Source organism: Citrobacter sp. HN-141, assembly GCF_033341895.1.
GTDB lineage: Bacteria > Pseudomonadota > Gammaproteobacteria > Enterobacterales > Enterobacteriaceae > Citrobacter.
In genome coordinates, this window is the sequence record NZ_JAWPBF010000026.1 from 1 (window position 1) to 40,544 (window position 40,544).

Genomic DNA, 40,544 nt, shown 5'->3' on the forward strand with positions numbered 1-40,544 from the left:
GACAATTCTTTCCATAATTTGGCCTTTTAATTTGGTGGTGCTCAAGACAGTTGCTTCACGCCAATGCCAGCGGCGCGTAGTGCCGATTTTGTTTCAATGCCGTGCGCATTCCAGCCATTCACATAACCGTCATCGTAATCACTCTCGCCGTAGCGGAACCGCTCAGATGGCAACGTAACAGTCCGCGCCTCCAGTTCTGCCATGCGATTCTCTGCGGCTTCCAGCTCATCCAGCAGGCCTTCAAGCTCATCAGTCGAAAGGTGCAAAAGCTTAACCCCGGATTTAAGTGCCGTATCGAGATAGCTGCGCATGCGCGTCGCCTGTTTGTTGAGTGCTGTCATTGGGCTGCTCCTTGGCTCTCGACTGCGCCATCCAGCAGAAACACACAGTCATTTTTGTGTTCGGCACATGACCAGAAAACCTCATCATCGCCACGAAAAATATCTACCTGCACCGTGGTTTTATATTTAGCCACTGCACCGCAACGACATTTCGCGGAAGTGTTTTTCTTTTTAGACAAGACACCTTCAACTCTCGGATATTTGCTCATAGCGAGGCTCCTTTGCGAAGTTGGGCGGCGAACTTCTCGATGTCATATCTGTCCGTGTAGTGAGGTGGTAGAGAAGCGAGAAGCATCTCCACACCCTGCGCCCTCACTTCAGCCAGGAAAGCGTCGGTGGCTGGGGTTTTGATTGCTTCAATTGCTGTATTTCCGCAATCATCAAGCAGTTGCTCTGTTGGTCGGTATTCGATTCCGAATGCACCTTTTACAGGCTTAAATCCAAGCCGATAAAAGTTTGCGCAGTCAGCTAGTTTTGCATTCTCCGCCGCCAGCTCACTGCACTTGCTCTCGGCGTTAGCGAGCTGTACTGCCGTGTCTGTGAGTTTCAGTTCCAGATTGTGAATAGTCGCGTCTGCTGCACGAAACTCGCGCTTGGATTCCGTTAAATTTGAGCATGCGTTCTGAATTGAGTAGGCCAAAATGGCAGTATCACGATCATCTGATTCTTCAGCTTTAACCTGCAACTGAACCGCCAGGCTGAAGAGATCAGCAATTTGAGTTTCTGTCATACGGTTATTGATCATTTGCATTGGTATGTACCTGCTGAAGTTTGTGTTGTTTAACGAAGTGGGCCACTGCTTTTGACTGGCTGGCGATGATTTTTCTGTCACCTAGGTCGAGCGTGACGTTCTTACCGCGATAAATTATTGCCGAGCCGATTGCCTTACCGTCCAGCTTCACATACAGCACTTTCCCGATAATCTCTGTCGTAGGGATTGGCTGTGAAAGGCGATAGGTTTCGCGAGCTTCAGCAATGGTTTTATGTTCGTCGATTATCGACAGGGCTTCAGCCAGTGCAGTGCCTTGCAAAGTGAACACGCCTTCATCGCTGATCGTCGCCATGGCCATCAGTTCCACGAAACGGCGAGCACTTTTAATGTTGAGTTCTGGAGCGATAGAACTGCGGGTAACCTTTGTTTTCCCCTGGGCGGCGGCTACTGCTTTATCATGCTGGAGAACCTCACCAGCCTGTTCGCCAAACTCGCGAACGCGGTCAACAGCAACATCAACAGATACGGCACCAGATTTAACTTCCTGCTGAACGTCATAATTAGCAGTACTCAGAGTGAGCAACTTTTCAACGGTCGCTACAGACTTATTGACCAGCTTTGCAATCTCGCTGGTGGTCTGGTTGAAAGCGTTATGAAGCTCCTGAATAACAGCAGCCTGTTCAATATCGGAAAGTGGAAGCTGGTTATTACTGGTCATGATGCGAGCCAGTCGCTGCACATCGTTACCGTTAAACGGCATGATATGAATGCGGTCTACTGGCTTCCCAGCTTCAGCACAACGTGCGTAGCATCGACGGCGGCGGTGGCCTTCAACAACCCACACCCCACCTTCATCACGTGCGATAACCTCCAGTGGAGGAACGGTGCCACCGTTCATCAGATAGTTAAACAGGTCATCATCTGCTTGGCGGGTGCGTTCGTCGTCTTCACGCTTGTTGAAACCTTCACGCACGTAGATATGTTCAAGGCTGATAAACATCCCGGTATCGGTGCGCTTGATGGTCCCATCACGTGACATTTGTTTGAATGAGTTAGCGGCCATTACGCAGTACCTTCACGAAGTTGGTTAGCGAATAACAGAGCCTGATTACCAGCGTAAACAATGCTTTCTTCTTGCTCTTCTTTCCCTATGGCAATAGTGACGTTTGCGTACTTTTCCACGCCAGTGGCCTGGATATCGCGAATAACCTGATCGGTTACTGGAGTTAACTCGCGTAATTCTCTCTGTGCCTCCAGCATGTGCATATTGGTCGGCGATTTGGTATGACGTTCAACGATGCGGTCGCACTCTTTGGCCCAACAATTAACATCGTCGCGTAAAACAGTGTTCTCGATGGCCAGTGTTTTACGCTGTTCCATTGATTCGCACAGCGCGACACCCTGAACATCGTAGCGGTTCGCCAGTTCATTCATCAGCCACTGGGAAGCAGGTGGCAGGAGAGGGGCAGCTTTACGGGCTGCATCGATCAGTTGCTCTCTGGTCATGCGTGGTTGTAACTCAGTGACGTTCTGTGTGGTCGTCATGGTTAGTTTCTCCGTGTTATATGCGCCCTGCACGGCGCTGAATTTTGGTTGCACGAATCCCTCGCCAAAAGGCGAATAAAAGTTTGGGTTTCGTTTCAGTAAATGCCCCATGAAGAGGCACTTAGTGAAACGGGCGACTGCAATCGCCGGTTAGTTTCTCCACTCAATTGAAAGCGCGTTCCGCTGGTTTTGGATTTAACGAACTGGCACTTAATGACAAGGGACAGAACGCGCTTTCAGTTGAGTAAAAAGGGCGGTACCAGGGACTTCAAAGGTTGGTACTGGTACCGCCAAGACTCCACACAGCTTTCTTACTTCCTTGGATCACGAGAACTACGTGATTCTGGTGCAGCATGCAGGGTTCGAACCTGCGACCCACGGCTTAGAAGGCCGTTGCTCTATCCAACTGAGCTAATGCCACAACTGGAAGCGCACTCCACCTGTTTCACACCTGTCACCCATAACTGGTAAGTAAAGGAGTGCGCTTTCATGTTGTGTGCCTGTCTTTTCACCACATCAGGCTCGGTGGTATCTTGGAGTTCCTACACAGCCAAGAAGGATAAAATAATGAGCACCGCTTTCTATTCAGCAATCTTCAAGGCGCATATAGCGACCATTCATTCAGTAAGAGACATCCCTCAGATGGGAGCTGTTTCTCAAGATGAGCTACATAAAGTAAAAAACAGAGCCATCCTTCTTACTACGCTAGATGTCATGCTCGCCATCCACCGTCAGGAGCATGGAACCATTTTCAGCCCTCTCAAGGGAAAATCTGCAATCATCCACTTGCTAAATAAGACTTACAGCTGGCCTGGCGAGCAAATAAGAAAGATGGATCTCGAAGATGTCATCATTGCCGTTCAGCACCACCTTGTTTTGGAAAAACTTCCACAGTCATATAGGGGCTTTTTAGATAAAATTCATGCAAATGTTTGGGAATCTTCCTTTGATGACTTCATCAATGGGGAATGGAATCCTGATCACTCAAAAGAATATTCATACATGCTTGTGGAGTAAGTCTTTCAATCTCCGCGGCATTAATCTGAAGCTGCTCTTCCAGAAATTCCTTATGAGCTAAAGCGGATTTGAGTTCCTCAACCGCTTTAGTTTTATTTTTCATCCAGGCAAGCAGTTCATCGTTCGACATACCGCCGGCTGAAATCTTTGGTTCTTTACTATCCATAATCCCTCCATCAGACATTGTGCGAATCATCCGGTTATTCATACGCCACCGGCGGCTACTTCGTGGGCGTCCTGCCTGTTCGCTTTCGATGCAATGACTATAGCTACTTTAAGTAGATAATTGCAAAAACAAAAAGTAGAAAAATGAAATTTTTAGTAGTGTAGTGTTATGAGGTGAGGAATTGGAGGCGTAAAAAAACCGGCTTTCGCCGGTTTCTTGATGAATTAATTATTAGCCAAACTCTATCATTTTTAGAGGTAAGCATCTGATTAGCTTGCCGAATATGTATAGTTCATTCATTTCATGCTCCTCTATGAAGAAGGGCGGGTAATGTTCATTGTCTGAAAGAACTGCCAGTCGGCGCCCTTTTACCTTCTGCAAACGTTTAACGAACGTACTGTCTTCAAAATTGAACACATAAACGCCGTCGCCGCTGAATTGTTCAACCTTGCTGTCTATGAAAAGCAGGTCCTTTGGGCAAAGCGTGGGCATCATGCTATCGCCATCAACATTTATCATGACGATGCCATCAAGGCTTCTACGACCAAACAACTCGAAGATCCTCTCTTCTGGAATCTCTATTGAGCTCACTATTGTAGGGAATGGTTGGTTTATATATCCGGAACCGGCTGAAGCATGAACATCCAATTGCTCTATTCTGACCGTGCCTTTGGCTGGCGCGTCGCCACCATTAACAGGCACACCATAATCAAGATAAGCCGGTGAGACGGCAAGTCTTTCTGCAATTCGAATCATCTTCTCATCTCTCGGCTTTGCAGTACCAAGAGTGTAGCGCCGCGCCATCTCATACGAGACACCACTGAACTCTGACAATTCTTTAACTCCAATAGATTGCTCTTGGAGAGACCTGTTTAGCCTTTCGGCAAAGTCTTTGTATTTAGCATTTTCCACCATAAGTAGAAGATTAAGCGCACAAGGCATAGTTGTCATTTCTATTTTAAGTTGCTAATAATTGCTACCATAAGTAGTATTGATGCAGGCTTAGTCATAGGAGAACACATGTCATCTCAACACAAGAATGTAACAGCTAAAGCTGTGAAGGCGATCGGGTCGATTTCAGAGGTATCAAGGCGGTTTGAATTCCAATCAGTTCAATCTGTTGCGAACTGGATTGCAAAGAACCGAGTACCTTCTGAAAGAGTTATTCAACTCTGCCAATGGGGCGGATGGGTAGTAACTCCCCATCAATTACGACCTGATATTTATCCGAACAAAAATGACGGCATACCTTCCGCTAACAACAATAGTCAACTTTAAGTTGATTATTAACTACCAGAGGGAAATCAACATGGTAGACAGCATAAATACAGCAATCCGCCTGATGTGTAAGGCACACAAGCATGGTCGCTTAGGTATGGCTTCCGATTTAGGGATGACTATCGACCAGTTCCACAACCACCTGTACCAGAAGTGTGGCAGTCGGTTCTTTACCTTGGCAGAACTGGAACGGATGGAGGACCTGTCTGGTTCTTGTTACTTGGCCGAGTACCAGGCGAACCGCAAAGGGAAATGGCTGGTGGATGTTCCAACTGCTGAGAGCCTGGATAACGTTGAGCTGTACAGCATTGAGATGAAAGCGGCAGCAGCATCTGGTGAGCTGGCTAATGCCAAGATGGCAGCAGCGGCTGATGGGGTAATTGATTCATCAGAGCGCAAAACGCTTTCAGAATTATTCAGTAAGAAGCTCCGCCACCAGATTCACGGGTTCCTGGGATTTATGGCGCTTTATGGGGTTGGTGTTTCAGATCAGGCGATTGACGTATTCGTTTCAACAGGCAGAAAAGGTGACGCCCGCGAGTGTGCAGCTCCGGGCGCCTTGGCGTGTCGTATCAGTGGAGAAACTAACGCATGAACAGTGTAACAACACAGTACCGCAGGTCGCAACTTATTGCTCGACCTATGCCGGGTGGAAAAGGTCCGGTGCAGTTCGTGTATGGGGTAATGGTATCCGGATGCTTTGAGCCTGTCTGCTACCAGTTTGCCGATTGGGTTGTAGGTGATTTCAACGGCCAGGCGGAGAAGGTCGAATGCGAGCACTCAACAGACGGTTTAAAGACAGCTACGGCGTCCCAGTCAGGGTTATCCGGTGGGAGCCAGAAACTCAACGGGTTATATACCTGCGCGACGGATACGAGCATGAGTGCTTCAGTCCTCTCGAACAGTTTCAGCGTAAATTCAGGGAAATAGAGGGTCCGAATGAGCCTGTTAATGACATCCCGGCCAATAGTGATAAATCCTGACCTTGCGTACAGCATTGGCCTGAATGAGGCGATTGCATTGCAGCAGATTAACTACTGGCTGAAAGAAACAACGTCTGGCATGGAGCGTGACGGTGTTCGCTGGATTTACAACACGACTGAACAGTGGCTGGAGCAGTTCCCGTTCTGGTCAGAGTCGACTCTGAAGCGAACCTTCACCCGCCTGAAGACACTCGGTGTGCTCAAAATTGAGCAACTGAACAAGTCTCAACGCGACATGACCAACTTCTACACGATCAACTATGAAAGCGAGCTTTTAGATGAAGTCAAAGTGACCGAATCGAAGAGGTCAAAATGCACTGTTCCATCAGGTCAAAATGACACGATGGAAGAGGTCAAAGCGACACGCTCCATCAGGTCAAAACGAACCGCTGTCATCAGGTCAAAATGCACTGATGATCTTACAGAGAATACAACAGAGAGTACTACAGAGAATAAAACCCCTTCTTGTCCGGAAGCTTCGCAACCGGACGCTTTGGTTAATCCACATGATTTTCTGTCTCGCCATCCAACAGCGGTGGTTTTCAGTGCGGCAAAACGTCAATGGGGAACTCAGGAAGATTTAACCTGCGCAGAATGGATCTGGGCAAAGATTATTCGACTTTACGAGCAAGCCGCTGAGTCTGACGGTAAACTGGTTCGCCCTAAAGAACCTAACTGGGTTTCCTGGGCTAACGAGGTTCGTCTGATGTGCACTCAGGATAATCGCAATCACCGCCAGATCTGCGAGCTGTACGGTCGTGTAAATCGTGATCCCTTCTGGTGCAGAAATATTCTCAGTCCTTCGAAGCTGCGTGAAAAATGGGATGAGTTGTCCCTGAAGTTATCAGCGTCAGCGAGCAAACATGAGGTTCGAGAGGACCCAATGTTTAAATCCAAATACGAGTGCGATACACGCATTCCTGAAGGATTCAGGGGGTAACGATGAGCATTCTGAAAACAGTCCAGATGTTTATTGCCATGAATCCTGGCTCCACGACCAGGGACATCATCGAAGGTCTGACTCAATACAGTCAGGACCAGCTTCAACTCGCTGTTTGCCGTCTTTATGGTTCAGAGCTGGCAACACGTAAACGCGACGGTCGCCAATTCCGTTATTACGCGGAACCGCCAGCAGATTGCCACTTCGAGGTGTTTGAACCAACTCCTGAAGTCAGCGCTTTGATGGAAACGGCGAAAGATCTGGAGTCGAAAGGCCTCTTTCACCGTGCTGCGACGATTTACATGGATGCGTTCAGCGCATCAGCCATTGAATCAGAGCGAGCAGCAATACTGGCAGAACGTCAGCGCTGTCTTGGCCTGGCTAAGCCAGCAGTTATTGCCGAAGACGGATGTTATCTGGCTGGTCGACTTTCGGGAGGACGTTAATGAGCTACTCACTGATTTACGCCGATCCGCCGTGGGAATACGGGAACACCATCAGCAATGGTGCAGCGGAAAACCATTACGGCACGATGAAACTCATCGACATAAAACGCCTGCCGGTCTGGGAACTGGCTGCGGAAGATTCCGTTCTGGCCATGTGGTTCACCGGTACACATACCCGTGAAGCGATCGAGCTTGCTGAGGCATGGGGTTTTAAGGTTCGGACCATGAAGGGATTCACCTGGGTGAAGTTCAATTCACTGGCTGAGCAGCACATCAACAAAGCGCTTCAGGCTGGTGGAATAGAGGACTTTTACGACTTCCTCGATCTGTTGAATGCTCAGACCCGAATGAACGGTGGTAACTATACCCGCGCCAATACTGAGGATCTGCTGATCGCCACCAGAGGGAAAGGGCTGGAGCGTCAGAATGCCAGCGTAAAACAGGTTATCTACAGCCCACTCGGTGAGCACAGCCAGAAGCCAGCAGAAGCGCGTTACCGTCTGGAGCAATTATACGGCGATGTGTCACGCATTGAGTTATTCAGCCGCTGCGCTGCTCCTGGCTGGCACCACTGGGGAAACCAGTCTGTTAAACCAGACCTGCATCTGATTCCTGGCAGCGTGATGCATATCGACTGGGCGAAAGGAGAAGGCGCATGAACCAGGAAACCGAGAATGCCATTCAGGCTCAGGCCAAACGCTGCAGCGACGAGATTAGAAAAGCAATGAAGGTGAAGCCCAAGCCTAACTGGAACGAGACAGTACCGCCGATCCTGAAGAAGCATCACGAGAAGATAAGACCACTGGGGGTAACCCTGCTGGAGTTCGTAGGAAAAATAGGGCGCATGAACGGGCGCTTTGGAGTGGAATCATGATGAAACTGGTACTCCCATTTCCACCCAGTGTGAACACCTACTGGCGTGCTCCTAATAAGGGGCCGCTGGCTGGCCGCCATCTCATCAGCGCCAAAGGCAGGGCATACCAGAGCGCGGCATGCGTGGCTATCGTTGAGCAACTTCGCATGCTCCCTAAGCCGTCATCATCACTGGCATCAGTAGAGATTGTTCTCTATCCACCTGATGAACGCCGCCGCGACATAGACAACTACAACAAAGCGCTGTTTGACGCGCTTACACATGCAGGCATCTGGGAGGACGACAGTCAGGTGCGACGCATGCTGGTGGAGTGGGGACCGAAAATACCTGGTGGACGGGTAGAAATATCGATCACTAAACATGTACCAATGGTGGGTGCAGCCGCCTGATAAGTGGAGACAGAGCATGCAACAGATGATTAATGTGAAGAATGATCCTGGGTTTCCGGCGATGACCAGTCTTGAAATTGCGGGTCTATGTGAAAAACGACATGACCATGTTTGTCGTGACATTAAAGTGATGATGGAACAGCTCAATATTCAATCTCCCCAAATTTGGGGAGAATACCGGGATGACCTTGGAAGGGCTTACCCGTGCTTCCATCTTCCTAAAGACTTATGTCTCACGCTGGTTTCTGGATATAACGTCGTTTTGCGTAAAAGGATTATCGATCGTTGGCTGGAACTGGAAAGCCGTAACCAACCGAAGGTACCGCAATCATTCTCTGAAGCGTTGCGACTTGCCGCAGAACTGGAAGAACAGAAACAGCGCCTGAGTGAAGAACTGGCAGTAGCAGCACCAAAGGCCGAGTTCGTTGATCGTTATGTGACGGCTACTGGTTCAATGACATTCCGGCAGGTTGCCAAGCTGCTTAACGCCAAAGAGCCAGAGTTTGCGATGTTCCTGATTGAGAACGGCATCATGTACCGGCTTAACCGTGTTCTCACACCAAAGAGCAAGCATATCGAAGCAGGGCGCTTCGAGGTGAAGACGGGCACGACAAACCAGACAAATTATGCGTTCAATCAGTCCCGCTTCACCGCCAAGGGTGTTCGCTGGATAGGTGGCCTGTGGGCAGAACATATTGCTAAGGGGCAGGTAGCGTGAGGGCATTACTGACACCTGAAGTGGCACCGATGACCGGGGTAGTGATATTTCGCCCAGGCAGTGAACTGATGCATCTGTTCAGACGTGGGCGCGTTCTTATCGAGCCACAGGCAGAGTCAATGGCTGAGTTACCGTCTGGCATGCTGCCGGAGACTGCTCAGGAGCTTCAGAACGATCCGTTAATGCGTGATGTCTTCGAAAATCAGAAGGTAATACATCGTGCTGGTGGACTGAATTCACTGGATGCCTGGCTCGAAAGAAAACTGGAATGTCAGTACCCACACAGCGAGTGGCACGATCGCAACTACACCATCACCCGGCATGCGCCTGGCTCAATTCGCACGTGCTGGGGCTGCGACTTAAAAATTCGTGATCAGTTCACTGAAGGTCTGGCGGGTATAGCCCGTGAAAACCTGGTATCCTGGCTACTGAAGGTTGTAAACGGCCAATTAGGTTTCAGTGAGGACCACATTCTGACGCTGCCGGAGTTTTGCTGGTGGATGGTCAGGAACGACCTGGCTAACGAGATACCTGAAGCCGTAGCGCATAAAGCACTTCGTCTTAAGAAAGAGTCCCACCAGCCGGTAACACGCGAAAGCGATATTGTTCCGACATTACCCGCTCAACAACTGGTACAGGAGAAAGCGAAAAAGATAGTGGCGATGAAGGTAGACCCTGAGACGCCGGAATCCTTCATGCTTAAACCCAAGCGTCGTCGCTGGGTGAATGAGAAATACACGAGATGGGTTAAGGCCCAGCCGTGCGTCTGCTGTAACAAGCAAGCTGACGACCCCCACCACCTGATTGGCCACGGGCAGGGTGGAATGGGTACAAAGGCACACGACCTGTTTGTGATTCCTCTGTGCAGAGAGCATCACGACGAGTTGCATGCTGATCCTGTGGCATTTGAAGCGAAATACGGTGACCAACTGGTCCTGGTGTTTCGGGTTATAGATCGTGCGCTGGCAATCGGCGTGCTTGCATGAACAGTGGAGATAACATGCGCGATATTCAGATGGTGTTAGAACGATGGGGCGGTTGGGCATCAAGCGATAATTCTGGTGTGGATTACTCCCCGATCGCGGCAGGATTTAAGGGACTTTTACCGCAGACAAGCAAAACCCGATTGTCATGTACAGATGATGATGCGCTTATCATTGAAGGTTGCCTGGCGCGACTGAAAAGCCGAAAACCATATGAGCATTCGCTTCTAGTCGCTCATTACCTGTACGGTATCTCGAAGCGGAAGATAGCTAAAGCGCGAAAGAAGGATGAGAAACTGATACGCATCGAGATACAGATGGCCGAGGGGTTTATTGATGGCTGCCTCTCGATGCTGGAAATTCGTTTAGAGATGGACGTGGAAGTCAAAGATTGATGCTTAAAGCCCGATTACTCGGGCTTTTTCTCAACGTCTCGAACATAGAGAATTACTGCTGATTTAATGTCACCATCGACGTGTTTTGCGTTAATACTCAGATGAACAGGTTTTCTTTCCCATTCAGCTCGCTGCAACGCTTCTTTATTTCCGGATTCATCAAGGAATACATCCTGAACTACGCAGGTTAGGCGTTGGTCGGTATCGACACGACGAACCTTAACTTTGAAGCTCTCTGGATCAGTGTTATTAACTTCTTCAATCCGGTAAATACCATCGATTCTCATTTCTGATGAGCGTCTACGAGCATTAGTAACTAACTCTTTCGCCATTTCAGAATCAATAGTAACGCCATCAATTTGGGCGCTATCTGAACGCACAAAGGACTTAACCATCTGGGTTTTAGCGTCATACGACATACGGTCCATGTTATCGAGAAGCGGCTTTTCCGCAACCATTTCCGAAATGACCCGCAGGCGTTTAGTTTCTTGCTCGCTCATGATCTGCATAGTCCGGAGATGTTCTTTCTCTCCATCCTTAGCAATTTCTGCAAGGCGAGTATCTTTGCGGTTGTCCAAGAACCGTTTAAATACTGTTACTCCGCCCCAGATGACTGCTGCGCCGAGAACAGTAAACATGATCTCAGTTGCGTTCATTTTACCAACAAGTTCCTGTGTGAGTTTGGTTAAAAAACCATCAATATTAATTTCTACTATTGAAGAACCTTGCTCTACCGTAACTTCAATTTCCAGAGCGTCAAGTTCTTCTTTAGTCAGTTTGCGGACGTCAGGGACACCGTACTTGGCAAGGGCATATGATTTGTTGATTTGAGCCTGCATTTCAACAAAACCCTTCATGACTGAAGGTGTAAGGGATCTGTTAAATTTCTCACCGGTTAATTTGATGGTAAGGTTTGGCCATCCATTAAAACTTAAGCTGTCAGGTAAACCATAACCATCAAGATAGCTTTCAAGCAAATCGAAGGCTTGCTGCTCAGATTCAATGTCCACATGAATCTCATCAAACTTATCCAAAAGTATGTCCTCATTCTAAGCCAACTGTCACCGTGAGGTTTGGCAACGCCTGCTTTTCTTTTATTTTTTAGCTGTGTGGCAAGAAAATAATGGAAAAACAGATAAAAAGCACTAACGCGGTCCGCATTTTGTGGATTATTGTGTTAAGAGTGGTCACTTAGACACGTACTTAACATCATTTAAAAACCTCGCCACAGCGGGGTTTTGTCGTATTCAGGGCTGCCAATTGGTGGCCCTTTTTATTTCCCCTCGTTCTGAGAGGACTCACAGCAATAAGAGGGGGCTTAATGTCCGATCCTGTTTCTGGCACTACGGTCGCGGCTGGTGGACTGATGGGAGCAAGCGTATTTGGCCTTGCAACCGGTATTGATTATGGCGTGGTATTTGGCGCATTCGCTGGTGCAGTATTTTATGTAGCGACAGCGGCAAATATCACACGAGTACGATTGATTGCTTACTTCATGACGTCATTCATTGTTGGCGTTCTTGCTGCTGGCCTGGTTGGTTCAAAGTTGTCACAAGCCACCGGGTACAGTGACAGGCCATTAGATGCACTTGGTGCTGTTGTAGTGGCGGCGATGACAATCAAAGTGCTCACATTTTTCAACAGTCAGGATTTGGGAAGCCTGTTCAGTATTCTTTCGCGATTCCGTGGAGGAGGGGCCAGCAATGGTAACAAGTGATCCGTCAGCGATGGTGAATGCAGGTATTTGTGCGGTCATCGTCCTTGTCCTGATGTTCTACCAGCGTGAAGGGGCAAGACATCGCCCCGCTATTTCATTGCTGGCTTACTTCGTTGTGCTGGTTTATGCCAGCGTTCCATTCCGATATCTGTTCGGCCTCTACCAGGAGTCCCACTGGATGGTGGTCATCGTAAACCTTCTTATTTGCGCTGCCGTCTTATGGGCTCGTGGGAACGTGGCGCGTCTCGTTGATACGCTGAGGCACTAATGAACCAATCACAATTTCAACAGGCGGCTGGTGTAAGCGCCGGGTTAGCTTCGCGCTGGTTTCCGCACATTGACGCGGCAATGAAAGAGTTCGGCATTATTAAGCCTGAAGACCAGGCAATGTTTATTGCTCAGTCAGGACATGAATCAGCGGGATTCTCTGCGCTGGTGGAGAGCTTCAACTACACCCCAGCCGCTCTGCTGACCACCTTTGGACGCCGTATCACGAACTATCAGGCATATATGCTTGGGCGTGACAAAGAAAAAGGCCAGGTAGCCAATCAGCCAGCCATTGCAAATCTGGTGTACAGCAAGCGCTACGGTAACAATGCGCCTGGTGATGGATGGAAATACCGTGCGCGTGGACTCATCGGTATTACGTTCCTCGATAACTACCGGGATTGCGGCAATGGTCTGAAGGTTGATTTGGTTGCTCAGCCTGAACTGCTGGCGCAGGATGAGTATGCGGCCCGTAGCGCGGCGTGGTTCTTCGCCAGTAAAGGTTGCATGAAGTACACAGGTGACCTGGTGCGAGTCACGCAGATTATCAATGGTGGACAGAACGGTATTAACGACCGTCGTGCACGCTACGCCAAAGCAAAAGCCGCACTGGTATGAGGTCGCTATGGGACTTGAAATGATTATCGGCCTGGCCGTTGCTGTGCTGGCTGCAATAGCAGGTGCTTTTGGTCTGGGTAAATCACGCGGTACAAGTATCGCCGAAACAAAAGCGGACCAGCAGCGCACTGAAGAACGTGCAGCAACTACTGAAGCGGTAGCCGAACGCCGGGTAGAAACAACAAAAGGAGCCAGGGATGTACAGCAGACTGTTAATCATCTTCCTGATGACGATGTTGACCGCGAGTTGCGCGAAAGATATACCCGCAAAACCTGAAGTAACGGACACTGCCTGTGACTGGGTGAACATCATCTACCTCACAGAGCACGACATTGCCGTGCTGGATAAGCAGACGAAGCGGGACATATTGGCGCACAACAAATCAGTGCAGGCTAACTGTGCAAAAATAAATTGAAAATGAGAAATGAAAGTAGTAAATATGTGCAAAGCTGTGGGGAAACCAGCAGTAAAACACGTTCTTTAATCCGCACTCTCTGAAAAAGAGAAAGAATTATAAGCCTCGGTTTAATACCGGGGCTTTTTTGTATCTGCATTTCACCGCGCACCGCAGCGCATTCAATCACGTCGAACCCAACCCTTTGGAATGAGCCTTTGAGGAGTCAGTTAGTGCTGGCGAGCCTCGACGGGCTGATCTCCTATGCGGCAAAGGTTCATCTCAAAGTAAGGTAAACGCTATGAATACAATTACCGTACCGTTCCACGGCAGCGCTCTCTATGTAGTGAATCACAATGGTGAGCCGTATACCCCAATGAAGCCGATTGTTGAAGGGATGGGGATGGACTGGAAGTCCCAGAGAACCAAGATAAAACAACGATTCGCTAAAGGAGGGGTGGAAATCACCATACCTACAGCCGGAGGACCGCAGAAGATGCTTTGTCTTGCCCTCAGAAAGCTTGCTGGCTGGCTTCAAACTATTAGTCCTAACAAGGTAAAGCCAGAAATCCGCGATAAGGTTATCCAGTATCAGGAAGAATGCGACGATGTTCTGTACGAATACTGGACGAAAGGCGTAGTGGTTAATCCGCGCAAGTCTAACGTGATGGAAGAACTGAATCAGGCGTGCATGGAAATGAGGCGCGATAAAGGGATCGCCAGTCTGTTTGGTACAGGCTTGAATGAGTGGAAGGGCATTAAGGCTGCACATATCTCAAAAATAAAAGCTCTTGTTGATGATGCTAACGGGCTAATTGGTTATGTGCTTGCGGAAACCGGGAAAGGGAAAATTACCCGAACATAATACGCGCGTTGCTGAAAGCCACTTTCACAACGGCTTTTGATCTATCCGGCCTCGCAATAGCGGGGTTTTTTAACAACTGAGGAATGAGCATGACAGTAGTTCTTACAGCTAAGCAGATTGAAGACCTGGCTGCCTTCGCAAAAGAAGATGGCCAGCCACAATATACCATCACTACCGGAACAATCCCTGAGTTCGAAGCGGATGATGGCGAGGTTATCCCTGAGTACACCGGGCTGATTGCCTATTCCGAGTCGCTAGAGCATAGCGTTCTACAGCTCGATAACTAACGAATCAACATAACTTTCCATCCGCCATGACACCACAATGCTCGTAGACATGCCAGGAAGCCTGGCAGAAGAAGCTCGATACCATGCTGAACGCGCTGATGAAAACTACCGAGCAGGAATGACATGTGAGCGGATTTATGAGTCCGTAAAAATACTAACAATGAACCGTAGAGGAAAAATAATAGCTCTATAAATTAAGATGTTGACGGTTTTCGTGGATAAATTTGTGAATTTTTACTATGAAGGAAATACGACTCTTCCTTGAGTCAAAATCCCTGACAACTTAGGGTGATAGATAAAGGTCTTACGCAGCATGACATAATTTTCGATTTAAGCTATTTAAATTAATTTTTAAGATCAAAACCCACTGAGATTTACTTACAAAACTAAACCTTGCTATGTCTGGTTAATCATGCGTTAATGAATGTCTGGTTTGTAACGAATTTATCTGAAGCAGTCGCTGTAATAATTTTATTCCTTGTTCCTGTTGAGATTTCCTTGTTAGCTTTTCTCTCTGATAATTTTTTTTCGGACCATTCTGCCCAAGGGCTTACTCAATAAAGGTAATGTTTATGTCTAATAAAATGACTGGTTTAGTTAAATGGTTTAATCCTGAAAAAGGTTTTGGTTTTATCACTCCAAAAGATGGTAGTAAAGATGTGTTTGTTCACTTCTCTGCTATCCAGAGTAATGATTTCAAGACGTTGAATGAGAATCAGGAAGTTGAATTTAGTGTTGAACAGGGACCTAAAGGCCCCACGGCAGTTAATGTCGTGGCTGTATAAGGTAACTGTTATTACTAATAATATTCACTTCAGATGTCCGTGTTGCCACGGATCTCAGTACCGAACGTCAAACTTTGATGTTACTGAAAAAAATCCTTTCGGAGCAAAATGTATTTTTTGCAAATCAACAATGATTACATTTGATAATATTGCACTGTACATTCGTTCTGGTCAGTCTTCGTTAGAATTCAGAAAATAAATTTCAGGCTCCTTATGGAGCCTTTTTTGTATGCTGAACCGACAATCTCTGTAAGAGACATCACGGTAAAATTATGAAAAAAGTCATCGTTTTTTTTAATGCAGAACCAGCAGTTGTTGTAACCGTAATGAAAGGTATTACTACGATAATGCGTGAGTTTCCCAATGGGGAAAAAGCACACCTACCCGTGATGTCAGCGGGATTTCCATCTCTGACAGGAGACCATAAAATAGTTTATGTAGCCTCTGATCGTGATGTCAGTTCAGAAGAGATCCTCGAGGCAGCCTCGAAGCTTTTGAAATGAGATCTGGTTGTTTCGTGACCGACCCGGATTTTAGTACAGTGGTTTGTGTGGTCGCGAGCTCTTTTGCATGAAGATTGTACTGCAAACTATTGATAATTGAGTCTTTCTATTCTATCTTTTAAACATATCAGCGCTTATACAAGTGCTCTACGGGGAATGTAACATGCCTGGCGTTGATACGTTAGAGATCAAGAGAGGTAAACAATGAACGTCGAAGATTTAAAAAGAAAAACTGAAGCGGATATTTCTGAATTCATCACAAAAAAAATTATTGAACTCAAAAAAAAGACAGGAAAAGAAGTTTCCGATATCCAGTTTAATGCTCGTGAAAAAATGACTGGGCTTGAAAGCTATGATATTAAAATCACATTAATCTAATTGTTATAAGACTCAGTTCGAGTGAAAAAGCATTATCTTGAAAGGTAATGCTTTTTTATTTCTGTCATAAAATTTAGAACGTTGTCAAAGCCTTCACTTCTAACCACAGATTTTCTGCTTACCTTTTAACGGGTCCTCCTTGACGATTCTGACCATCGAGGGGCAGCAGCGGCGCGGGATTTGGAGCATTTTTGATTCTTCACGCAACCATTTCAGTATTTGATGCTGATGACGGAACACTATCCCCGAATACACTGGGTTTGTTGCATTCTCTGATTCAAAAGAACACGGTGTGCTTCAACTTGGCTGAGCAGGCATTACAGCAGACATTCACTGAGTGCCTGCGACAAAGTTAAATGGCATCAAGCATGCGATGATGATTGATTAATAATTGAGCTATGCATGGTATAATAAGCCCCATTCATTGAAAGGTTAACCACCATGTCATTTTTCGATTATGCAATGCAGCGTGTTGGGCTTGCAGCCAATACGACTGTCATGTGCCCGATATGCGGACATAAATCCACACACTCGACCACGAAAGTACGCCAACAACAGGCGTTACTTTGCCCTAAATGTAAATCGCTGTTTGTCATTCACAGATAACATGCGACCTGCTGAATATAACCGCCTACGGGCGGTTTTTTATTGCCATCACAAAGGCCACTTTCGAGTGGCTTTTTTAATGGTCATCACGACGGGTATTACAGCAGGAATTACTGAGTGCCTGCGATAATGCTCAATATTTTTATCGGAGTGAATATGCCACCGCGCACACCGAAGGCCGGCCTGAAAGGGGCGATACAAAAAAGGGAAAAAATGAAAAGACATAAGCGAAATAAAAAAGCCACCACATCTGCAAATGTGATGGCTGGCATTCGGATTAATTCAGGTTGGCTGAATAAGTTAGCCGCAGATATTACTAAAATAATTAATGAAGCATGTCCCTAATCTCATCTGAGATATCTCTTGGCCCTGCAGGCTGAGGCGCAACCAACCGGGTCGGAAGTCTCTCGAAGAAACCACCACCACCATGATGATGAAAACCCGGGTTATTTTTATAACTATTGAAGTTACTGTCGGTAGTGAGAAGGATGTTGCACTGGTGCGAGCAGTCAACAACAACGACATCACCTGCATTCAGGTGCATTCGTTTGTGAAGAAATTGCATAAGTCTCCTTATCAAGAGGCAATCAGCACTCCTCTCAAGGCTGGTACGCCAACGTCCCACCGCTGACGGGCTGAGCCATTACCTTACCCAGACTCAACGATAAGTAACATCCTGATATTCAGACAGTAACTGTAATCGATAATGCTGAAGAATAGGCAGTAAATACAGGTGACTGATATGGCAACACTGAAGGATTTATCAAACCAGTTAAAGCAACTGCAAAAGCAAATCCCGTTTGCCACAGCTCAGGCGATGACAAAAGTTGTACGCCAGATTGAGTTGGCTCAGAAGACGGCATTCGAACGACATCTGGAGAGCCCCACGCCGTTTACCGTTAAATCAGTTGGTTCGGTGGCGGCAAGAAAGAACAATCTGACCGCAAAGGTTTTTGTCCGTGATACCGCTGCTGGTTATCTGGAACCATTCGAGTTTGGCGGAGAGCACAAGCTCAATAGCCAGGCTCTATTAAATCCCAAGAACGTTAAGCTAAACAAATACGGCAACATGCCGCGTAATAAGCTCTCACAGCTTAAAGCAAAGGAAAATGTATTCGTAGGTGAGGTTGATGGCGTTAACGCTGTCTGGCAGCGTAAGAAGCCGATGAAAGCTAAGAAGCGACGGGCCAAACGTTCCGCTAACGGGACGCGAAGACCGAAACGCAAACAGCGTTCTCCAAAGCTTTTGATCCGGTTTGGTGATGCGCTACCTGTGACTCCAGTGCTGGGGTATATGGATAGGGCCCGTACCATGGCGAACGCACTGCTACCGTCTGCTTTAAATCAGGCGATAGCAGAAGCCATCAGGACGGCAAAATAAAAGCAGTAACTTATAAGTTAATTTCGCAAGCTTTTATGAAGCTGTTTACTGCAGTTGTCGATCCAGAAACATTGGCTGACATGGAATGCTGGTTTCCGCCATCCTTTGTTTGCACACCAACTAACACTTTGGATTTCGCCCCCTGAAGCTGCTTAAGCACTGTTTTCAGTTGGTCCGTGTCATCCGATTGAATCTGGAGGCTCTGAACATTACGTCTTGAAAGGGTAGCATCGAGCTTCACTGCGGTATTCCCGTCGACCTTCATTATCAGGTCCATTGGTACCTCTGATAGTGATTCGGTGCTTTTATCCATTTCAACGTATGCCGCCGATAGCTTTTCTTTAGTGCAGTCAAACACAATGGCGCCATTGTCGGATGAAACCTCGCCAAGCATCATTGCTTTCTTACCACCAGAGAAAAGGTCATCTTCAGTATTAGTTACCCACTGGGCATGAGCAATTGGTGATGCCAGCACTGCGGCTACGAAAGTTATTTTGATTATATTGTTACCCATTACATTCTCCTTGTATTGAATAGGAATAATCATAGTCGGAGCGAATGGTCGAAGCCATTAAAAAAATGGGTCCTTCCTGAGACTTTTGTAAGGCACGGGCATTGCGCGCCGCGGTGTTTTCCTAGCTACAACTTTCAGATTTGTGTCCCATGTCCCACCTCTGGCGATCATTACGGACACCTCGCCAGCTCTGGCTATTCCAGTTTATTCCAGTGGGACATTCTGGTGGGACATGGCAAAAATGTCCCAGGCGAATGTCCCACCCCAGAAAATGTCCCAGGTGATGTCCCATGACCACGATGAACCAGAGTCAGTACGCACAACATTCAGGTGTGGATCGCAAAACAATTGGTCGGTGGATTAAAGCCGGGCGCTTCATTGTGATGGACGGAGACCTGATTGACGTAGAGGCCAGCGATGCGGCATTGAAGAAAAACCGCGATGGCAAAGACCCGCGCGCCTCGAACGCGAAGAAAAAGAAAACTCCCGTCGTTAGCGATAACGATGATGACGGTGATGAAATCAATAAAACTGTCCGCCAGATAATGCTCACTGAAGGGGCAGATCTTTCGAGAGAGGAAGCGGGACGTATCCGCGAGAATTACATGGCCCTGCAGGCAAAGCTGCAGTATGAAAAAGACAGCGGCCAGCTTATTGAGCTGACAGCAGCCGAGGAGGTTTTATTCAACGCCTTTCGCCAACAGCGTGATGCCTGGCTTAACTGGCCGTCCAGGGTGGCGCCGCTAATGGCTGCTGATCTGGATGTACCGGCGGACAGGATGACAGAGGTGCTGATTGAACATGTCCACAAACACATCTCAGTCCTCGGAGAGCCAGAGTTTAACCCGGCAGAAGATTGAGCGTCTTGAATTAAGCGTCCGCAAAGGCTGGACACCCCCGCCGCGTATCAGTGTGCCGCAGTGGGCAGATGACTATCGTAAGCTGGCAAAAGAGGCTGGGAGCACTTCGGGAAACTGGGAAACATCGACGGTAGAAATTGCCCGCGGACCGATGCTTGCCGCGACGGAGTCCGGGGTTCATATCATCACTGTAATGTGCTGTACCCAGTTGATGAAGACAGCACTGCTGGAAAACCTTTTTGGCTATTTTGCCCACCTCGATCCTTGTCCGATACTGCTGCTGCAGCCGAAAGAAGAAGCCGCTGAACAGTTTTCGAAAGAGCGTATTAGCCCGCTGGTAAGGGTGACGCCGGTACTGCGTAAAATCATCGGTGATTCGAAACAGAAAAGCTCGAAAGAAACCATTCTTTACAAGGCGTTCACTGGCGGATTTCTGGCGCTGGCGGGTGCTGGTAGCCCTGATAACCTTGCGCGTCGTCCGATTCGTGTCCTGCTGGCGGATGAAGTGGACAAGTACCCGATAACCCGCGAAGGCGATCCAATTGCGCTGGCCGAAGAGCGTACAGCGACATTTGGCCTGACCTGGCTGTCTGTACGCGCCTGTTCGCCGACGGTGGAGGATGAGAGCCGCATTGCTGACAGCTACGCCGACTCCGATCAGCGCCGGGCATCTGTGGTTTGCCCGCACTGTGGCCACCGCCAGTTCCCCGACTTTTTCAAACACGTTCAGTGGCCGAAAGAGGGAGATAAACACCTGACTAAATCGGCGATGCTCTATTGCGAATGCTGTGGTAGTGGCTGGTCCGAAGGACAGCGCCTCAGAGCTCTGCAAACTATTCGATGGCATCAGACGCGCCCATTTGAGTGCTGCGGGGAGCGGCACTCACCGCTGATGGATTATGACCTTGTTTGGCGGGCGGCAGACGAGGGCAGCGTTGAAAAGGTCTGGCAATGGTCAGAGTCGGAACGGCATGCGGTCTATCGCGCAATCTGCCCCTCCTGTGGAAAGGAGGCAGTCGATAACCACCACGTGGGGTACCAGGCATCCAAGCTTTTCAGCCCCTGGCAAAAAGATAAGCCGTCGGATATTGCGAAAAAATATATCGATGCGAAGGGCGATCCGGATAAGGAACAGGCGTGGTGGAATACCCAGATGGGGCTTCCGCACCGACCTAATCATGGGAAACAGCTCCCTGTTGATGTTCTGCTGGCGCGCCGGGAAATATTTCCGGCCCTCGTTCCGGACGGGGTGGCATTGTTAACAGCTGGAGTTGATACCCAGGACGATCGCTTCGAAATTACGATCACCGGCTGGGGGAGAGATGAAGAATCGTGGTCGGTCGCGCATGACGTTATTTATGGTGACCTTGAGACGGAAGAACCCTGGAAGCGACTGGATGCATACCTGAAACAGATCTGGCGACGTGGTGACGGGCGCGGCCTGAATATCATGGCAACGTGCATGGACTCCGGCGGCCACCATACGCAGAAGGTATACGAATTCGCCAAAGAGCGTCTTGGCCGTCGTGTCTGGGCAATTAAGGGGGAGTCTGCACAGGGAGGCAAACGCAATCCTGTCTGGCCGACCAAACGACCATCATCGAAAAGCAAAGCCAGTTTCCGCCCTGTCATTCTGGGGGTTAACTCAGCGAAAGACGTGATACGCGGTCGCCTGCATCTTGAGCCACCCAAACCTGGCGCCGCCGCTGCGGGTTATATGCATTTTCCTGACGATCGCGATCTCGGGTACTTCAATCAGCTGCTGGCGGAGCGACTGGTTTACAAAGTCATTTCCGGGCAGCGGTACAGTATCTGGGAAGCAATACCAGGACGAGCTAACGAAGCGCTTGACTGCCTCGTTTACAGCTATGCCGCGCTGTGCGGTCTCAAACATATGGGGTTAAAACTCAACGTCCGGGCCGCCAACCTCGAAGCCGATCCGGATAAGTTCCTGCCAGCGCCAGTTGGACAGGAAGAAAAAATCAATTACGAGCTGCCGGGTGCGGTTATTGAAGAACCAGCGCCGGTCAAACGTAAGCGAATATCGCAACTCCTGCCGAAATAAGGAAAATCATGTTCAACCGGAACACCAGCCTGCTTGCCGGCGCAATGACTAACGATCAGCTCAGGGATGCGCTTGCGAAAGCTCAGCAGGCGTACATTGATTTAGCAACCGGGAGCCACGGTGTTTCGTTTTCCTATACGCAGGGAGACGGGACGCGATCAGTGTCCTATCAGCAAAGCACCCTGGCTGATCTGCTGGCCCTGATTCAACTTCTGCAGGCGCAACTGGGGATTATCTCTCGTCCCCGGAAACCAGCGAGGTTTAGATTCTGATGAATAAAGTACAGATACTGGGCTCTGATGGGCAGCCGTTGCGACAGCAGCGTCCCTCTATGCTGGTGGGGGGGAGCCGCGTACCTTATGACGCAGCTGACTCTTTCAGCGATCAACTGGCGAACTGGCAACCCGCGCTGTGGTCCCCGGACAATGAAATTAACATTTACCGGGATCGCATCGTGTCCCGCGCACGCGATCTGGTCCGTAATGACGGCTGGGCAAACGGTGCGGTCACACGTCTGCTGGATAATGCGGTTGGTGCCAACTTCCGCCCCATCATGAAACCCGATTACCGTGTTCTCAGAATGATCACCGGAAACAAGGCGTTTGATGCGTCCTGGGCGGAAGAGTACGGAAAAGCACTGGACGGGCACTGGCGGACCTGGAGTAACGATCCTGGCCGGTATTGTGATGTTGAACGAAAACTCACCGTGTCGCAGATGTTACGCCTGGGATTTCGTCACAAGCTTATTGACGGGGATGCTCTGGCCATTCTCCAGTACAGAACTGACAGGCTTGGTCCCGGAAGAGGGCGTTACGCCACCACGGTACAGATTGTCGATCCTGACCGCCTCAGTAATCCTCAGCAGAATTTCGATATGCCAAATGTCCGTGGTGGCGTTGAAATTGATGCGGACGGTGCGCCGGTTGCTTACCACATCAGGGAGGCCCATATCGGTGACTGGTGGAGCGGGGCTAAAACCATGACGTGGCAGCGTATCCCGCGTGAAACTGACTGGGGCCGCCCGCATGTGGTTCACGATTTTGATCATGAGCGTGGCGCGCAGCACCGCGGTAACGGCATCCTGACTCCGGTTATTCAGCGTCTGAAAATGCTGGTGAAGTATGACCAGAGTGAGCTTGAGGCAGCAATTCTTAATGCCATATTTGCCGCTTACATTGAGTCACCCTATGACCCTGCGATGGTTCAGTCTGCCCTGGGCGAGACCTATGACGAGTCGGAGTTAGGCACTTATCAGGACGGGCGTGTTGAGTTCCATAACGATCGGCGTCTGACACTTCAGAATGGTGCCCGAATGCCCATTCTTTATCCTGGTGAGAAAATCACGACGGTTAACGCGGCGCGGCCCTACAGCAATTTTGAAGTCTTCGAATCTGCTGTTCTCCGTAATTTTTCTTCAGGAACAGGGTTGTCCCCACAGCAGGTCACCCAGGACTGGTCTGACGTTAACTACAGTTCTGCACGCTCCTCGTTGCTGGAGGCATGGAAAACACTGACTCGCCGCCGGGACGATTTTTCTACCGGCTTCGCTCAGCCCATTCTCACCGCCTTTGTTGAAGAAGTTCACGACAATGAGGATTTACCCCTGCCCGCAGGCGCACCTGATTTTGTTGACGCCAGAGCCGCGTATTCTCGCGCGCGCTGGATGGGGCCAGGGCGCGGCTGGGTGGATCCGGTTGCAGAGAAAAAAGGCGCCATTCTTGGTCTGGATGCCGGACTTTCCACCCTCGAGATTGAGGTGGGTGAAAACGTCGGTGAAGACTGGGAAGAAGTGCTTGATCAGCGCCAGAGAGAAATTGAGTCATGTCTTAAACGCGGATTACCGCTTCCGAGCTGGGCACAGGCTGACCAGTTTGCGAGCCAGACCATTACCGATCCGGAGGAAAAGTGAATCTACCCCATCTGGCCCAGCGATTATTTAACACCCCGCTGGCGCTGCACCCGAGTAAAGCCGAAGTCATCATGGCATCCGTAATGGACCGATTTGGTATCAGTAAAATCGAATCTTCTCTTGCCATGGAGGATGACTGGTACGGATATGACGATAACCGGGGACGTGAATCCCGTAGTGATCCGGGTTATGACAATGTGCTGGGTGTCGCCGTCATCCCGATATGCGGAACGCTGGTGCAAAAACTGGGCAGTCTGCGTCCGTACAGTGGAATGACAGGGTATGACGGCATTCGTCAGGCGTTTCTTACTGCGATGGAAGATCCCGACATTTCGGGCATTTGCCTGGATATCGACTCACCCGGCGGCGAGGTCGCTGGATGCTTCGATCTGGTTGATGTCATTTACGGCTCCCGGGGGAAAAAGCCTATCCATGCCATTCTGACGGAAAGCGCTTATTCCGCTGCGTATGCCATTGCCAGTGCAGCGGACCGGATTTCTGTTCCGCGCACCGGCGGAGTGGGTTCTGTGGGTGTGATCACCATGCACCTTGACTGGACGCAGCGGATTAAAGATGACGGTCTTAAAGTTACGATCATCACCTATGGATCCCGCAAGGCTGAAGGTTCGCCGCTGAGAGAGTTGTCAGATGAAGCGCTGGCCGCCATCCAGCAGGACATTAACACCATGGGCGAATTGTTTGTGAACACTGTTGCCAGAAACCGGGGGATTAGCGCAAAGGTTATAAAAAGTACCCAGGCCGCCTGTTTTATGGCTGCTGATGGCGTTGAAATTGGACTGGCTGATGAGGTGTGTCCTCCTGACGCTGCGTTCAAAAACTTACTTGAAAAAACAGGAGCCTGAAATGGCAAAGAAAAAGACGTTTAGTTTTGCTCACCTCATTGGTCTTGGCCCTTCCGCTTCTGAGGAAGAAGAGGATAAAAAAGCCAAAAAAGCGAAAGCCCGTCGCGCGGAAGAGGACGAGCGCGAAGATGATGCCGATGATGATGAGCGCGACGACGACGCGGAAGAAGACGAACGCGACGATGATGCTGAAGATGACGGCGATGATCCGGATGTGTCAGAAGATGATGATTCTGAAGACGACGGCGACGACGATCGCAAAGAGAGTAAGGCGGTAAAAAATGCACGCGCTGCTGAGCGTAAACGCTGCGCCCGTATTTTCGGCAGTAAGCATGCAGCTGCGAATCCTTCACTGGCCGCGTCACTGGCTTTCAATACCGGGATGAGTTCTGCGGCAGCAATTAATGTCCTAGCCTCTTCGGCTCCGGCCGCAGCCGCATCTCAGCCATCCCGTAAACGCTCTCTCGATCAGCGTATGCAGGAAAGCCACCAGGTCCGGCTTAATCCGGATAGCGGACAGAAAGAGACCGGAAAGTCTGCGCTGGTAAGTAAAATGACCGTCCTCTACAACTCCACAAGAGGAGAGAAATAATGGATCAGTTTGGTCAGAATGCGTTTGCGCCTGGCATGAAGAGCGCGCTGTTTGTTCCGGATCAGCTTGTCGCTGGCACGCTCCAGCTGGTGACTGACACCGGGATCATTACGGGCGGTGCCTTTAAGCGTGGTACTGTCCTGGGCCTGGTGGCTGCCAGCGGGAAATACACGCAATGTGTGAAAACGGCTGAAGATGGCAGTCAGTTACCCGTTGCTATTCTGGTTGATGATGTTGATGCATCGTCTTCCGATCAGAACGGCGGCCTGTATCTGATGGGGGAATTCAACCAGCACCGAATTATTTTTGATAACTCCTGGACGACCGCTGACCTGAAAAAAGCGCTCCGACCGCTGGCTATCTTCCTGAAAGACAGTGACCAGGCACCTGTAACCACCTCCTGATTTCCCCCACGGCTCTCCTGACGAATGCTTTAACCGGCAGGGGCTGGCTCGTTTAAATTTTTTGCCAGCTGCGGCTGGCACTATCAAGAGACTGAATATGGAAAATATTTTTGATACCAGCGTGCTGGTGCAGGTTGTTCCTAACCTGAAAACCAGTCAGAACTGGCTGCTCGATCGCTTCTTCCCGAATGTCGTGACTTACGAGACTGAAGAAGTGGCGATTGATGTTGATGTCGGCCTGCGTCGTATGGCGCCGTTCGTCTCCCCGCTGGTGGAAGGTAAGCTGGTCGAATCCCGTAAATACCAGACCAATACCTTCAAACCGGCATACATCAAAGATAAGCGCGCGCCGGACCTGCGCAAACCTATCCGCCGCCAGATTGGTGAGCGTATTGGCGGGGAATATACCGCTGCCGAGCGCGAAATGCTGAACCTTCAGTTTGAAATGACTGACCAGATTGACATGATCAACCGTCGTCTGGAATGGATGGCGGCGAGTGCGCTGGTGTCTGGGACCGTAACCGTCGCCGGGGAGGGCTATGAAACTCAGGTGGTGGATTTCGGGCGTGCTTCGGATCTGACCATCACTCTTAGCGGCTCGGATAAATGGCCACTGACCGTTGCAGCTGGCGCTACCAATACCCAGCCATCAGATGACATTGAAATCTGGCAGACTACTTTCCTGAAAGAGTCCGGCTCTGTCGCCACGGATCTGGTCTTTACGAATAAGTCATGGCGTGCATTCCGACTGGATACCACCATCAAGGATAACGCCATTACATTCCCGGTGCTGAGCCCGTTTGGTAACCAGATTAACGCCGGCCCACAGGTAATGAAGGGCGCAATTTATAAAGGGCGCTGGGGTAACTTTGACCTCTGGTTATATAACGACTGGTTTATTGATCCGCTGGACAACGTCGAGAAGCCTATGATCCCCGATGGCGCTGTCATTATGAGTGGTGCCGATCTGATGGGTACCCGCGCCTTTGGCGTTATCCTGGACCCGGCTTTCAACTACGGTCCGCTGGCTTATGCGCCAAAATCCTGGGTGAAAGAAGATCCAGCCCAGCGTCTTATCCTGATGCAATCCTCCCCGCTGGTTATTCCGAGCCGGGTAAATGCATCCCTCTGCGCAACGGTGGTCTGATATGGCAAAACAACCTAATACCGGGCTGGCTGATGATCTGAATGCAGAAGGATCTGCCAAAGACGGCCTGAGCGTTGACGACCTGAATGCTGGCGATAACACCCAGGAAAAACAGCCTTTGAGCAAAACAGATGATGCCGAATTGTCTGTTGATGACGATGGTGGTGACGAAAAATCCGGAGACACTGAATCGCAGGAGTATGTGGTGTTGAAAGGGAATTGCATTCGTCATGACGGGGAGATGTACCGCGAAAATATGCGCATCCCTGTAACCGGCAAAGATGCTGAGCGTCTTCTGCAGTCCGGCGTTATTGCTGATGTTGATGTGCTTCGTAAGCGAGTTCTTGCTTCTCAGCCATCAGTTTCAGTTACGACAGGGTAATGACATGGGCGTGGACTGGGATTCTCATCTTCTGAGTCCGCTGCATGATGTCTTTGGCGATGAGCACGAGTACCGTCCACGTAACGGTACTCCTTTTACAATTAACGGGATTTTTGACCGTGGTTATGCGCAGGTTGCTGAAAACCTTGATGGCGATTCAGAAATTAACACCTCCAGCCCGATGTTGGGTGTGCGCGATGCTGAATTTCGCAAGCTGGGTAAATCGCAACCTGCTGTATCTGACCGGGTATTTATAAAGACGGTCGGTGGTCACATCATCAATCAGTTATTTGTTGTGTCAAACGTCGAACCCGACAGTCATGGCGGATCTCGTCTTGTCCTCAATGTGGTAAAACCGCGATGAATTCAGCAGCGATACGGCAAATGGTTGTCACTGCACTAACCGGGACAACCAGCGCGGGCGACCGCGTATTCTCTCCACGCGACTGGTCAACTTCACCAGATATGTATCCTGTGTTGTTGGTTCAGACGCCTTTTGAACAGAAAAAATCACAGGGGCGTAATACCCCTGCTTTTACCACCCTCACCACTGTCAGGATCACTGGGCGCGTTCAGGAGTATGACGGCGATACAGTGGATGATGGAGCCATGCGGGCAGAGCTGGCGCTTGAAAGCCTTCGCGAGCAGGTGGAGCGCGCGGTGATCAACAGCTACGAACTGACGCGGAATATTCAGAAATACGCGGAAGTTCGTTCAACCATCAATGTTGATTCAGAAGGAGAGGCCCATATGGGGCAGCTTCTTTTCGAGATCGACATAGAGCATTACCAGGGGCCGGAAGATTTTTATCCTGTCCAGTCGGTTCCCCTTGAGGGCATGGATATTGCGGTCGACATGCCAGACGGCACAGTTAAACCGGGTATCAGCCTCAATCTTCAGGAGTAATCCATGTTTGTTAAGCCGAACAACGGGCTCAGCGTTCGCTGCCCCGTCAAGGGCATCCCATTGCCTAAAGAGGGTGCTGAAGTACCTGACAATATTTTCTGGCGTCGCCGTCTGAGCGATGGGGACGTGATCCTCTCTAAAAAGGATGAGGGCGCGCCAGAGAAACAATCATTACCTAAAAAAGCGGGAGAAAATGAATGACCGTACCTTTCGCTCGTGTTCCCGATAACCTGCGGGTAGGGCTTTTCTTCGTTGAGTTTGATAACTCAATGGCGAATAACGCCACTGCCACGCAGCGCACCCTGCTTATCGGTGGGATGCTCAGTACCGGCTCAACCCCCCCTGGTATTCCGCAGCGAGTTTCCTCTTCGGATACCGTCGGTGAGCTGACAGGAAAAGGGGGAATTCTGCAGGCCATGATGGCGGCGTATCAGAAAAATGATACCGCAGCCGAAGTCTGGATCCTGCCGCTGGAGGAAGACTCCGATTCCATGGTGGCTGCAACCGGCACCATTAAAGTGAGCAGCGCACCGACGGCAACCGGAGTGATCTCCCTTTATATTGCTGGTGAGCGCATTCAGTTGACCGTTGTAGCAACAGATACGGTGGCAGCGATCGCCACCTCTCTGGCCGCGGCGATTAACGCAAAAACCACGCTACCTGTAACCGCCAGTGCGACTACGGATACCGTAACCCTGACCGCGAAGAATCTTGGTGCTACGGGTAATGGGATCGACATTCGCCTGAACTTCCTCGGCTTACCTGGAGGCGAGTCCACACCTGCAGGCCTGGAACTGACGATTACTGCTATGTCTAACGGAGTCGGGGCTCCGGATATTACCGGCGCGCTGGCAAACCTGCAGGATCGAACATTCGATTTCATCATCAACCCTTACGACGATACAACCTCGTTGAATGTGATGAAGGAGTTCCTGTCAGACACTGGCGGTCGCTGGGCATGGGACAAGCAGCTTTATGGCCATTCCTTTGGTACCACCACCGGGACTTACGCCCAGCTCGGTACCAAAGGTGAGCTGCGCAATAACCAGCATGAGACCCTGCTGGGCGTAAATAAATCGCCGTCCCCTTCCTGGGCATGGTCTGCAGCTTACACCGGCGCAGCTGCGGTGAGTCTGCGTAATGACCCCGGCCGCCCGCTACAGTCGCTCGCTGTTCAGGGGGTGCTTGCGCCAGAACTGCAGGATCGCTTTGAGCTGACCGAGCGTAACAATCTGCTGTACAGCGGCATTTCGACATTTACGGTCGATGACGATGGCACGGTGCGCATTGAAAACCTGATCACCACCTACCAGAAAAACAGCTATGGCGATGCAGATGACAGTTATCTGGAAGTGGAGACGCTGTTCAGCCTGATGTTTGTGACCCGCTACCTGCGCACAGCGGTGACCAGCAAGTTTGGCCGTATGAAGCTTGCTGCGGATGGAACCCGATTTGCACCTGGCGCGGCGATCGTCACGCCAAACATTATCAAGGCCGATCAGATTGCCGAGTACCAGACTCTGGTATGGAACGGTTATGCGCAGGATGCGGAGGCATTCGCAAAAAATATCATCGTCGAGCAGAACGCCAAAAATCCGAACCGCGTCGATGTGCTGTGGCCGGGAACCCTCATGAACCAGTTGCGCATTTTCGCGCTGCTCAATCAGTTCCGCACTCGGGCTGAATCAACAGGAGCTTAAACGATGGCAGGTGATACTACTAACCGCCTGGCGGGAACCGCCTATGTCACTGTTAACGGTGTGACGGTAATGGTGGAGGGCTCGTTTAAATACCAGGCTGCCACCGTAAACCGTACCACCCTGACAGGGATGGATGGTGTGCACGGATATAAGGAAAAACCTGTGGCGCCATACATTTCTGCCCGACTGCGTGACAGTGGCGGAACGAATGTGCAGGGCTTTAACCAGCAGACGAACGTCAACGTGATCGCCGAGCTGGCTAACGGGAAAACTATCATTGGCCGTTCACTCTGGACGGTCAACGTCCAGGAAGTGGAAAGCGAAGATGCAGTATTTGATGTTCGCTGGGAAGGCCGCGACGTAACGGAGAACTAAGATGGCTGAGATTGAACGCGTTAAAACCATTCCATTAACCGTAGCGCTGGATGATGCTGCGGAGAAGACCACTTATACGCAGCTGGAGCTGAAAGCACCCACGCTAAGCCAGGCTGAGCAGTTTTATGAGAAACAGGCTGCGTCAACGTCGCTCGCGGCGATGCGCCTGCTTATTGCGCTGGTTTCCGGTACGCGTGAAAGCGTACTGCAGCCGATGGATTTTCTCGACTTCCGTAAGTGTGAGGAGTATCTGCTCAGTTTTTTGACCTGGAAGCCCTAACAGCCTGGCAAGAAGCAGCCGCTGACGTCACGTTTTACTTTCGATGGACAGAAGATAGGGCGTGGGGAATGACCCGCGCCCGATTGAAATGGTGGATAGCCCAGGCATCCCGGATCAACAAACTCAGGAAACCTGAAGACGATGAGTAATGTCTTTGATTTTGAGCTGGTGGCAAATGATCAGGTCAGTGATGTTATTGACCGTATCAATGAAGCTATCCGTGGGCTTGAACCTAAACTCGATAGAACGAAAGAAGGGCTTCATTTAGGTGGGCAGGAAACAGTTGATGGGCTGAATGGCTTTATTTCACGTTTTGAAAATCTGTCTAAAACGGCCAGGGACAACGTGCAGCTTATCGGGGATATGGTTCCTCCCTTGAAAATGGTTGGGGAGCTATCTGGTAAGTTGGGTTCACTCGGTATTGCTGGTGCTGCAGGGTACGGGCTTAAACAGGTGGCCTACGGTTTTCGCGAAGCGTCCAGGGAAGCGTATAACCTGGACGTTTCATCAAAGAATGCCGGTATGCGTGTAGACGATTTTTCCCGTCTTGCTGGAGCGATGCGCATCCTTGGCGCTGATAGTGAAAGTGCCAATGCTTCTATCGATGGTATGGCGAAAACGCTGAAAGAAGCCGCCAGTGGCGCGAATGGGCAGGTACTTGGTGCGCTCGCACAGATCGGTGTTCAGATACAGAAAAATAATGATGGTTCTGTTGATACGCTAAAAACATTACAGGAGATTGCTCGTGTCTTCCCTTCGTTGCGGCCTGAGCAACAAAAGTCCGTAGCGGATGCTCTTGGGCTGACGCCAGAAATGTTGGCGTTAATGCGTGAAGGTGAGCGCATGAAAACGCTGCTGGCTAAATCTGATGAGTTTGGTCTGACTGTGGATCCGGCACTAAATCAGCAATTGAGTGAAGTGAACGGCACTATGAATGAGCTCAGCGCATCCTGGGATGGTCTGTGGCAACGTTCAAAAAACAAGGCACTTAAGACCATTCTTTCGGATGGTTCAGTCAAAGACGGCCTTGAAGGTGTTACCGATCTGTTCACTAATGGTGATTTTACTGGGCTGTCTCATGCTCTCGGTTTTATCAACAGCAATGATGCTGAGAAACTACGGCGCATTCAGAACGATAAGGAACTTTATAACAGCTTACCCCGCAGTGAACGTGGGCAGGTTGACGCGGGTTTCATGACTGATGCTGTAAGAAAGCGGTACGATGCGAATTACCGCGCGACCGATTCTGCGATTCAATTGCAGAATGACTTATCCGCTATCAGCCAGCCACAATCCAACGTTGCACGCGGCAATGTTCCTTACGGGGAAACAAGGAATAACGCAATTGGCTTCAGAAATAATAATCCCGGTAATTTGAGGGTTGCAGCAAACGCAACGGGTAAAAATGGCGGATTTTCTACCTTTGCGAATGATGCCGACGGAAGAACTGCAATGGCGAGACAGCTGATGTTGTATGGTGACAGGGGGAATAATACTCTGGATGGGATTATTCATACCTATGCTCCGCAATCAGAGAATAATACTCGTGCATATATTGACTCCGTCTCAAAAGCCACTGGATATGGAGCCAAAGAGCAAGTAAATCTGCACGATCCGGAAACATTAAAAACGATAATGGCAGCCATGATTAAACATGAGAATGGCGCACAACCTTATACTGAGGAACAACTGCTAAACGCCATCCAGACCGCCATTACTGATGATCGGTGGTCAGGGAAGAGAAATCCGGATGTGCTGGCTCAACAGCGATATGATATTATCTCAGGTTCGCAAACTGGAAATCGTGACTCCAGCACTCTTAGTAACCCGAGTGATGAAACTGATATTCTCTCAGGCTCGCAGAACAGAAATCGGGAATCCATCATTCAGCCAGAGTTGCAGCGTTCGGGACCAGATAAGACCCTTACCGATAATATTACGCGCTCCTTCATGAGTGCGATGGCTGAGCAAAAATTGAAACTTGAGATCACCATGATCGACGGGAAGGGAGGGCGAAGGGAATACAGCGCCGAAGATGGCGGAAGAATAACGTTACCCATGTCTTACTGATCATTTTCAACTGTCATTGTATATACGGTAACCGCCAGGTGGCGGTTTTTTTTATTTCAGGAGACCTGATGCCAATTATCCAGAATGCAATAACTGCACTGATGGGGGGCGGTGACAACGATGACTGGCGGGGATTAATACGATCCAGTTCCTTTCGTGGTGTGCCTTTCGCCATGGTGATGGAAGAAGGTAGCCACGGCAGACGTCAGGCTGTACATGAATACCCTTATCGGGATACGGCCTGGATAGAGGATCTTGGTCGGGGAACCCGGCGCTTTGTTCTCCGCGGATTTATCATCCAGAACAGTCAGGTTTACGGTGGTGGTGATGTTATCACTCAACGTCAGTCGCTCATTGCTGCCTGTGAAAAAAAAGGAAGCGGTACGCTTGTCCATCCTACACTGGGAGAATTAACGGTTTCCATCCCTGAGAATGGTTTGCGTATTTCCGGGTCGATGGAGAACGGGCGAGTATTTGAATTTACTCTGATGGCAATTGAATCAGGGCTTAAAGTGTTTGCCGTCACGGGCAGTACCGTTGCAGGCGCCACGGTGAAAACCAACTATCTGAAACTGGTCAGCACTGCTGTGCTGAGCACGATTGCCAGGGTTAAGAGTGAAATCCGCGGTGTCACACAGGCTATAAACACCATCAGAGGCACGGTCACGTTCTGGACTAACATGGTTGACAGCACCATCAGTCAGGTCACGAATCTCAGCAATGTCCTGAACTCCACGTTCGGGAATACCCGGTACGGACGTTACAGTAAAGGCTCTGTGGGCGGTAGTTCCTCTGCTGTTGCTGGCAAATCGTCAGTTGCTGATGTGGATGATGAGAGAGCACTGGCTGACAAGGTAACAGCCCAGTCGGTAATGGACCGGAAAAATGTTACCGACAGGTCGAGCCAGCTTAGCAGCTCCAACACACCTGATGAGTTTGTCCAGGGCGTCGCCGACGTGGTAAACGCAATTCTTAACAGCGCCGGCAGCGTTAATGACCGAATCACAGCGCTGGAAAAACTAGCTAATTCAATCAGCACGGAGTACCAGCAGTCCGACAGCAGCAAAGCGATTTCGGCGACCATGAACACGCTGATTGTTGTGCTATGTACTGGTGCCATGACCAGTGCCGCTGCGGACTCCAGACCAGCCAGTACAGACGAGGCAGAAGAGTTAACTCAACGAGTTTCTGTGCAACTTGATACGGCGCTGGTTCTGGCTGGAGACCGCGCGGACGATGATATGTATAACGCGCTTCTCGCCGTCAGATCGGCATTCCTTTCTACGATGAGTGAGCGTGCTTCTGGTCTGAGCGAGCTTCTGCAGGTTACTACCGCTCAGCCGCTTCCGGCGCTGACGCTGGCAAACCGATTATACCAGGATGCCACCCGTGCAGATGAACTGGTACAGGAAGCGCGCGTAGCGCATCCGGCGTTTATGCCGACAACCATGAAGGTACTGAGGCAATGAATGCAGACAGCGATCTGGATGTTGTTTCTTTGACGGTCGACGGCAAAATCATCGAGGGGTGGGATTCTGTCCGGGTAACGCGGGGTATTGAGCGTTTTCCCTCTGATTTCGATCTTGGGCTAATGGATTACTTCCCTGGCAACGAAGATCGTCAACTCGTTGAAGAGGGAATGTCTTGTGAAGTTCGTATCGGAGATGATCTGACACTGACGGGATATGTTGATGACTGGGAACCCGCACTATCGCGCTCCCGCCATGAGGTCCGCGCCACGGGCAGGAGCAAATGTCAGGACCTGGTGGATTGCTCAGCTGAGTGGCCTAACAACGTCATTAATGCCAGTAATGCGCTTGAAATTGCTTCTCGCCTGGCATCCTACTACGGCATCACCGTAACCACGGATGTTGATGAACTTGTGAAGGTACCCCAGTTCACTCTGAACTGGGGTGAGTCTCCGCAAGAAGTCATCGATCGGGTGGCCAGATGGTCTGCTCTGCTTTACTACGATCAGCCCGATGGAAACCTGTTACTGACCCGGGTGGGAACACGTCGTGCGGCGAGTGGGATAGCCGAAGGGGTAAATGTCGAGCAGGCATACTACCGCAAATCGATGGCTGACAGGTTTTCAGATTATGTCGGTGTATCAATGAGCGTTTCTCCAATTGCAGGGTATTCGCCTGATACGGCCTATGACGCTGTGACTCTGGCAACGGCGAGAGATCCGGAGGCCGCCCGTATGCGGTACCGAAAACATATATCGATTGTGGAAAGTACCCTGATGGCTACTCAACAGGCACAAAGTGCGATCGACTGGGAAATGAACCGGCGGTACGGACGTTCAAAACAGCTCTCGGTAACCATCGATTCCTGGCGGGATAAAGACGGGAAACTGTGGGAACCAAACACATTGATCCCCGTTGATCTTCCCACCTTACGGTTGCCGGAGACTGAATTGCTACTGGCAGAAGTCACCTATATGCGCGATGACTACGGCACCCATGCACGCATGACGCTGATGCCGCCTGAAGCATTCGCCGTTCAGCCATATGCCTTCTACCAGAACCTGGCGGGATTCAATACATGAAGCAACTATTTAAACATGCAGCGACTAGGATCGCCGGCATGCTGGGGATTGGCCGGATCACGGCTATGAAAGATGGTGGGGTGGTGCAGTCAATCCAGTACCAGACTCCGCTGGAGGTGGCCAGCGCACCGCGGATGGCTGAATTTGGTTTTTCATCCGGCCTGCCGTCAGGGACTGACGTGGTTCTGGCTTTTATTGGCGGTGATCGTTCCAGCGCGGTGGTAATTGCGTCCAACCATCAGGGGTTCCGTCATACAGGCCTGAAAGCGGGCGAAACGGTCATGTATAACCAGTGGGGCCTTAATATTCTCCTGACGGAGAAGGGGATCTTCCTGGATGCAAAGGGCCAGAATGTTGAGGTCAATAACGCCACTAACGTGACCATCAATGCCAGCCAGGGGATCCTTGCAAATACCCCGATCCTGAGGTGCACGGGTGACATTGTTGATAACTGTGAAACCAATACCCGAACACTGAAAGAGCTGCGGGATGCACATAATGACCATGATCATGTGGTTAAAAATGCCCAGAGTGGCAATGACAATATCCGCAGCCAAAAAACAGAGGATCAGGTGACATGAGTGACATCGCTTCATTCTGGAATGTGGATGAGATGTTTGCTGACTGGCAGAAAGGGCTGGGTGAACTCACCACGGGGAACGATTTACAGACTGCAATACTGGACAGCCTGTTTACCGACAGGCTGGCGCGCGCTGACGATGATTATGAGGATAGCGATCGCCGCGGCTGGTGGGGGGATTCCGGGGAGGAATCCCAACTGGGATCCCGGCTTTGGCTGCTACGGCGGAAAAAACTGACCCCGGATGTAGCAAAAAAAGCGGAGGAATACTCGAGTGAAGCGCTCAACTGGTTAAAGGTTGATGGCGTTGTCAGCGAGGTTATTCCTGTTGCAAGGATCGTCCTGCCTGACCGGCTCAATCTCATTATCCGCTATCAGGCACCGGGGAAGGACTGGCAGGAATTCAGGTTTTACTGGATATGGGAGCAACGTTAATATGCCGTTTAAACGACCGACGCTGAGCGAACTCCGCGACGGAAACCGGAAATTTATGCAGGCGGAGCTTGAGGATGTTGGTGCGCTCCTGCGCTTCGCGAACCTGAAGGTACTGGCTGACATGGATGCGGGGATGGGGCATCTGCATTACGCCTACCTTGACTATATTGCCCTGCAGACAAACCCGTTTACCTCTACCGATGAGTATCTCGCCGGGTGGATGGCCCTTAAGCAGGTATTCAGAAAACCAGCTGCAGCGGCGAAGTCGCCTGCGGTACAGGCTAGTGGCAGTGTTGACAGTATTATCCCTGTTGGCTCGATCATTAACCGCGGGGACGGATACCAGTACCGGACGGATGCAGATCTTAAAATTCAGGCAGATGGATTTGGTATCGTCGCGGTGACGGCCATCCTGCCGGATATTACCAGTGATGTAACGGGTGGAGGCGCGCGCGGTAACGCTGATGCCGGGACCATAATGACCCTGGACGCGAATATTGCTGGCGTGGATCCACAGGTAACGTTACTGTCCGCTGCGACCGGCGGAGCCGATATTGAAACGGAAGAGGACTTTCGCAGTCGTGGCTTGCTGGCATGGCAGAATCCGCCTCAGGGTGGAAGCGACGCCGATTATAAAAAATGGGCGCTTGAGGTTTCGGGCGTCACCCGCGCGTGGGTAAAGCGGCGTCTGAACGGGGCCGGGACCGTTGGCGTGTATATCATGTGTGATCGGAATGACAATGGTGGGTTTCCGGTCGGTACCGATGGAATATCCCAACTTGAGGACTGGGGGGCTGTTAAAGCCACCGGAGACCAGCTCGCTGTCGCCGACCACATCTATCCGCAGCAGACAGACACTGCCATTGTTTTCGTATGTTCCCCGATCAAGAAAGTCATCAATATTGAAATCTCTGGTATCAAAAATGCCGACAGCACCACAGTTCAGGGTATAAAAGACGCGCTGACGGCGCTGTTTTTTGATGAGGCTAACCCTGATGGTTCCGGGAAAGTTTACCTCTCTGATATTAACGGGAGTATCGGCGGTGTTAGTGGCACGACGGGCTATATCCTTAACTCTCCGATGGCCAATATCACCTTTGCTGTTGGCGAAATTCCGGTGCTTGGCGGGGTGAATTTTGTATGAGCCTCTTTTCAAAAAATGATTATGCCGGTGCGCTTGGCGCGTTGCTGCCGACGGGCAGGGCGTGGCCCAGATCGCAAAAAACGGTACAGGCTGCGGTATTACGGGCACTGGGCAGCGCGTTTCAGCGTTCTGACAACGATGCGCAAAGCCTGATTACTGGTGCTTTTCCCCCTACAGCGACGGTAATGTTGTCAGAATGGGAAAGCTCTCTGGGGTTACCAGATGATTGTGCGATTGGTGAATCCGGTGGCGTCAGCGATCGCCAGCGCGCCGTGGTGGCAAAGTTAATCAGCACCGGCGGCCTGAACCGCGATTATTACATCCGGGTGGCTGCAGCTCTTGGTTATACCATCACTATCACACAGTTCCGGCCCGCTATGAGTGGCATGTCAGTATGCGGTGATGCGCTTAACGGTGACGAGTGGCCATTTACCTGGCGGATAAATGCGCCACAAACAACGATCAAGTATTCGCTTGCTGGCGCGTCCTACTGCGGAGATCCGCTCGCATCGTGGGGCAATAAACAACTGGAGTGTTCAATCAACAAAATTGCCCCATCCCATCTGAACATCATTTTCAATTATTCATAACTGATATTTCCCCCTCTGATTTTATCGCTTAACACTAAGTGAGGATTAACTATGCTCCGAATCGGGCAAGTCGAAGCCACTGCAACGCAGGATGGCAAATATACTGATGGAAGTATTGCTGGTGGTATTGCCGCAACGAGGCTGCGGGCAGCAGCGTTTAACGCCATGCAGGAAGAGTTAGCGCATATCGTAGAGTCAGCAGGATTGGCGCTCGACATTAACGATATGACTCAGGTTTTAAAAGCCATTCAAAAACTCACACTGAGCCGTGCAAACCCATTTGCCGATATCAAATCAGATGGTGCAGCGGCGATTTCTACGGCTCTCACAAACCTTGGTTTGGGAGCAGGCGCTCCCCCTATTGGAATCCCGTTTTACTGGTCATTGGCTGCAATGCCAAATACGGTCGTGCCGGAATGGTCAAACATGGTATTTCTGAAAACCAATAATACGTCGTTCTCTGCCGCCGAATATCCAAAACTGGCGCTGATGTGGCCGGGTCTGTTTATTCCTGATATGCGGGGGGATTTTATTCGTATTTTTGACGATGGGCGCGGCGTGAACCCGACACAGCCATTACTGGGGTGGGCGGACTCACGCCTCAAGGAGCATACGCATGTGTTACCAACAGGCAGGATTAATGTTGGCGTGGACAATTTCTCTTCTACCTGGGTCACGGTAGAAAATGATGTGGCCACGCCAAAAATATATACAAAAACGCAGAGCGGTGGCGCCGGTGAAACCGCACCACGCTCAATAGCATTTAACTGTCTGGTGAGGGCAAAATAATGAAACCTGTTTTTGATGAAAATGGACTGGCTATTGTGCCGGGGAATGTCGTCTGCTTTTACTATGATGCAGCCACGGGAGAATACTGCGGGTTCTCTGATGAATTTATTCATCCTGGTGTCAGTATGCCAGGGCATTCAACTGATATAGATCCGGGAGAGAAACGGTCGGGATTTGTCGCTGTATTCAACGGTACTGACTGGGAGCAACAGCCAGACCATCGCGGCATTACGGTCTATTCGACTATGGACAGAACCCCGGAATTCGTTGATTACATAGGGGAGATTCGTTCTGGTTACACAACCGTTGCGCCATCCACTCAGTATGATAAATGGGATGGCAGCAAGTGGGTTACAGATGCCGACGCGCAGCGAAATGCAGCGATAGTTGACGCTGAAAAACTGCGTAGTAAGTTGCTGGCCAGTGCCGATAAAGTAATGCTCGACTGGCGAACAGAGCTGATGCTGGGTGAAATCAGCGACGCCAACAAAGCTAAACTGTCGGCGTGGATGGCTTATAAAAACGAGGTTAAGGCGGTCGATGTGACAACTGACCCTGAGCATGTTAACTGGCCCGCTCTCCCGCCTGCGTAGGCTGTGCAGGATTGCAGAACATTATTCATTTGCCAGCCACATATCAGCCTCTTCAAACATTTCCTGAACAGTACGGCTTATTTGTTCTTTCTCATGCTTGCTGGCGTCAGTGTTGATCGCCGGCAGTGTCATCATCGGTTTTACCCGGACATCAGCATCCGGGAAAATCCGGTGAACCCTCTTAGTCAATTCGCCCAGAATGATGTCTTTTGCACCTGGCAGACCATCAAAATTCCGTTTGTCATAAACGAGTTCCACGAACATTGCGCATTACCTCTTTACTGGATAGATATACAGTATTTATACTGTATTTCTATCCGTCATTCAAGAGAGGGTACTGACATGGGATTCCCATCACCTGCGGCAGATTATGTTGAAACACGAATCTCCCTCGACCAGCAGTTTATTCGCCATCCATCAGCAACGTATTTTATGCGGGCTGCAGCTTCGTATTATCGTGAAGGGATACTGAACGGTGCGCTGCTGGTTATCGACTCATCTTTATCGCCATGCGATGGTTCGTTGTTGATATGTGCGATGGATGGAGAATTCAGGATTAAGCGATACCGGACGCACCCGAAGCCGCACCTGATCAACCTAGAGAACGGGAGAAGGGAAGCGATACCAGCCGAAAATGAAGGATATGGCACTTCGCTCCCGGTGTTCGGGGTGATCACCTACATCATTAATGATGCGAGGCTGGGGGAGTTTGATGACTGTCCTGTTATGTGATGATAAAAACAAAAAAGCCCGCACGGGCGGGCAATGATATGCTTATTTTGTGTTCAAATTTATTATAGGCGAGTTGAGTATCGGCATTAACAATGACTAATTTAGTGCTGATTAAAAATAATTCTTAGCAAGAAAATTAATTTCAAGTGATTACGGAGAGTGACAGTTTCTGTGTCGGGTGTATTTTACATTTTTAAGAAAAATGCCCTCGCAAAAGCAGCAAAGAAAAGAAGTAATCCACCAGGTTTAAGGGTTGGTTTTGTTTAAGTTCATTTGGAAACAGCTAGTTGTTGAGATTAAAAAAAATAGTAAAGTTTAATTGATTGATGACGATAACTTGAATGACACAGGCAAGCCTGGCGTAATAACCCAAAAGGAATATTTTATGGCACAAGTTATCAATACAAACAGCCTGTCGCTGTTGACCCAGAATAACCTGAACAAATCTCAGTCTTCTCTGAGCTCCGCTATTGA

63 protein-coding genes, 1 tRNA gene and 1 pseudogene are annotated in these 40,544 nt (G+C 49.9%); 52 read left to right on the forward strand and 13 right to left on the reverse strand.

All coding sequences use genetic code 11. The features are described from left to right. Positions 1-41: 41 nt before the first annotated feature. The 6 genes from RYZ59_RS22340 to RYZ59_RS22365 form a co-directional block, all read right to left on the reverse strand. Complete coding sequence (locus RYZ59_RS22340; RefSeq protein ID WP_318050738.1) at positions 42-341, reverse strand: hypothetical protein; 300 nt, start codon at positions 339-341, stop codon at positions 42-44. Next, the gene (locus tag RYZ59_RS22345) at positions 338-550 is read right to left on the reverse strand and encodes a hypothetical protein (RefSeq protein WP_318050740.1); all 213 of its coding nucleotides are present in this window, start codon (positions 548-550) and stop codon (positions 338-340) included. Before RYZ59_RS22345 ends, RYZ59_RS22340 begins: the two co-directional genes overlap by 4 nt. Continuing rightward, positions 547-1,092, reverse strand: a complete 546-nt coding sequence (locus RYZ59_RS22350; protein ID WP_318050742.1) for a hypothetical protein — start codon at positions 1,090-1,092, stop codon at positions 547-549. Before RYZ59_RS22350 ends, RYZ59_RS22345 begins: the two co-directional genes overlap by 4 nt. Then, positions 1,076-2,116: a chromosome partitioning protein ParB gene (locus RYZ59_RS22355; RefSeq protein WP_318050744.1), complete on the reverse strand. Its 1,041-nt coding sequence runs from the start codon at positions 2,114-2,116 to the stop codon at positions 1,076-1,078. The genes RYZ59_RS22350 and RYZ59_RS22355 overlap by 17 nt, the downstream gene beginning before the upstream one ends. Beyond that, entirely contained in the window at positions 2,116-2,598 is a 483-nt protein-coding gene (locus RYZ59_RS22360) for a hypothetical protein (RefSeq protein WP_227467221.1), read from the reverse strand. The genes RYZ59_RS22355 and RYZ59_RS22360 overlap by 1 nt, the downstream gene beginning before the upstream one ends. Before the next feature lie 344 nt (positions 2,599-2,942). Then, positions 2,943-3,019: transfer RNA gene (locus RYZ59_RS22365), tRNA-Arg, on the reverse strand. Positions 3,020-3,165: 146 nt separating this feature from the next. Here RYZ59_RS22365 and RYZ59_RS22370 point away from each other — a divergent pair. Continuing rightward, positions 3,166-3,615, forward strand: a complete 450-nt coding sequence (locus tag RYZ59_RS22370) for a hypothetical protein (RefSeq protein WP_089603035.1) — start codon at positions 3,166-3,168, stop codon at positions 3,613-3,615. On the opposite strand, the gene RYZ59_RS22375 is transcribed toward RYZ59_RS22370, so the two are convergent. After that, on the reverse strand, positions 3,557-3,781 hold the full coding sequence (locus RYZ59_RS22375; protein ID WP_143370123.1) for a hypothetical protein: 225 nt from the start codon (positions 3,779-3,781) through the stop codon (positions 3,557-3,559). The genes RYZ59_RS22370 and RYZ59_RS22375 overlap by 59 nt on opposite strands. Positions 3,782-4,012: 231 nt before the next feature. Beyond that, a complete protein-coding gene (locus RYZ59_RS22380) occupies positions 4,013-4,732 on the reverse strand; it encodes a helix-turn-helix transcriptional regulator (protein ID WP_032140310.1) in 720 nt (239 codons plus the stop codon). 69 nt (positions 4,733-4,801) lie between these two features. On the opposite strand from RYZ59_RS22380, the gene RYZ59_RS22385 reads away from it, so the two are divergent. The 11 genes from RYZ59_RS22385 (at position 4,802) to RYZ59_RS22435 (ending at position 10,787) form a co-directional block, all read left to right on the forward strand. After that, positions 4,802-5,059 carry a transcriptional regulator gene (locus RYZ59_RS22385; RefSeq protein ID WP_024195799.1) on the forward strand — a complete coding sequence of 86 codons (258 nt, stop codon included), beginning with the start codon at positions 4,802-4,804 and terminating at the stop codon, positions 5,057-5,059. A 31-nt stretch (positions 5,060-5,090) separates the two neighbouring features. Next, positions 5,091-5,654, forward strand: coding sequence for a YmfL family putative regulatory protein (locus RYZ59_RS22390; protein ID WP_016240141.1), 564 nt, complete (start codon positions 5,091-5,093; stop codon positions 5,652-5,654). Positions 5,655-5,829: 175 nt separating this feature from the next. Continuing rightward, a complete protein-coding gene (locus tag RYZ59_RS22395; protein WP_116359839.1) occupies positions 5,830-6,042 on the forward strand; it encodes a DUF4222 domain-containing protein in 213 nt (70 codons plus the stop codon). Continuing rightward, positions 5,999-6,982, forward strand: coding sequence for a hypothetical protein (locus RYZ59_RS22400; protein WP_318050753.1), 984 nt, complete (start codon positions 5,999-6,001; stop codon positions 6,980-6,982). The genes RYZ59_RS22395 and RYZ59_RS22400 overlap by 44 nt, the downstream gene beginning before the upstream one ends. A gap of 2 nt (positions 6,983-6,984) precedes the next feature. Then, positions 6,985-7,428, forward strand: a complete 444-nt coding sequence (locus RYZ59_RS22405) for a hypothetical protein (RefSeq protein WP_318050755.1) — start codon at positions 6,985-6,987, stop codon at positions 7,426-7,428. Continuing rightward, on the forward strand, positions 7,428-8,087 hold the full coding sequence (locus tag RYZ59_RS22410; RefSeq protein WP_318050757.1) for an MT-A70 family methyltransferase: 660 nt from the start codon (positions 7,428-7,430) through the stop codon (positions 8,085-8,087). The genes RYZ59_RS22405 and RYZ59_RS22410 overlap by 1 nt, the downstream gene beginning before the upstream one ends. Next, the gene (locus RYZ59_RS22415) at positions 8,084-8,302 is read left to right on the forward strand and encodes a hypothetical protein (protein WP_318050758.1); all 219 of its coding nucleotides are present in this window, start codon (positions 8,084-8,086) and stop codon (positions 8,300-8,302) included. The genes RYZ59_RS22410 and RYZ59_RS22415 overlap by 4 nt, the downstream gene beginning before the upstream one ends. Further along, positions 8,302-8,691: a RusA family crossover junction endodeoxyribonuclease gene (locus RYZ59_RS22420; protein ID WP_318050824.1), complete on the forward strand. Its 390-nt coding sequence runs from the start codon at positions 8,302-8,304 to the stop codon at positions 8,689-8,691. The genes RYZ59_RS22415 and RYZ59_RS22420 overlap by 1 nt, the downstream gene beginning before the upstream one ends. 16 nt (positions 8,692-8,707) lie before the next feature. Then, positions 8,708-9,409, forward strand: coding sequence for a phage antirepressor KilAC domain-containing protein (locus tag RYZ59_RS22425; RefSeq protein ID WP_318050760.1), 702 nt, complete (start codon positions 8,708-8,710; stop codon positions 9,407-9,409). After that, positions 9,406-10,395, forward strand: a complete 990-nt coding sequence (locus RYZ59_RS22430) for a DUF968 domain-containing protein (RefSeq protein WP_318050763.1) — start codon at positions 9,406-9,408, stop codon at positions 10,393-10,395. The genes RYZ59_RS22425 and RYZ59_RS22430 overlap by 4 nt, the downstream gene beginning before the upstream one ends. Before the next feature lie 14 nt (positions 10,396-10,409). After that, entirely contained in the window at positions 10,410-10,787 is a 378-nt protein-coding gene (locus RYZ59_RS22435; RefSeq protein WP_309189734.1) for an antiterminator Q family protein, read from the forward strand. Between the two features lie 14 nt (positions 10,788-10,801). Here RYZ59_RS22435 and RYZ59_RS22440 read toward each other — a convergent pair whose 3' ends face one another. Further along, the gene (locus RYZ59_RS22440) at positions 10,802-11,821 is read right to left on the reverse strand and encodes a hypothetical protein (RefSeq protein ID WP_008323294.1); all 1,020 of its coding nucleotides are present in this window, start codon (positions 11,819-11,821) and stop codon (positions 10,802-10,804) included. A 287-nt stretch (positions 11,822-12,108) separates the two neighbouring features. On the opposite strand from RYZ59_RS22440, the gene RYZ59_RS22445 reads away from it, so the two are divergent. The 14 genes and pseudogenes from RYZ59_RS22445 to RYZ59_RS22505 all read left to right on the forward strand — a co-directional run bounded on the left by RYZ59_RS22445 (position 12,109) and on the right by RYZ59_RS22505 (position 17,553). Then, the gene (locus RYZ59_RS22445; RefSeq protein ID WP_008323296.1) at positions 12,109-12,504 is read left to right on the forward strand and encodes a phage holin family protein; all 396 of its coding nucleotides are present in this window, start codon (positions 12,109-12,111) and stop codon (positions 12,502-12,504) included. Next, a complete protein-coding gene (locus tag RYZ59_RS22450; protein ID WP_008323297.1) occupies positions 12,491-12,772 on the forward strand; it encodes a phage holin family protein in 282 nt (93 codons plus the stop codon). Before RYZ59_RS22445 ends, RYZ59_RS22450 begins: the two co-directional genes overlap by 14 nt. Continuing rightward, on the forward strand, positions 12,772-13,389 hold the full coding sequence (locus tag RYZ59_RS22455) for a glycoside hydrolase family 19 protein (RefSeq protein WP_318050772.1): 618 nt from the start codon (positions 12,772-12,774) through the stop codon (positions 13,387-13,389). The genes RYZ59_RS22450 and RYZ59_RS22455 overlap by 1 nt, the downstream gene beginning before the upstream one ends. Before the next feature lie 7 nt (positions 13,390-13,396). After that, positions 13,397-13,666 (forward strand): hypothetical protein, encoded by a 270-nt coding sequence (locus RYZ59_RS22460; RefSeq protein ID WP_318050774.1) that lies wholly within the window; start codon positions 13,397-13,399, stop codon positions 13,664-13,666. Continuing rightward, positions 13,623-13,805: a hypothetical protein gene (locus RYZ59_RS22465; RefSeq protein WP_239175754.1), complete on the forward strand. Its 183-nt coding sequence runs from the start codon at positions 13,623-13,625 to the stop codon at positions 13,803-13,805. The genes RYZ59_RS22460 and RYZ59_RS22465 overlap by 44 nt, the downstream gene beginning before the upstream one ends. Positions 13,806-14,085: 280 nt before the next feature. Then, positions 14,086-14,649 carry a phage antirepressor N-terminal domain-containing protein gene (locus tag RYZ59_RS22470; protein WP_162648448.1) on the forward strand — a complete coding sequence of 188 codons (564 nt, stop codon included), beginning with the start codon at positions 14,086-14,088 and terminating at the stop codon, positions 14,647-14,649. An 89-nt stretch (positions 14,650-14,738) separates the two neighbouring features. Then, positions 14,739-14,936: a hypothetical protein gene (locus RYZ59_RS22475; RefSeq protein WP_024174517.1), complete on the forward strand. Its 198-nt coding sequence runs from the start codon at positions 14,739-14,741 to the stop codon at positions 14,934-14,936. A 28-nt stretch (positions 14,937-14,964) separates the two neighbouring features. Beyond that, a pseudogene (locus tag RYZ59_RS22480) lies at positions 14,965-15,129 on the forward strand (DUF2514 family protein); the annotation flags it as partial. 379 nt (positions 15,130-15,508) lie between these two features. After that, positions 15,509-15,721: a cold shock protein CspG gene (cspG, locus tag RYZ59_RS22485; protein ID WP_000066494.1), complete on the forward strand. Its 213-nt coding sequence runs from the start codon at positions 15,509-15,511 to the stop codon at positions 15,719-15,721. Positions 15,722-15,731: 10 nt separating this feature from the next. Continuing rightward, positions 15,732-15,920 (forward strand): hypothetical protein, encoded by a 189-nt coding sequence (locus RYZ59_RS22490; protein WP_057069020.1) that lies wholly within the window; start codon positions 15,732-15,734, stop codon positions 15,918-15,920. A gap of 73 nt (positions 15,921-15,993) precedes the next feature. Further along, positions 15,994-16,224: a hypothetical protein gene (locus RYZ59_RS22495; RefSeq protein ID WP_000756041.1), complete on the forward strand. Its 231-nt coding sequence runs from the start codon at positions 15,994-15,996 to the stop codon at positions 16,222-16,224. Positions 16,225-16,428: 204 nt separating this feature from the next. Further along, a complete protein-coding gene (locus RYZ59_RS22500; RefSeq protein WP_001100119.1) occupies positions 16,429-16,602 on the forward strand; it encodes a GnsA/GnsB family addiction module toxin in 174 nt (57 codons plus the stop codon). Between the two features lie 441 nt (positions 16,603-17,043). After that, on the forward strand, positions 17,044-17,208 hold the full coding sequence (locus RYZ59_RS24870) for a YnfU family zinc-binding protein (RefSeq protein WP_213090494.1): 165 nt from the start codon (positions 17,044-17,046) through the stop codon (positions 17,206-17,208). 117 nt (positions 17,209-17,325) lie between these two features. Further along, positions 17,326-17,553 (forward strand): hypothetical protein, encoded by a 228-nt coding sequence (locus tag RYZ59_RS22505; RefSeq protein ID WP_088902172.1) that lies wholly within the window; start codon positions 17,326-17,328, stop codon positions 17,551-17,553. On the opposite strand, the gene RYZ59_RS22510 is transcribed toward RYZ59_RS22505, so the two are convergent. Further along, entirely contained in the window at positions 17,534-17,773 is a 240-nt protein-coding gene (locus RYZ59_RS22510) for a DUF1883 domain-containing protein (protein ID WP_318050782.1), read from the reverse strand. The two genes, RYZ59_RS22505 and RYZ59_RS22510, sit on opposite strands and share 20 nt — an antisense overlap. Before the next feature lie 177 nt (positions 17,774-17,950). Between RYZ59_RS22510 and RYZ59_RS22515 the strand changes: the two genes are divergently transcribed. After that, on the forward strand, positions 17,951-18,589 hold the full coding sequence (locus RYZ59_RS22515) for a hypothetical protein (RefSeq protein ID WP_072667361.1): 639 nt from the start codon (positions 17,951-17,953) through the stop codon (positions 18,587-18,589). A gap of 10 nt (positions 18,590-18,599) precedes the next feature. Here the strand turns inward: RYZ59_RS22515 and RYZ59_RS22520 are convergent, their stop codons facing one another. After that, on the reverse strand, positions 18,600-19,103 hold the full coding sequence (locus RYZ59_RS22520; RefSeq protein WP_032652440.1) for a hypothetical protein: 504 nt from the start codon (positions 19,101-19,103) through the stop codon (positions 18,600-18,602). Positions 19,104-19,393: 290 nt separating this feature from the next. On the opposite strand from RYZ59_RS22520, the gene RYZ59_RS22525 reads away from it, so the two are divergent. The 24 genes from RYZ59_RS22525 (at position 19,394) to RYZ59_RS22640 (ending at position 39,338) form a co-directional block, all read left to right on the forward strand. Beyond that, the gene (locus tag RYZ59_RS22525) at positions 19,394-19,963 is read left to right on the forward strand and encodes a hypothetical protein (RefSeq protein ID WP_000210383.1); all 570 of its coding nucleotides are present in this window, start codon (positions 19,394-19,396) and stop codon (positions 19,961-19,963) included. Then, the gene (locus tag RYZ59_RS22530; RefSeq protein WP_202038399.1) at positions 19,905-22,028 is read left to right on the forward strand and encodes a phage terminase large subunit family protein; all 2,124 of its coding nucleotides are present in this window, start codon (positions 19,905-19,907) and stop codon (positions 22,026-22,028) included. Before RYZ59_RS22525 ends, RYZ59_RS22530 begins: the two co-directional genes overlap by 59 nt. Positions 22,029-22,036: 8 nt before the next feature. Next, positions 22,037-22,300, forward strand: coding sequence for a gpW family head-tail joining protein (gpW, locus tag RYZ59_RS22535; RefSeq protein WP_202038400.1), 264 nt, complete (start codon positions 22,037-22,039; stop codon positions 22,298-22,300). Then, positions 22,300-23,937 carry a phage portal protein gene (locus RYZ59_RS22540; protein WP_001045359.1) on the forward strand — a complete coding sequence of 546 codons (1,638 nt, stop codon included), beginning with the start codon at positions 22,300-22,302 and terminating at the stop codon, positions 23,935-23,937. Before gpW ends, RYZ59_RS22540 begins: the two co-directional genes overlap by 1 nt. Then, entirely contained in the window at positions 23,934-24,800 is an 867-nt protein-coding gene (locus RYZ59_RS22545) for a S49 family peptidase (RefSeq protein WP_001052909.1), read from the forward strand. The genes RYZ59_RS22540 and RYZ59_RS22545 overlap by 4 nt, the downstream gene beginning before the upstream one ends. 1 nt (position 24,801) lies before the next feature. Continuing rightward, positions 24,802-25,392 (forward strand): hypothetical protein, encoded by a 591-nt coding sequence (locus RYZ59_RS22550; RefSeq protein WP_318050801.1) that lies wholly within the window; start codon positions 24,802-24,804, stop codon positions 25,390-25,392. Next, positions 25,392-25,796 (forward strand): head decoration protein, encoded by a 405-nt coding sequence (locus RYZ59_RS22555; RefSeq protein ID WP_001472189.1) that lies wholly within the window; start codon positions 25,392-25,394, stop codon positions 25,794-25,796. Before RYZ59_RS22550 ends, RYZ59_RS22555 begins: the two co-directional genes overlap by 1 nt. 97 nt (positions 25,797-25,893) lie before the next feature. After that, positions 25,894-26,943, forward strand: coding sequence for a major capsid protein (locus RYZ59_RS22560; RefSeq protein ID WP_318050803.1), 1,050 nt, complete (start codon positions 25,894-25,896; stop codon positions 26,941-26,943). 1 nt (position 26,944) lies between these two features. Beyond that, the gene (locus RYZ59_RS22565) at positions 26,945-27,325 is read left to right on the forward strand and encodes a hypothetical protein (RefSeq protein ID WP_001118869.1); all 381 of its coding nucleotides are present in this window, start codon (positions 26,945-26,947) and stop codon (positions 27,323-27,325) included. Between the two features lie 4 nt (positions 27,326-27,329). Further along, positions 27,330-27,689: a hypothetical protein gene (locus RYZ59_RS22570; protein WP_000537794.1), complete on the forward strand. Its 360-nt coding sequence runs from the start codon at positions 27,330-27,332 to the stop codon at positions 27,687-27,689. After that, positions 27,686-28,231 carry a hypothetical protein gene (locus RYZ59_RS22575; RefSeq protein WP_001083242.1) on the forward strand — a complete coding sequence of 182 codons (546 nt, stop codon included), beginning with the start codon at positions 27,686-27,688 and terminating at the stop codon, positions 28,229-28,231. Before RYZ59_RS22570 ends, RYZ59_RS22575 begins: the two co-directional genes overlap by 4 nt. A gap of 3 nt (positions 28,232-28,234) precedes the next feature. Then, the gene (locus RYZ59_RS22580) at positions 28,235-28,432 is read left to right on the forward strand and encodes a DUF2635 domain-containing protein (protein ID WP_000497745.1); all 198 of its coding nucleotides are present in this window, start codon (positions 28,235-28,237) and stop codon (positions 28,430-28,432) included. Next, the gene (locus RYZ59_RS22585; protein ID WP_023157310.1) at positions 28,429-29,931 is read left to right on the forward strand and encodes a phage tail sheath subtilisin-like domain-containing protein; all 1,503 of its coding nucleotides are present in this window, start codon (positions 28,429-28,431) and stop codon (positions 29,929-29,931) included. Before RYZ59_RS22580 ends, RYZ59_RS22585 begins: the two co-directional genes overlap by 4 nt. Before the next feature lie 3 nt (positions 29,932-29,934). Beyond that, complete coding sequence (locus RYZ59_RS22590) at positions 29,935-30,306, forward strand: phage tail tube protein (protein ID WP_000896638.1); 372 nt, start codon at positions 29,935-29,937, stop codon at positions 30,304-30,306. A 1-nt stretch (position 30,307) separates the two neighbouring features. Then, complete coding sequence (locus tag RYZ59_RS22595; protein WP_000807719.1) at positions 30,308-30,586, forward strand: phage tail assembly protein; 279 nt, start codon at positions 30,308-30,310, stop codon at positions 30,584-30,586. Positions 30,587-30,727: 141 nt separating this feature from the next. Beyond that, the gene (locus tag RYZ59_RS22600) at positions 30,728-32,656 is read left to right on the forward strand and encodes a hypothetical protein (protein ID WP_318050808.1); all 1,929 of its coding nucleotides are present in this window, start codon (positions 30,728-30,730) and stop codon (positions 32,654-32,656) included. Positions 32,657-32,724: 68 nt separating this feature from the next. Beyond that, positions 32,725-34,125: a DNA circularization protein gene (locus RYZ59_RS22605; protein ID WP_181633600.1), complete on the forward strand. Its 1,401-nt coding sequence runs from the start codon at positions 32,725-32,727 to the stop codon at positions 34,123-34,125. After that, positions 34,122-35,207 carry a phage baseplate assembly protein gene (locus RYZ59_RS22610; protein WP_001515585.1) on the forward strand — a complete coding sequence of 362 codons (1,086 nt, stop codon included), beginning with the start codon at positions 34,122-34,124 and terminating at the stop codon, positions 35,205-35,207. The genes RYZ59_RS22605 and RYZ59_RS22610 overlap by 4 nt, the downstream gene beginning before the upstream one ends. Beyond that, the gene (locus tag RYZ59_RS22615) at positions 35,204-35,788 is read left to right on the forward strand and encodes a phage baseplate assembly protein (RefSeq protein WP_023568807.1); all 585 of its coding nucleotides are present in this window, start codon (positions 35,204-35,206) and stop codon (positions 35,786-35,788) included. Before RYZ59_RS22610 ends, RYZ59_RS22615 begins: the two co-directional genes overlap by 4 nt. Then, the gene (locus RYZ59_RS22620; RefSeq protein WP_001279799.1) at positions 35,785-36,222 is read left to right on the forward strand and encodes a phage GP46 family protein; all 438 of its coding nucleotides are present in this window, start codon (positions 35,785-35,787) and stop codon (positions 36,220-36,222) included. Before RYZ59_RS22615 ends, RYZ59_RS22620 begins: the two co-directional genes overlap by 4 nt. 1 nt (position 36,223) lies before the next feature. Then, positions 36,224-37,366: a baseplate J/gp47 family protein gene (locus RYZ59_RS22625; protein ID WP_016237005.1), complete on the forward strand. Its 1,143-nt coding sequence runs from the start codon at positions 36,224-36,226 to the stop codon at positions 37,364-37,366. Continuing rightward, entirely contained in the window at positions 37,363-37,956 is a 594-nt protein-coding gene (locus tag RYZ59_RS22630; protein WP_001515583.1) for a YmfQ family protein, read from the forward strand. The genes RYZ59_RS22625 and RYZ59_RS22630 overlap by 4 nt, the downstream gene beginning before the upstream one ends. Before the next feature lie 51 nt (positions 37,957-38,007). Continuing rightward, a complete protein-coding gene (locus tag RYZ59_RS22635) occupies positions 38,008-38,745 on the forward strand; it encodes an integrase (protein ID WP_318050818.1) in 738 nt (245 codons plus the stop codon). Next, entirely contained in the window at positions 38,745-39,338 is a 594-nt protein-coding gene (locus RYZ59_RS22640; RefSeq protein WP_202038364.1) for a tail fiber assembly protein, read from the forward strand. Before RYZ59_RS22635 ends, RYZ59_RS22640 begins: the two co-directional genes overlap by 1 nt. Before the next feature lie 21 nt (positions 39,339-39,359). On the opposite strand, the gene RYZ59_RS22645 is transcribed toward RYZ59_RS22640, so the two are convergent. Beyond that, on the reverse strand, positions 39,360-39,602 hold the full coding sequence (locus RYZ59_RS22645) for a DinI family protein (RefSeq protein ID WP_202038365.1): 243 nt from the start codon (positions 39,600-39,602) through the stop codon (positions 39,360-39,362). Positions 39,603-39,680: 78 nt separating this feature from the next. Here RYZ59_RS22645 and RYZ59_RS22650 point away from each other — a divergent pair, with 78 nt between their 5' ends. Continuing rightward, positions 39,681-40,070, forward strand: coding sequence for a S24 family peptidase (locus RYZ59_RS22650; protein WP_202038366.1), 390 nt, complete (start codon positions 39,681-39,683; stop codon positions 40,068-40,070). Between the two features lie 283 nt (positions 40,071-40,353). Here the strand turns inward: RYZ59_RS22650 and RYZ59_RS22655 are convergent. After that, positions 40,354-40,544: hypothetical protein (locus RYZ59_RS22655; RefSeq protein ID WP_318050822.1), on the reverse strand; the 191-nt coding region annotated here is incomplete at its 5' end.

What these genes read in the sequence shown, in the direction of transcription:
- RYZ59_RS22395 (WP_116359839.1), top strand. Translation starts at nt 5,830, where the DNA reads ATGCGAGCACTCAACAGACGGTTTAAAGACAGCTACGGCGTCCCAGTC.
- RYZ59_RS22415 (WP_318050758.1), top strand. Translation starts at nt 8,084, where the DNA reads ATGAACCAGGAAACCGAGAATGCCATTCAGGCTCAGGCCAAACGCTGC.
- RYZ59_RS22390 (WP_016240141.1), top strand. Translation starts at nt 5,091, where the DNA reads ATGGTAGACAGCATAAATACAGCAATCCGCCTGATGTGTAAGGCACAC.
- RYZ59_RS22565 (WP_001118869.1), top strand. Translation starts at nt 26,945, where the DNA reads ATGGCAAAACAACCTAATACCGGGCTGGCTGATGATCTGAATGCAGAA.
- RYZ59_RS22595 (WP_000807719.1), top strand. Translation starts at nt 30,308, where the DNA reads ATGGCTGAGATTGAACGCGTTAAAACCATTCCATTAACCGTAGCGCTG.
- RYZ59_RS22600 (WP_318050808.1), top strand. Translation starts at nt 30,728, where the DNA reads ATGAGTAATGTCTTTGATTTTGAGCTGGTGGCAAATGATCAGGTCAGT.
- RYZ59_RS22345 (WP_318050740.1), bottom strand. Translation starts at nt 550, where the DNA reads ATGAGCAAATATCCGAGAGTTGAAGGTGTCTTGTCTAAAAAGAAAAAC.
- RYZ59_RS22500 (WP_001100119.1), top strand. Translation starts at nt 16,429, where the DNA reads ATGAACGTCGAAGATTTAAAAAGAAAAACTGAAGCGGATATTTCTGAA.
- RYZ59_RS22650 (WP_202038366.1), top strand. Translation starts at nt 39,681, where the DNA reads ATGGGATTCCCATCACCTGCGGCAGATTATGTTGAAACACGAATCTCC.
- cspG (WP_000066494.1), top strand. Translation starts at nt 15,509, where the DNA reads ATGTCTAATAAAATGACTGGTTTAGTTAAATGGTTTAATCCTGAAAAA.
- RYZ59_RS22360 (WP_227467221.1), bottom strand. Translation starts at nt 2,598, where the DNA reads ATGACGACCACACAGAACGTCACTGAGTTACAACCACGCATGACCAGA.
- RYZ59_RS22460 (WP_318050774.1), top strand. Translation starts at nt 13,397, where the DNA reads ATGGGACTTGAAATGATTATCGGCCTGGCCGTTGCTGTGCTGGCTGCA.
- RYZ59_RS24870 (WP_213090494.1), top strand. Translation starts at nt 17,044, where the DNA reads ATGTCATTTTTCGATTATGCAATGCAGCGTGTTGGGCTTGCAGCCAAT.
- RYZ59_RS22620 (WP_001279799.1), top strand. Translation starts at nt 35,785, where the DNA reads ATGAGTGACATCGCTTCATTCTGGAATGTGGATGAGATGTTTGCTGAC.
- RYZ59_RS22385 (WP_024195799.1), top strand. Translation starts at nt 4,802, where the DNA reads ATGTCATCTCAACACAAGAATGTAACAGCTAAAGCTGTGAAGGCGATC.
- RYZ59_RS22630 (WP_001515583.1), top strand. Translation starts at nt 37,363, where the DNA reads ATGAGCCTCTTTTCAAAAAATGATTATGCCGGTGCGCTTGGCGCGTTG.
- RYZ59_RS22605 (WP_181633600.1), top strand. Translation starts at nt 32,725, where the DNA reads ATGCCAATTATCCAGAATGCAATAACTGCACTGATGGGGGGCGGTGAC.
- RYZ59_RS22570 (WP_000537794.1), top strand. Translation starts at nt 27,330, where the DNA reads ATGGGCGTGGACTGGGATTCTCATCTTCTGAGTCCGCTGCATGATGTC.
- RYZ59_RS22560 (WP_318050803.1), top strand. Translation starts at nt 25,894, where the DNA reads ATGGAAAATATTTTTGATACCAGCGTGCTGGTGCAGGTTGTTCCTAAC.
- RYZ59_RS22410 (WP_318050757.1), top strand. Translation starts at nt 7,428, where the DNA reads ATGAGCTACTCACTGATTTACGCCGATCCGCCGTGGGAATACGGGAAC.
- RYZ59_RS22380 (WP_032140310.1), bottom strand. Translation starts at nt 4,732, where the DNA reads ATGACAACTATGCCTTGTGCGCTTAATCTTCTACTTATGGTGGAAAAT.
- RYZ59_RS22555 (WP_001472189.1), top strand. Translation starts at nt 25,392, where the DNA reads ATGGATCAGTTTGGTCAGAATGCGTTTGCGCCTGGCATGAAGAGCGCG.
- RYZ59_RS22515 (WP_072667361.1), top strand. Translation starts at nt 17,951, where the DNA reads ATGGCAACACTGAAGGATTTATCAAACCAGTTAAAGCAACTGCAAAAG.
- RYZ59_RS22615 (WP_023568807.1), top strand. Translation starts at nt 35,204, where the DNA reads ATGAAGCAACTATTTAAACATGCAGCGACTAGGATCGCCGGCATGCTG.
- RYZ59_RS22575 (WP_001083242.1), top strand. Translation starts at nt 27,686, where the DNA reads ATGAATTCAGCAGCGATACGGCAAATGGTTGTCACTGCACTAACCGGG.
- RYZ59_RS22520 (WP_032652440.1), bottom strand. Translation starts at nt 19,103, where the DNA reads ATGGGTAACAATATAATCAAAATAACTTTCGTAGCCGCAGTGCTGGCA.
- RYZ59_RS22525 (WP_000210383.1), top strand. Translation starts at nt 19,394, where the DNA reads ATGACCACGATGAACCAGAGTCAGTACGCACAACATTCAGGTGTGGAT.
- RYZ59_RS22590 (WP_000896638.1), top strand. Translation starts at nt 29,935, where the DNA reads ATGGCAGGTGATACTACTAACCGCCTGGCGGGAACCGCCTATGTCACT.
- RYZ59_RS22640 (WP_202038364.1), top strand. Translation starts at nt 38,745, where the DNA reads ATGAAACCTGTTTTTGATGAAAATGGACTGGCTATTGTGCCGGGGAAT.
- RYZ59_RS22445 (WP_008323296.1), top strand. Translation starts at nt 12,109, where the DNA reads ATGTCCGATCCTGTTTCTGGCACTACGGTCGCGGCTGGTGGACTGATG.
- RYZ59_RS22585 (WP_023157310.1), top strand. Translation starts at nt 28,429, where the DNA reads ATGACCGTACCTTTCGCTCGTGTTCCCGATAACCTGCGGGTAGGGCTT.
- RYZ59_RS22470 (WP_162648448.1), top strand. Translation starts at nt 14,086, where the DNA reads ATGAATACAATTACCGTACCGTTCCACGGCAGCGCTCTCTATGTAGTG.
- RYZ59_RS22425 (WP_318050760.1), top strand. Translation starts at nt 8,708, where the DNA reads ATGCAACAGATGATTAATGTGAAGAATGATCCTGGGTTTCCGGCGATG.
- RYZ59_RS22540 (WP_001045359.1), top strand. Translation starts at nt 22,300, where the DNA reads ATGAATAAAGTACAGATACTGGGCTCTGATGGGCAGCCGTTGCGACAG.
- RYZ59_RS22635 (WP_318050818.1), top strand. Translation starts at nt 38,008, where the DNA reads ATGCTCCGAATCGGGCAAGTCGAAGCCACTGCAACGCAGGATGGCAAA.
- RYZ59_RS22420 (WP_318050824.1), top strand. Translation starts at nt 8,302, where the DNA reads ATGAAACTGGTACTCCCATTTCCACCCAGTGTGAACACCTACTGGCGT.
- RYZ59_RS22645 (WP_202038365.1), bottom strand. Translation starts at nt 39,602, where the DNA reads ATGTTCGTGGAACTCGTTTATGACAAACGGAATTTTGATGGTCTGCCA.
- RYZ59_RS22400 (WP_318050753.1), top strand. Translation starts at nt 5,999, where the DNA reads ATGAGCCTGTTAATGACATCCCGGCCAATAGTGATAAATCCTGACCTT.
- RYZ59_RS22375 (WP_143370123.1), bottom strand. Translation starts at nt 3,781, where the DNA reads ATGGATAGTAAAGAACCAAAGATTTCAGCCGGCGGTATGTCGAACGAT.
- RYZ59_RS22450 (WP_008323297.1), top strand. Translation starts at nt 12,491, where the DNA reads ATGGTAACAAGTGATCCGTCAGCGATGGTGAATGCAGGTATTTGTGCG.
- RYZ59_RS22580 (WP_000497745.1), top strand. Translation starts at nt 28,235, where the DNA reads ATGTTTGTTAAGCCGAACAACGGGCTCAGCGTTCGCTGCCCCGTCAAG.
- RYZ59_RS22610 (WP_001515585.1), top strand. Translation starts at nt 34,122, where the DNA reads ATGAATGCAGACAGCGATCTGGATGTTGTTTCTTTGACGGTCGACGGC.
- RYZ59_RS22530 (WP_202038399.1), top strand. Translation starts at nt 19,905, where the DNA reads ATGTCCACAAACACATCTCAGTCCTCGGAGAGCCAGAGTTTAACCCGG.
- RYZ59_RS22475 (WP_024174517.1), top strand. Translation starts at nt 14,739, where the DNA reads ATGACAGTAGTTCTTACAGCTAAGCAGATTGAAGACCTGGCTGCCTTC.
- RYZ59_RS22495 (WP_000756041.1), top strand. Translation starts at nt 15,994, where the DNA reads ATGAAAAAAGTCATCGTTTTTTTTAATGCAGAACCAGCAGTTGTTGTA.
- RYZ59_RS22350 (WP_318050742.1), bottom strand. Translation starts at nt 1,092, where the DNA reads ATGCAAATGATCAATAACCGTATGACAGAAACTCAAATTGCTGATCTC.
- RYZ59_RS22370 (WP_089603035.1), top strand. Translation starts at nt 3,166, where the DNA reads ATGAGCACCGCTTTCTATTCAGCAATCTTCAAGGCGCATATAGCGACC.
- RYZ59_RS22405 (WP_318050755.1), top strand. Translation starts at nt 6,985, where the DNA reads ATGAGCATTCTGAAAACAGTCCAGATGTTTATTGCCATGAATCCTGGC.
- RYZ59_RS22465 (WP_239175754.1), top strand. Translation starts at nt 13,623, where the DNA reads ATGTTGACCGCGAGTTGCGCGAAAGATATACCCGCAAAACCTGAAGTA.
- RYZ59_RS22625 (WP_016237005.1), top strand. Translation starts at nt 36,224, where the DNA reads ATGCCGTTTAAACGACCGACGCTGAGCGAACTCCGCGACGGAAACCGG.
- RYZ59_RS22550 (WP_318050801.1), top strand. Translation starts at nt 24,802, where the DNA reads ATGGCAAAGAAAAAGACGTTTAGTTTTGCTCACCTCATTGGTCTTGGC.
- RYZ59_RS22455 (WP_318050772.1), top strand. Translation starts at nt 12,772, where the DNA reads ATGAACCAATCACAATTTCAACAGGCGGCTGGTGTAAGCGCCGGGTTA.
- RYZ59_RS22355 (WP_318050744.1), bottom strand. Translation starts at nt 2,116, where the DNA reads ATGGCCGCTAACTCATTCAAACAAATGTCACGTGATGGGACCATCAAG.
- RYZ59_RS22340 (WP_318050738.1), bottom strand. Translation starts at nt 341, where the DNA reads ATGACAGCACTCAACAAACAGGCGACGCGCATGCGCAGCTATCTCGAT.
- RYZ59_RS22435 (WP_309189734.1), top strand. Translation starts at nt 10,410, where the DNA reads ATGCGCGATATTCAGATGGTGTTAGAACGATGGGGCGGTTGGGCATCA.
- gpW (WP_202038400.1), top strand. Translation starts at nt 22,037, where the DNA reads ATGTTCAACCGGAACACCAGCCTGCTTGCCGGCGCAATGACTAACGAT.
- RYZ59_RS22510 (WP_318050782.1), bottom strand. Translation starts at nt 17,773, where the DNA reads ATGCAATTTCTTCACAAACGAATGCACCTGAATGCAGGTGATGTCGTT.